This window comes from Cellvibrio fibrivorans (assembly GCF_031457055.1).
Lineage (GTDB): Bacteria > Pseudomonadota > Gammaproteobacteria > Pseudomonadales > Cellvibrionaceae > Cellvibrio > Cellvibrio fibrivorans.
This window is the reverse complement of sequence record NZ_JAVDVX010000006.1, coordinates 345,646-403,316: the sequence shown is the minus strand read 5'-3', so window position 1 is coordinate 403,316 and position 57,671 is coordinate 345,646. Positions and strand designations below refer to the sequence as shown.

The window sequence follows — 57,671 nt, the reverse complement described above, 5'->3', positions numbered from 1 at the left end:
CTCTCGGCCAAAATGCTCGCGGCAGCCAAATCCGCCTGGGCTTGGGCAAAAGCCAACCCGGCCGTTTACTACGCGCAGCCTGCGGATATCCAAACCGGCGGCTATGGCGACAATAATGTCAGCGATGAATTCTTCTGGGCGGCAGCGGAGCTTTATATCGTCACCAAAGACGATAACTACTACAGCGTAATGAATGCGGCCGAGACCAGCGCTGATGTACCCGGCTGGGGCGGTGTAAAAAGCCTGGGTTGGATGTCACTCGCTCAGCATCTGGATTCGCTCACTGCCGCGGCCGATAAAACGCTGATCAAGGACCGCTTAACCCAATTAGCGGCCGGCATTAGCACCAAGAAAAGCCAGTCCGCTTACGGCGTATCAATGGAGACAGAGGATTTTTTCTGGGGTAGCAATTCCGGGGCGCTCAATCAGGCGATGATGGCGCTGGAAGCCTACCAGTTGGATACCAGTAAAACCGCCTATCGCCAGGCCGCCCAAGCCTTGTTCGACTACGTGATGGGGCGCAATGCGACTGACTATTCCTTCGTGACCGGTTTTGGCAACAAATCGCCCATGAATATCCACCATCGCCCCTCCGGCGCTGATGGGATAGCGGCACCGATTCCCGGATTTATCGCCGGTGGCCCGCACCCCGATCACTACAGCGATTGCGGCAGTTATCCATCGCCCTTGCCTGCCAAGTCATTTGTCGATCTGGAATGCAGCTACTCCACCAATGAAATAGCCATTAACTGGAACGCGCCTCTGGTGTATGTATCGGCGGCGCTGCAAGTGCTTAACCCCTAACCCTTCAATAAAAAGGCCGGTTGCCTGCGATAACAGCAACCGGCTACTTTTTTTCGCTGTAGATCGCTTATGATGCGGGTTCGCAATTTCCCAGACCCGTCACAGGAGCATCCGATGGCAAACGTTAAAACCCAACTGGTTGTACTCGGCAGCGGCCCCGGTGGCTACTCCGCCGCCTTCCGCGCCGCCGATCTAGGCTTGGACGTCACTTTGGTCGAGCGCTACTCAAGCCTCGGCGGTGTCTGCCTCAACGTGGGTTGCATTCCCTCCAAAGCCCTTTTGCACGTCGCCGAAGTCATCAATGAATCCCATCATGCCGGCAATCTCGGCCTCAGTTTCGGCCCCGTTCAGCACGACCTCGATAAAGTGCGCAGCTACAAAGATTCCGTCGTCAGCAAGCTGGTCTCCGGCGTTCACGCCATGGCGAAAGCACGCAAGGTACGAGTAGTTGAAGGCTATGGCAAATTTGTAAGCGATCACCAACTTGCTGTAGTGCAAGGCAGTGAAACCACTCTGATCGATTTCGACAACGCCATTATCGCCGCCGGTTCACGCAGTGTGAAACTGCCTTTTATCCCGGAAGACCCGCGTATTTTTGATTCAACCGGCGCGCTCGAATTGCGCTCGGTGCCACCGCGCCTGTTGGTGATTGGGGGAGGGATTATCGGCCTGGAAATGGCGACTGTGTACGAAGCGCTCGGCAGCAAAGTCACCGTGGTGGAATTCGCCGACCAACTGGTACCCGCAGCAGACAAAGACCTGGTCGCCATCTACAGCAAGTACAACAAAGACAAGTTTGACGTTCTGCTCTCCACCAAAGTGGAAGCGGTTACGGCCAAACCCGAGGCCATTGAAGTCGCCTTTAGCGGTGCAAATGCGCCCGCCGAACCACGCCAGTTCGACGCCGTTCTTGTCGCGGTTGGGCGCGTACCTAACGGCAAGCTGATCGATGCCGAAAAAGCCGGTGTGAATGTGGACGAGCGCGGCTTTATCGCCGTCAACCAATACCTGCAAACCAATGTGCCGCATATTTACGCGATTGGCGACATCATCGGCCAGCCCATGCTCGCCCACAAAGCCAGCCATGAAGGCCACGCTGCCGCCGAAGGTGTCGCAGGCCATCCACATGCATTTGACCCAATGGCGATTCCTTCCATCGCCTACACCAACCCGGAAATTGCCTGGGTCGGCCTGACCGAAAAAGAAGCCAAGCAGCAGGGCCTGGACTACAAAACTGCCGTCTTCCCCTGGGCCGCTAGCGGGCGCGCCATTGCTGCTGACCGCAGCGAAGGTAAAACCAAGCTCATTTACGATGCAAAAACCGATCGTTTATTGGGAGCGGGATTAGTCGGAGTGCACGCGGGCGAACTGCTCGGTGAACTGACCCTGGCGCTGGAGTTTGGCGCGAGCGTAGAAGATATCGCCCTCACTATTCACGCACACCCAACCCTTCATGAATCGGTTGGTCTGGCGGCGGAAGTGGGTGCGGGCACGATTACGGATTTGCCGAATCCCAAGGCGACACTGAAAAAGTAAATCGATTTTCAGAAAAACGAAAAGGCCGATCAGAGCAATCTGATCGGCCTTTTCTATTTTTGATCAATTCAGCATTAATTAACCGCTACAGGCTTATCTGTTTTAATCGGTAAACACTTATTCAAAAACGCATCCATCGCGCGGAAAGTATCGATGCGATTTTTTTCGTTTAATAAAAAGTGATCTTCGCTCGGCAGCTCTACAAAGGTCACATCTTTTTTGGCTTTTTGCAGGGCATCGCGCATTTGATAACTGTGTTTAATTTCCACTTGGCGGTCATCAGTACCGTGCACTAATAACACGGGCGCTTTGATTTTATCAGCGAAGTTGACGGGTGAAATAGCCTTAAGCGTTGCATTGTCATTGCCGATCTGCTCGTCAATCGCGTTGTAGCTCAACCAAAAAGCACGCCGATCTTTAACCAAGTCATATACATTACTCACACCATTTACGCTAATCGCACAACGGTAAAAATCCGGCGTTTTCACCACACCCATCAAGGCAGCATAACCGCCATAACTTCCACCCACTATTCCAATCGCATTAGGATCGGCAATGCCATCGGCAATTAATTTACGTGCGCCATCTTCAACATCATCCTGCATTTCCTTACCCCAGTTTTTCATCCCGGCATTTCTATGATCTATGCCTTGGCCATCAGAACCGCGGAAATTCATTTGCAACACAGCGTAACCCTTGTTAGCGAAAAATTGCGCCCAATAGTCGAAAACGCCACTATCCCGAGCATGGGGGCCGCCGTGTGGGAACATCAACGTTGGGAGATTTTTTGCTGGCTTACCCTTGGGAATTGTCAGGTAGGCCTCTATTTTTAAGCCGTCCCGAGCGGTGTATTCAATTCGCTGGGTGTTACTCATGAACTCAGGCAAAAGTTTTTTATAACTATACGCCACCGCATCCAGCCTCAACGGGTTCATGGTGCCGAGATAAAAAGTGCCAGAGTTTGTGGCATTGGAAGAAAAAACCAAAAACATGTTCAAGTCGTTGGTAATGGAATAAATATAATTGCGATGCTCAGGAATAGCCTTGTCTATTTTTGCCTGCAGGCTCTGCATGCCCTTGTCAAAAAAATGTGTACCCCCTTCTGCTGATGCGCTCACACCAATGACTTCCCCAGTCACTGGCGAATACACCAAACTTCCTTGCACATCGTAGTTAGCATCAGCAACCATAAGCTCACGTTTCAAGGTTGGATCTTTCAGATTCACTTTGAAAATGGCCTGGCGAGATTGATGGTAGGCACGGATATAAAATTCATTAGGGTCTTTACCAAAACCCAAGGGATCTACTTGATCCTCAGAAAATATTTTATACGTCCATAGAGATTGCCATTTTTTCGAATCCAGATCGTATACCAAGATAGAAACTTGATCATCTTCGATCTGAGTGCCCACTCGGACACGATGCTGCTGATCAGTCATCCAATTACCAGCATTCGTTTTACTGGAGTGATAGGTAGTTGCTCGCTGTGTTTTGATATTGATTTTGTAAACCATCAAGCCACTCATAAAGCCAGCATCCGCACCGGGAAATGCCATCAAAATATGCTCGGGGTCATCGTACAAACTATCAACAACCCAGTCGCGTACCGATGGAGTAATTTTGTAACGCTTTAAAAATTTACTCGTGATTGGCTGAGTAATTTTTTCTGACTCAGTATCGATTAACATCAAATCATGATCGCGGGTTTTAAAACGTACCGACCCCATACCAACCCAGGTATCACGCTCGGCAGGAGTAAAAGTGGAGACCATTAATGTCGTATCATCTTTCCAACCAATCCATTTAAAAAAGAATTTGGAATTATCGGTAAAAAGCACCATTTTATTTTTCTTCGTTGCCAAATCCATCACTTGCACTGCAACGCCTTGGGTGTCGCCAACGCTCACACGTACAGTGGATGCTAACTTTTTTCCTGAGGGTGATAACACCAGATTGCTCACATCCGGCAGTTGGGAAAAGCTTTCAGTGCTAAGATCGGATGCTGCAAAAGTTCCAGCAGAGAAGAAAATAGAAAAATAGATTACAAGTAGTAGTTTTGAAAAAAATGTCATAGCCAATCCTTTTTACCCTGGCGATTATTATGGTGATTTTCCATCAGTAAAAATCACATCAATGCGCAATAACATATCTAGCGTTATGCATTACAAAAATAATACAGAGAGGATATTTCAACAAGAGCAGAAGACTAATTCGTAAAGTTAAATTAAAAAAGCCCGGAAAATCCGGGCTTTTTTACATGTAAAAACTATAGCGCTATTTTTACAACACCATCACTCCATCGGCCTCAATCAGCGATGCGCGTGGCAACTGGTTGATACCCACCGCAGCACGCGCTGGGTAAGGTTGCTGGAAATACTGCCCCATCACTTCATTCACAATCGGAAAATTCGCCAGGTCGGTCAGGTAGATATTAAGCTTGACGATATCTTTCAAACCACCGCCTGCGGCTTCGCACACAGCTGCAAGATTTTTGAATACTTGATGTGCTTGCGCAGCAAAATCGCCATCTACCAATTGCATAGTTTTAGGGTCGAGCGGAATTTGGCCAGAGAGATAAACCGTATGGTTAACCTTAACCGCTTGGGAATAGGTACCTATGGCGGCGGGGGCGTTGTCACTGTGGATAATAGCTTTATTGGTCATGGCGAAACCTTTATCGGATTTTTTTAAAAAAGAAGGAAGAAACGAAGTATAGAGGATTGTGGCTAGTTTTTACTGCGATTTACCCGAATCACAAAACTCAGGTTGCGGATGCGGCGCATGATATTGGCGAGATGGATGCGGTTGTGCACGCCGATACACAGATGGATCACGCTGTTATGCGCATCGCGTTCGTGGACGTTGATGTGCTCGATACTCGCACCCTGTTCAGTAATGCGCGTGGCAAGTGTCGCGATAATCCCACGGTCACTTTCCACTTCAACGCGCACATCCACCAGAAATTCGCCGCTCACTGTGGCAGCCCAATTCACCTGGCTGATTTTATCGGGATAGTTGCGGATCTCGGCGATGTTGCGGCAGGTATCCTGGTGGATTACCAAGCCTTTTCCGGAGCTGACATGGCCGATAATCGGGTCACCCGGAATCGGGCGGCAGCAGCGCGCGAAGCTGATCATCATGCCTTCTGCGGAATCGATGGTAATCGCTGAATTGAGCGAACCCGAGCGACCTTTCATTTCGGCATCGGGCTGCAATAACTTCACCAGTGAGTAAACCACCTTGTTGCCCAAGCCAATCTCTTCGTAGAGTTTGTCCATGGAATCTACCTGCGCACTCATCAGCAGCTTGTGCTGTTGCTCCTCACCCAGATGCTCAAGATCGATATGGTTTTCTGCCAACGCGCGGCTGAGCATGCGTTTACCGAGTGTAACGGACTGGTGATGACGTTGGTGCTTGAGGTAGTGGCGGATCGCCGAACGCGCCTTGGCCGATACCGCAAAATTGAGCCAGTTGGGATTGGGCTGGGCGCCCTGCGCGGTGATGATCGCCACTTTTTGGCCACTCAGCAGCGGCTGCGATAAGGGTGCCATCCGCTCGTTGATGCGGCAGGCGACGCAGGTATTACCCACATCGGTGTGCACAGCATAGGCAAAATCGACCGGCGTCGCACCGGTGGGCAGCTCGACAATCTTGCCCTTGGGGGTAAATACATAGACCTCATCGGGGAAGAGGTCGATTTTGACGTTTTCGATAAATTCGAGCGAGTTTCCAGCATTCTTCTGCATTTCCAGCAGCCCTTGTACCCATTGGCGCGCGCGGCTGTGGCTGGCGTTGATGGGCTCACCGCTGTTGGATTTATAAAGGAAGTGGGCAGCAATTCCGCTGTTGGCCATTTCATCCATTTCTTTGGTGCGAATCTGCACCTCAATCGGTACCCCGTGCATGCCCACCAATACGGTATGCAGTGACTGGTAGCCGTTAGTTTTGGGAATGGCGATGTAATCTTTAAACTCGCTGGTCACTGGCTTGTAGAGGTTATGCACTACACCGAGTACGCGGTAACAGGTGTCCACCGAATCCACTATGATGCGGAACGCGTAGACATCCATAATTTCTTTAAAGAACTTTTTCTTCTGACGCATCTTTTCGTAGATGCTGAACAAATGCTTTTCTCTGCCAATCACAATCGAGTTGATATTTTCTTTTGAGAGACGCTTTTCGAAGGAGGTTTGAATCTGCTCGACCAGTTCTTTGCGATTGCCGCGCGCGGTTTTGAGCGCAGCTTGCAAGCGGGTCGCGCGCAGCGGATACATACAATAAAAGCTGCGGTCTTCCAATTCCAAACGTACTTCATTCATACCAAGGCGATGGGCAATGGGGGCGTAGATTTCCAGGGTCTCTTTGGCGATACGGCGCTTTTTCTCCGGCGGCATGGCGCCGAGGGTTCGCATGTTGTGCAAGCGGTCAGCCAGTTTGACCAGGATTACACGCAGGTCATTGGCCATAGCCAAGGCCATCTTCTGGAAGTTTTCCGCCTGCTTTTCGGCGTGTGATTCAAACTCAATCTGGGTGAGTTTACTCACGCCATCAACGAGGTCGGCGACCGAATCGCCAAACTGACCGGCGATGGCTTTTTTGCTGATGCCGGTATCTTCAATCACATCGTGCAACATGGCCGCCATCAAACTTTGATGGTCCATGTGCATACCAGCGAGGATATCTGCAACGGCGAGGGGATGAGTGATATAAGCTTCGCCGCTGCGACGTTTTTGGCCGTCGTGGGCTTGTTCCGCGTAGAAGTAGGCGCGCTTCACCAAATTGATTTGGGAAGGTTCCAGATAAGACGATAGCCGGTGGCTCAAAGCCTCTATGGTTTGCACGCCCCTCTCCAAACATCATGTCAAACAACACGCCAGACAACACACCCGCCTTGGAGCATAGCGGGTACTGGCATCTTAAAAATCGATTTAGATATCGTTTTCGTACACGCGCTCGGGTTTTGGTTGCGGCAATGTATCCTTTTCCAACAGGATGCTCGCATCGATAAAACCTTCTTCGATCTCGCGCAGGGCGATAACGGTAGGTTTGTCATTTTCTGGCGCAACGTGTGGTTCTTTACCACCAATTGCCAATTGACGCGCGCGTTTGCTGCCAACCATCACCAATTCGAAACGGTTATCAACGTGATCCAAACAATCTTCAACGGTAATACGTGCCATAACTTTTGCTCTACTTTCTATAAGTGATTTACGGACGCTGGGGGAAATGCGGTCGGGCTGCGTTCAGCCGGGCTGCGGTCCGGTCGGCTATTATGCGTCAGCAGCAGCAACTATGCCAACCGCGCATGACTAAATTTAAGCCAATAAGTCTTTTAGTAACTGACTGTGGCGCTCGGCCTGGCGTGCAAGGCGGATGTGCTGACTTGTAATTAGCGCCTGGAATTGCGCGAGGGCCACAGTGAAATCGTCGTTGATAATCAAATAATCCGCCTCGACATAGTGTGACATCTCGCTAATTGCCTCACTCATCCGCGCTTCAATCACAGCGACATCATCTTGCCCACGCCCGGTTAACCGCTGGCGCAAACACGCGAGTGAAGGCGGAAGGATAAACAGGCTCACCGTATCTGGCATTAATTTGCGCACTTGCTCGGCGCCCTGCCAATCAATCTCCAAAATCACATCGATACCCTGTTTTAAGGTATCAACCACCCATTGCTGGGAGGTGCCATACAGATTGCTAAACACTCGTGCATGTTCGAGGAATGCACCCTGCTCCAGCATGGATTCAAAGGTCGCATGATCGACAAAATGATAATTCACCCCATCAATTTCACCGGGGCGCATAGGGCGGGTGGTGTGGGAGATAGAAACACAAACTTCCGGGTTGGATTTCACCAGTGCGCTGACCAGACTGGTTTTGCCTGCACCTGAAGGCGCAGAAACGGTATAGAGGGTGCCAAGATTAGCCATGGAAGAACCTTATCAGCAGAAAAATTGGGGTCAGCAGAAATGTTATGAGGGAAATTATGGCACAGCTTGCCGCAACGCACAGCCAAAGCTGCCAGGTTGCACGAATAAGTAGGGGCGCCGCTTGCTGCGCCCAGCCCAGTACTAACCTGCGCCCTGTCCGTGATTAAAATGATGGGCGCAGAAAGCAGTGCCCCTAAGGGTGCCCCAAACGGCGTCTAAATATGTCATAGTAAGCCACTTAATCGATCAGTTCGTGAGCACTCCATGTTGCGTCAACTCCTTTCAATCACTCAAACCGCCGAACGTCTGCGTGTGCGCCCTGAATATGTGCGCGAGCTAGTAGCAAAGAAACGTTTGAGCTTCACCCACGGCGAACAATTGGATGCAGCGCAAGTAGAACAGCTGGCGCGCTTAATGGAAAAACTGCGTAAGAATGGGATTGCAACACTGGTGGAAATTACTGCACAGGGCGATGACACTATCGGAAATTGATCCCGCGCCCGGTGTTGCTGGGCGCGATACTGTGGATTGATTGCAGCGCTATTTGCTTTGCTGCTCGCGCACTTCGTAATAGGTCTGCTCGGAAATTTTTTGATAGGCGGCCGAGTCTTTCATAAACGCAGAATATGAATCGTAAACCTTTTTAAATTGCGGATCTTTCGCAGCTTGCTCCGCATATACCTGCTGCGAAATTTCGTAGAAATGCTTCAGCACTTCATCCGGCAATCTGCGAATTTGCACACCTTGATTGTCAACCAATTCTTTTAACGCGCGGCTGTTGTGCGCGGTGTAACTGTCAAACATATCCTGGCTCATCGCGCGCGCAGCGTAGGTCACAATCGCCTGCAAATCCTTGGGCAAATTTTCAAACGCGGTTTTGTTGATGATCAATTCCATCGACGGACCCGGCTCATGCCAACCGGGATAGTAATAATACTTTGCGATCTGCTGGAAACCAAACGCCAGATCATTTTCCGGCCCGACCCATTCCGCCGCATCGATAACACCGGTTTGCAACGCGGTATAGAGTTCGCCACCGGGAATATTTACCGATGTCCCACCGGCCAGGTTAAATACTTCGCCCGCCAAACCGGGAATACGCATTTTTAACCCGCGTAAATCTTCCACCGAATTAATTTCGCGATTAAACCAGCCCGCCATTTGCACACCGGTATTACCCGCAGGAAACGGAATTAAATTAAATGGGGCGTAAAGTTCGCGCCACAATTCCAAACCGCCGCCGTGGTTGATCCAGCCATACAATTCCTGCGCATTCATCCCAAAGGGTACTGAGGTAAAAAATTGCGCAGCGGGTACCTTGCCGCGCCAGAAATAACTGCCGGAATGTCCCATTTCCACACTGCCCGATGACACCGCATCAAACACACCCATGGCAGGCACTAATTCATTTGCACCATACACATGAATTTGCAAGCGCCCACCGGACATTTCGTTAATCACACGTGCCAAATTCTCTGCACCTACGCCTAATCCGGGTGTGTTTTTTGGCCAGGAAGTTACCATTTTCCAATGGTATTGCTGGGAAGAAACTGCCGAAGAATTTTGCGCGCTTACAGATGTATTTTGCACTGCATCTGCAGGTTTGGATTTCTCCAACACTAAAGCCGCGAATACCGCGGCCAAGGTGGCGATCAGGATGACAATAACAAGCGGGTACCAGTTAGTGGATTTATTATTCATAGTTCCTTCGCTTCAGGATCTGAAAAAATATTTGTGTTTTATCGTCGTAGCAAATTTTGCTACAGCTGTAGTTTTTTTGGCTACACTTTTTACAGAGGCTTTACAGCGCCTGCAACTTTGCATATTGCATCACCAAGCGTTTGATACCGATAGCTTCAAATTTAACTTGAATCACCGCGTTCGGACCCGAGCCTTCGAACTGCAAAATCACACCTTCACCAAACATGGCGTGGGTGACGCGCTGGCCAAGGCGGAAGCCAGTGTCTTCGCCGGTATCGTACATGGGCTGGCGGGTTGAGGGTTTGGTGAGCGGACGATTAAAACTGACCGGACGGGTGACCGCGGTTTTTAAACGCACTTCTTCGATACAATCTTCAGGAATTTCTTTCACAAAACGGGACACCGCATTAAAGGTTTCATTGCCGTACAAGCGACGGGTTTCGGCATAACTGATAAATAACTTTTCCATAGCGCGAGTGATGCCCACGTAACACAGGCGCCGCTCTTCTTCCAAACGATCCGGGTCGTCCGCCGACATTTTATGCGGGAACAAACCCTCTTCCACACCGGCCAAAAACACCAGCGGAAATTCCAACCCTTTGGCCGAGTGCAGCGTCATTAATTGCACTGCATCTTCAAATTCATCGGCCTGGGTTTCACCGGCATCGAGTGCCGCTGTATCTAAAAATTGTTGTAGCGGCGAGAGTTCTTCATTCTCTTCTTCAGCATCAAATGCGCGGCAGGCAGTAATTAATTCCTGCAAGTTTTCGCCGCGCGCCTGGCCTTTTTCACCTTTTTCATTTTGATGAAATTCCAGCAGGCCGGTGTCTTCGATGACTTGTTTTGCAACCATATCGAGCGATGGCGTATCGCCGTGGATATCAATTGCGTTTGCATCCTGCGCGAGCTTTTCAACCAAATTTAAAAATGATTGCACCGCATTACCGGCGCGTGCAGCGAGTACGCGCTTGGCAACCATTTGTTCGGCTGCTGCCCAGAGCGAGCAGCCCTGTTCGCGTGCAAACAAGCGAATATCGTCAACGGTTTTGCCACCGATACCGCGCGTCGGAGTATTAATCACGCGTTCAAAACCGGCATCGTCGTGGCGGTTGCTAATCAAGCGCATGTAGGCGATGGCATTTTTAATTTCGAGGCGATCATAAAAGCGCTGACCGCCGTAAATGCGATAGGGAATCGCCTCGCGCAACAAGGCTTCTTCCAATACGCGCGACTGGGCGTTGGAGCGATACAAAATTGCGATGGTTTTTTTCTCGCAGCCTTTGCGCGCCCAATCCTGAATGCGCTCGACAATAAAGCGCGCTTCATCCTGTTCGTTGTAGGCGGCGTAAAGTGAAATCGGATCGCCTTTTTCACCCTCAGTCCACAACTCTTTGCCGAGTCGGCCGTAGTTGTGTTTGATCACCGCGTTGGCGGCCTTGAGAATATTGCCGGTGGAGCGATAGTTTTGTTCGAGGCGATACACCTGCGTGTTGGCAAAATCCTGCGAGAAGCGCTGAATGTTTTCAATTTTTGCACCGCGCCAACCGTAAATAGATTGGTCGTCGTCGCCCACTGCGCTCACGCAGGCGCTTTTTCCCGCGAGCACACGCAGCCATGCGTATTGCACGCTGTTGGTATCCTGAAACTCATCGACCAATACAAACGGGAAACGCTGCTGATAGTGTTCGAGGATGTGCGGTTTATGCAGCCAGAGTTCGTGGGCGCGCAATAAAATCTCGGCGAAATCCACCATGCCACCGCGCTGACAGTCTTCTTCATAAGCGCGATAAATTTGCAGCATGGTGCGCACAAAGGGATCGCCAGTATCCTGGATATGCTGCGGGCGCAGGCCTTCATCTTTTTGGCCGTTGATGTACCACTGCGCCTGTTTATGCGGCCATTTGTTTTCGTCGATATTGAGCGTTTGGTAGACGCGTTTGATCAGACGCAACTGATCATCGCTATCCAAAATCTGGAAATTCTGCGGCAGTTTTGCATCCTGCCAATGCGCCTTTAACAGTCGATGTGCGAGGCCGTGGAAAGTGCCGACCCACATAGCGCGGCTGTTGATGGGCTGTCCGTTCTGTTGGAAGAGCTCGTCGAGGCGCGCGCGCATTTCACGTGCGGCTTTGTTGGTAAAAGTCACCGCCATTATCGAATAGGGCGATACTTTTTCCACCTGGATCAGCCAAGCGATACGATGCACCAACACACGCGTTTTACCACTGCCCGCTCCAGCGAGGATCAATTGGTTGCACGCTGGCGCCGCAACCGCGTCGCGCTGGGCAGTATTGAGCGAATCTAATAGGAGGGAAACATCCATAACCAGAGCCAGTAAAAAAGAATGCGGCGATTTTACTGGCTAGATATACATATAGCCATCTTTGTTTTTGCAGGTTCGCGGGTTTTGCGCAGCTGTTACTGGATATTATAAAAACAACTATTTGGTATTACAGCTTTTGGCGCGAACCAATAGCACCGCAAGCAAGGCACCAATCAACACGACTAGTGGAGCTGATTCAGGTAGGGCACTGGCGGCACGCGTCTGGTTAACCTGAAAACCCGCCAGTACAGCTTTGATGGGTTGCGCGGGAATAGCCTCTTCCAATATGTAGGTTTTGCTTTCATCCACCAGGGGTTCGATGGGGGTGCATGGTGCATCGGCGACCACATCTACATAAGGGGATGTGGTGCAGTCGAGTAGCGATGCATGGGTTGCCGCTGTGGCCATCAGAGCGATCAGGAAGAGCGCTGATTTGACGCTTGCCGTGCTGTAGATGTGAATCATATCCTTTCCTCACAGAAGTTTTTTGCCGGGTAACAGTGACTTTAGCAGCAAAAATTCGTGATTCAAGTCGCACTATTTTGATGCCTTAGGTGCCAATTTTCGGGCAATTTGAATATTTAAGCGACAAGCCGTTGATTTGCAAGGGCTGGAGAGATACCCGAAAAAAAGCTAACAGCGGGGAGTTATAAGAGCACAATCAGAAAGGAAAAAATGATCCAGGAATATCCTGTTTACGCAACAATGCGGCTAGATCCATACTCAGCGCCACACCGGCGTGCACCAAAACGCCACCCCAAATCGAGCGCGATTGCAGTGCAAGAATGCCGAGAAACAGGCCAAATAAAATCGCGCCGGTCGCTTCAAGAGCAAGCTTGGGTAAATGGATCATCATATAGGGTACACACATTACCCAGATCGCATTGGCGCCCATGGCCGGACGCAGGGCATTGAGCATAAAACCGCGGAAAAAGAATTCGAGGAACACAAACTGGCTTATGTAGAGCAGTTCCCACAAGAGAAAGTCGAGCCAGCTGCGCCCGGCCTGACGATAAAAGGGGTAGTGGTTGACGAAATCATCGCCGAAACTCACCAGCACAACGAATACCAGGATCGGGCTGAGCAGCAGCAGATAGCCGCGCCAGTGCTCGCTCACCTGGTTCCAGCGCCAGCCGAAATCCAGCATGGACTGCTTGAAGCCGAAGCGGATCACCAGCCAGGGCAGCACAATAAATGTGAGCAGATGGCACAGCGTCCACCAAATATAACCGCACAAGTCCAACCAACCCTGCGCTTGCAAGGCTTGCACATAATGCTGCCCGCTCATTCCATTCCATTCCCCCAACCAACCCAGCAGGGCAAGCAGATTGTTGGAAAACTTGGCGTAATGGAGCACCAGCAAACTCACAGACACACAGGCCAGAACCAGCATGACGCGACGCAGGGCGGCAGGGCGATCAAGGGTGTATGAGGGTGATGCCCGGTCGATCTCATCGAGTGCACGTAAAATCTGGCGCGGATGCAGTGCGTTGAGATTCACGATTATTTTTTCTTCTTGGCAGCGCCGCGCGCCGCGGTCTGGGCGCGCTCGTAGCTATCGAGGAATTTAAAAATCACATCGCGCGCAAGGCGGGTTTCGGAATTGGACAGGAATACCATGCCGATCTGTAAATCGCGGTTGAATACCATCTCGGTGCGGAAACCTTTTACGTGGCCGCCGTGGTGGATAAAGTTTTTGTTGCGGCCGTAATCAAATACCCGCCAGCCCATGCCATAGGCGGTATTACCCACCGCTTTGCGCACACCGTAATAGTTTTGCGCCGGGGTATTTTTGGTCACCCGTGACTGGATGGGATTGAGTACGGAGAGTGGCAGTACATCCTGCCGCTTGCCCATCTGCGCGAGCAAAAAGCGCGACATATCGACAATGCTGGCGTTCACACCCGCCGCCGGTGCTACGCGATACCAATTACCCGTGACGGCGGTTGGAATCCAGCGCTTGCCATTATTGACATGCGGTGCGGCCCGATTGGGGGATGCGTTGTAGCTGGCCAGACCATAGGACGCGCTGCGCATGCCGAGCGGATCAAAAATTTTCTCTTCCGTGTACTGCTCGAAACTCATGCCCGCTTTGTTCTTGATCATATCGCCCGACAGGCTGTACATCACATTCTGGTAGGCAAAACATTTGCCCGGTGGGCAGACGAAATTCACATAGCGCAGGCGCGCCACTGAATCGGCGTAGCTCTTATTGGCATCAATAAAGTGACTGTAGGTGTGGCGCGGTAAACCCGAGGATTGCGAGAGCGCATGGCGCAGGGTGAGTTGCTTGCCGTAACGTGCATTGCTAAAGGTGATATTGGGTAGAACTGAAGTTACGGTGGTATCCCAACTGATTTTGCCCTCATTGACCAATACACTGGCGGAGGTTGCGGCAACCGCTTTGGACAGGGACGCAAGGCGGAACACGGTATCGGGAGTGATAGTTTCGCGCGTGCCGGCGCGGCGCACGCCATAACCGTTGAGTGATTTAATCTGCCCTCCCGAGACAATCACCACCGCCACTCCCGGCACAAAGGGCGCAACTTTTTTGGCGATGTAATCTTCAAACTCGGGCACAAATGCCTCTGGGTGGCCAACCGGATAACGTGGCGCCTTGATCGGTGCTGTGGTTACAACGGGAATGTTGACTGCTGCCGGCCTTGCCTCCTTGGCGACCGCCGCTTTTACCGCGGGCGCCGCTGAACTAGTGGCCACCGAACTGACATTCGCGACCTGAACTGCCGATGAAAGCGCCTCTGCAGAAGAATACGCTGCTGACGAATAGAGCGCCACCACCGCAGGGGCGGGCGCCTGGGTATAGGGCATGGGCTGGATCGCATTGGGGTTCGGCAATGCCGCAGCAGTAGTGGCTGCTACACTGCTCGACGACAAGGATGTCGCTTGCTGAAATGGCAGGGCAATAGGCACAGTGACCCGTTTTTCACCTGATGCCTGCACTAGCGGTGCCATTATCAAGAGGCTCAGGGCGGCAGCTGCCGCAAGACGCCCCCATGTATGTAGATTGCTACTTATTGTTGATCGCATAAACAAACAGCTAACTCGTTAAAGGCCATTTTGTGGATGACCGAGGGAATAGGGTAATAAAAAAATGCGATCATTCCTTCCTGCCATCGATATTTTTATCATCGACCTTTTTCCCTATCGATAGTTTCTGATGCCGATGGTTTCACCATCCACAGATGCAAGAACGCCACCTTTGCCATATTACCCGTGTGGACAATACAGCAAAAAGTGGCGCTATCGTTCCTTTGATTACACCCTGTGTTCAGGTTTCAGACCTACAGGGTTTTAATATATTCAACCAAATCCCACCGCTCCTCATCGGTCAACGGCTCTGGTTTTTCGCCATTAACTGCAGGCGCATGGATCGTGCCGTATTCGTGGCCGATGTTAAAGTCGCCACGCTTATCCGCCTTGAAGGTAAATCCATCATAGCCTTCAGTGCGCAGGCCGACTTTGCGCGGATCAAATTCGCGGCTGCCCACTTCAAATTCGGTCGGGCGATAGAGCCCATCAGCAGGATCGCCATCGCGCTTCACCGGCAAGAGCAGATCATAAATGCTCGGCACTGAGCCGTTATGCAAGTAGGGCGCGGTCGCCCAGATGCCATTTAATGAGCGCGCTTTGTAGGATAGCAGCGATTGGTAGGGCGATGCGGTGGTATCCGGTTGATAGTTGCCGGATTTTACACTGGCTTTGATTTCATTATCAAAGAAGGAATGCGCCAGCATATACAGCCAGTCGAGCGCGCGACGCGGCCACCATTTATCCGGATCCGGCGCGGTGGTGACTTCGCCCATAGTAGCCGCCGTGAGGATTTGCACTACCGGCGCGCGATCCTTGATTACCAGTCCACCTACGCTTTCGGTTTGATAGGTATTTTTAAAATTGCCGGAGAAACCAGTGTAGTTGACGCTATTTTCAGCCATGGCGCGGTCGGTGCCCGCCACATCAATATTCAACATACTGGCAACGACAATACGATCATGGTCAGTGCGATCAATCACCTCATGGCAGGACTCGCAATACTCGGCGTAGAGCGCACGGCCACGGCGCACTTTTGTACCGTCTATTTGCCACTCAGGTAACTTGTCAAAAATCGCTTTGGCTATCTCTTGCTGCGGACTATCTGCCTTTTGAGTGGGCCATACGGGCGAGGTCAAACTGGCCAGATGCGATTCCAGCCGCGACAGGTTCACCAGATCAATTGAGGAAGTGAAATCGATTTGGTAGCTCTTGCTCTTTTGGCCAGTCACCAGCGCTGGCAGACTCCAGCCGCGTTTGTGCGCGGTCCAATCGAGAATGCCAAACACGCCGATTACCTCACCCGTATTGCGCCCGAGCGGCCCCACGCCCGCATTGGATGCCAGGCCGTTCCACTGCACATAGTCGGATTGCACTATGTCCCACAGGAAGGGGTAGCTGACCGGCGCATTAGGTTCGTTGAACAGCAGTGGTTTGATGCGCTCGTTCATCACCGCCAAACTGAGTGCTGGATATCCTTCTTTGGTGGACATCAAACGGTCGATAATTTTGGCAAACTGCAAGTCGCCGATAATAGTTTCACTGATGTCTTCCAACACTTTATCTACCTGCACCGGTGTAAGCAGATTGGTATCGTCGTCTTCGGATTTGGTCGCCCCCAGCAGTACATCGCGCACCTGATTGCGGTTGATTACATGTTCCAGCACACGGTTGTAGATACGCCCAAAGGCATCGAGGCGGGCATAGCCATACTCGACTTTTGATGCGTTGATATTGTTGTACAAGCGGATTTTGCGCGCCCAACGCTGGAGGTCAGTCTGTACTTCATCGGCGTTGGAATAAGTGTTATTAAGCTCCAGTACCTTGGCGACAAAACGCTGGTTTTTCTCGCTGTTAGCCAGGGCGATATCCAGACTTTTTTGCAGATCGGTGAGGAAGCCCACCATATCGGCCATCGCCGGGCCACCGTCGATACGGATAGCGGTGCCTTTGTAATTCACCTGCCCGGTGTGGCAAGCGGCGCAGGTAAAGCCGATGTAATCATTGCCTTGGTAGGACTCTTTAACAAATCCGACCGGCAGGCCGTCAGGGTTAAAAAAGGTCGGCTTTTGCGGCAGGTAGCGGTATTTATCGATCAGGCTGTTGGCGCGGAACGGCTCGGTCGAATCGCTTTGCTCCAGCGCGATAAAAAAGTCGTAGGGCATTAACGCCGAGCCCTGGGTGGTGTTGTAGTACCAGAGGCTATCGTTGGCGCTCCAGCCCTGATCCAGATAAATGGGAGTGGAATAGTTTTCACCAAAGGCGCCGTTCTCGATGGCAATCGCGCCGCGTTCCGGATCATCGTCCCAGTTTTGGTAGATCTTGCCGATCAGGAGGCTTATCCCCATGGGGATGGCGAAAATGATCAGCAGCTTGGTCAGCCGCCATAAACTGCGTCGGGAAAATAAATTACTCAGGCCGGTTTTTAATGCGCCCATAGGGTTAACTCCTCTTTAGCGATTTTCCTATCGGTAAATTTCTTATGTTGGTCGTGCGACTAGCAGGGTTGCAGCAAAATCAACTTACACGGGGTAAGCAGATGCTCGCCAAAGATACTACTCATGGGCGCGATTACCAAAAATAATTATTACCGCACATTACACCGGCGGCACGCCGATCGCCGCGGCTTGCAACTCGACCGCTATGGGATTAGTGTAGCCGCGAGTTTTTTGTCCCCTGATTATTGATTAATCATTTCTGAGGAAAATTATCCATGAAAAAAACCACTCTCCTGTTAGCCGCCATCGTCAGCCTGACCAGCGCCTGTAGCTGGGTAAAAGTGAGCGAGCAAGGTGCCAGCGTAGCTGTTGCCAATGCTGCCAATGTGCGCAACTGCGAAAAAGTGCGCACCGTGAACGTCAAAGTGAAAGATAACTTTGTCGGCTCAATGAAACGCTCACCTGAAAAAGTGGCGACTGAACTGACTAACCTTGCGCGCAATGAGGCCACCCAATTTGGCGGCGACACCATAGTGCCCGTCAGCCTGGTACAAGATGGCCGCCAGAGTTTTGATGTGTATAAGTGCAACTAAGTTTTTCAGACCTTGGGTGCTTGCCCAAGGTCTTCCCTTGATCCCCAGACTTCATATTCCCGCTTTTTGCACTAAGCCCACTCTTGCATCCAAAACTTTGCTAGTGTTAGCACCAAGCAACTGCTGTCTTATTTCTGTCACATGATTGACATAATCTGGCGCGAATTATTGGCTTAACACAAATCGGGTAACGAGGTACAAGGTGTCTAACGCCTATTTCAACCGCGAGCTGAGTCTGCTCGAATTTAACAAACGCGTCCTTCATCAAGCCTACAACCGCAGTTTACCGCTGCTGGAACGGCTGCGTTTTCTGTGCATTTTTTCCACCAACCTCGATGAGTTTTTTGAGGTGCGTGTAGGCGGGTTGGTAGAAATACTTGAGCGCAATGCGCCGCCCACACAGGGGCCGGACGGTTTGACCCAGACCCAGACCCTGAATGAAATTTCCCTGCGCGCCCATGAATTGGTGGCCGAGCAATACCGCATACTCAACAGCGAATTGCTGCCGTCCATGCGTGAACAGGGCATTCAGGTATTGCGCCGCGAAGATTGGAACCAGGAACAAATCCAATACCTCAAACATATCTTTTTATCCGATGTACTGCCGGTGCTCAGCCCGATCGGGCTCGACCCTGCGCATCCATTTCCGCGCATCCTCAACAAAAGCTTGAATTTTATTGTCCGCCTCGATGGCAAAGACGCCTTCGGCCGCAATTCCGGCCGCGCGATCGTGCAGGTGCCGCGCTCGCTACCGCACATTATTGAATTGCCCGAAGCGCTGAGTATTAACGGGCGCAACTTTGTATTTATCTCCTCCATCATCCATTTTTTTATGGCCGAAATATTTGTCGGCATGACGGTGATGGAAAGCTATCAATTCCGCCTCACGCGCAACTCTGACATTTTCCTCGACGAAGAAGAGACCGACGATTTGTTGCGCGCCGTACAAGGTGAGTTGGCGTATCGCCAATACGGCGATGAAGTGCGTTTGGAAATTACCGATACCTGCCCCTCGGAGTTGGAGCAATTTTTATTGCAGCGCTGCGAAATTAAAGAGCGCGATTTGTACCGCATTAATGGGCCGGTGAATTTAAATCGCTACGGCGATTTGTTTGATTTGGTCAAAGACGCTGCGCATTATTTCAAACCCTTTGTGCAAGCCATGCCCAAATTGCCCAAGCGCACCAACTCCTATTTTGAAGTGTTGCAGAAGCAGGATATTTTGCTCCATCACCCGTTCGATTCATTTCAGGGCGTGGTAGATTTTTTGCGCGAAGCCGCCGCCGACCCGAGCGTATTAGCGATTAAACAAACCTTGTATCGCACCGGCTCCAATTCGCCGATTGTGGATGCTCTGGTCGCCGCCGCCAAAGCCGGTAAAGAAGTGACTGCAATTGTAGAATTGCGCGCGCGTTTTGATGAAGAGCAAAACGTGGCACTGGCCGAGCGCTTGCAGCGGTTTGGTATCCATGTGATTTACGGTGTGGTGGGTTTTAAAACCCACGCCAAGATGATTTTGGTCGCGCGTCGTGAAACCGGCAAGCTGCGCTATTACGTGCATTTGGGCACCGGCAACTATCACCCGCGCACCAGTAAAATTTATACCGACTACGGATTGCTCACCTCCGACAAAGATATTGGCGAAGATGTGTACCGCATCTTTTTGCAATTATCGAGCATGGGCAAAGCATCCAAAATGGAAGCGCTTTTATACGCGCCTTTCACCTTGCACAAGGGCATGGTGAAGCGCATCCGCACAGAAAGAGAACACGCTGAGCAGGGCAAGCCCGCGCGCATCATCGCCAAAATGAATGCGCTTTACGATGAAGAGTTGGTGAACGAACTCTACGCCGCATCGCAAGCCGGTGTGCAGATCGATTTGATCGTGCGCGGCGTCTGCCAATTGCGCCCCGGTGTTGCGGGCTTGTCAGAAAATATCCGCGTGCGCTCGATTATCGGCCGCTTCCTCGAACACCATCGCGTGTTTTATTTTGAAAATAATGGCAACCCGGAATTATTTTGTTCGAGTGCCGACTGGATGCTGCGCAATATGTTCCACAGGGTGGAAACCTGCTTTCCGATCAAACACAAAAAAATCCGCGACCGCATTCTGGAGGATATGCAGCTCTACCTCGCTGACAATACCCACGCCTGGTTATTGCAAGAAGATGGCAGCTACGTGCCCTGCCAAGTCCAGGAAGGTGCGGAGCTGGTCGATGCCCAGGCGATTTTGCTGGAGCGCTGGTCGGCGCACGCCGTCGTTTAAACGCGCATCAACCTATCATCTGCGCGTTCCAACATGCAGGCCTCCTACTGAGGAAGCCTGCAATAATTCCGCAGCATTTTATTCATTGATGAAATCTTTACTTTGTATGAGAAAAAACCTTGTAACCGGTTTCTCATTTTGTGCAACCAAGCACCACCCAAGTCGCATTTGTCGCTAATTAAGCCTTCCATATAAATCCGATTTATATACTCTAGCCAAACCCGCTTCCGGCGCCCAAACCGGATCTCTCCAGCGGAGCCCGATCCCATAATTTTAATAAAACATGCTGTACCTGATGCTCGGCAAAGCGTCGCAATACCCGAAAACCTGACGCAGGGACTTACTACCGCAGCACCATAGCTACACGCCTTGGCGCCGTAGGTGCAAGCCTCATGTTTATCACTACGAATAACAAGCGAGAACCATCATGATCAAACGTCATCCGCAGCCTTGGCTGCGCAAAACCTTATTGGCATGTTTGTGCGCCGGGCTGTCCGGCATTCTAGCTGCCCCCAGCTTTGCCGCCCGGCAAGCGGAATATCTGGACCGCGGGGTAGTCGCACTCCCCTCCGGCAGTGGCGTGTTAATCAGTTGGCGGATGCTGGGTAATGACCCGGTCAACATCAGTTTTAACGTCTATCGCAATGGCAGCAAGATCACCGCAGCGCCTATTACCAATAGCACTAACTATTTGGATACCAGCGGCACTACCAGCGCGGCTTACACCGTACGCGCGGTCATCAATGGTACCGAACTGGCGGCCAATCCGGCTAAAGCCACATGGGCAAACCCCTATTTGGCAGTCAACCTCAACCGTCCGAATGGCGGCACTACGCCGAGTGGCGAGGCCTATACCTACGCTCCCAATGACCTGAGTGTGGGCGATCTGGATGGCGACGGTGAATATGAAATCGTAGTGAAGTGGGATCCTTCCAATGCCAAGGACAATTCGCAAAGTGGCTATACCGGCAACGTCATTGTTGATGCCTATGAAATGAATGGCACGCGTTTGTGGCGCATCGATCTGGGCAAAAACATCCGCGCGGGCGCCCACTACACCCAGTTTATGGTTTACGACCTGGACGGTGACGGCAAAGCCGAAGTAGCGATGAAAACCGCACCGGGCACGCGCGATGCCGCAGGTACTGTGCAAGGCGGCAGCAACGCCAATACTGACTACCGCAATGCCAGCGGTTATATCCTCTCGGGCCCCGAATATCTGACCGTGTTTAACGGCCAGACTGGTGTAGCCATGGCATCAACCGACTACCTGCCCGCGCGCGGCACCGTCAGCAGTTGGGGCGATGGTTACGGCAACCGGGTTGACCGCTTCCTTGCGGGCATTGCCTACCTCGACGGCACTCGCCCTAGTCTGGTCTTCACACGCGGTTATTACACCCGCGCAGTGCTGGTCGCCTGGGACTGGCGCAATGGCCAGCTCACCCGTCGCTGGACCTTTGACAGCACTGCCAGCGGCAATGGTGCCGCCGCCGGTCAGGGCGCGCACAGTTTGACCGTGGGCGATGTGGACCAGGACGGCAAAGATGAAATCGTCTACGGTGCGGCTACCATCAACGACAACGGCACCCTCATGTACTCCACCGGCTTCGGTCACGGCGATGCGCTGCACCTCTCTGATTTCATCCCCAGCCGTCCGGGTTTGGAAGTGTTTATGGTGCATGAGTCCAACGCCACTGGCGTCGATATGCATGACGCCAAGACCGGCCAGGTTATCTGGAGCCTTCCCAGCGGCGGCGCAGATGTCGGCCGTGGAGTAATTATGGATATAGACCCGCGCACCGCGGGCGCCGAAAGCTGGGCGAGCGTGGGCGGGCTGAACAATCCCACCGGCGGTCAGATAGGCACTACCAAACCAGCATCAACCAACTTTGCGGCCTGGTGGGATGGCGATCTACTGCGCGAACAGCTCAACAACACCATGATCGACAAGTGGAACTACAGCAGTAATAACAGCAGCCGTTTGCTCACCGCCTACAACTACGGCGCCGCATCTAATAACGGCACCAAATCCACCCCCGGTTTGTCGGCAGACCTGCTGGGTGACTGGCGTGAAGAGGTGATCTGGCGCCATGAAAGCAACAGCCAATTGTTGATTTTCAGCACCCCGACCCCGACCACCCACAAGCTGCGCACGCTGATGCACGACACCCAGTACCGCACTGCCATCGCCTGGCAAAATGTGGGTTACAACCAACCGCCACACACCGGCTTTTTCCTCGGCGATGGCATGGCAACACCGGCGGCACCGGATCTTTACTTCGTTGGCACCAATCCCAATGCCACAACGCCAGTAAGCAGTTCCAGTATTGCTGCCTCCAGCCGACCAGCCTCATCGGTTCCGGTAGTTTCAAGTCGCTCCAGCAGTTCGGTGGCGCTGAGCAGTTCATCGCGCATCAGCACACCCGCGAGCTCTACTCCCGCGAGTAGCAAACCGGCATCGAGCGCGGCTAGCAGCATCGCCAGTAGCAGGGCGGGCACAGGTGGCAACTGCAGCTACATCGTGAGCAATAACTGGGGCGCCGGCTTTACCGGTGCAATCCGCATCACCAACAGAGGCACCAGCGCGATCAATGGCTGGAGTGTGAGTTGGACTTATGCGGGCAGCACTCGTTTAAGCGGGACCTGGAACGCCACTGTCACTGGCACCAATCCCTACTCAGCAACTAACCTGAGCTGGAACAGCACAATCCAACCGGGGCAGTCTGTTGAGTTCGGTTTCCAGGGTACTCACTCAGGCACGGCTGAAATTCCGGTGATCACGGGGTCTGCCTGCCAATAATCCACATGGGTTAGAAGGCGACAAACAAACAGGCCGATGGCAAATACCATCGGCCTGTTTGTTTTTGGTTTGCGCAGTCATCGTCTGGATTGATGAGGTTTTGTTTTATCTTCTCTTTACTTTGGATAAAACCAGTATTAAATTGATATCTAAATGATATCAATCATGCGATTCGAAAAACCCTAAAGGAGAAAGTCATGGTTCATGAAGTTGAAGCGCGCAGCGGGTCAGGTTATTTGCTGTTGGTCGTCTTGTTGGCATTGCAAATACTCAGTGTCGCCGGTGCTGTGTTTATGCCGGGCGCCATCAAGGCGATTGCGATACTGGCCGCCATTGTTATTTTTATCTGCTGGTTCGGTTTTTATATGGTGCAGCCCAATCAGGGCAAGGTGTTGCAATTGTTTGGGCAATACGCAGGCACCGATCGTAACAACGGTCTGCGCTGGGCCAACCCGCTTTACAGTAAGAAATCGGTCAGCTTGCGTGTGCGCAATTTTGAATCCGGGCGTTTGAAAGTGAACGATTCCAACGGCAATCCGATTGAAATTGCAGCGGTAATTGTGTGGCGTGTGGTCGATACCGCCGAAGCGGTATTTGAAGTAGATGACTACGAAAATTATGTCACCATCCAAAGCGAGGCAGCGCTGCGCAACCTGGCGACCAGCTACCCCTACGAGCACGACACTGACGATGAGCGACTATCCCTGCGCAGTGATTCCAATGCCATCGCCCTGAAACTAAAAAGTGAAGTGCAGGATCGCTTGCAAAAAGCGGGTGTGGATGTACTTGAAGCCCGTCTAAGCCACTTGGCCTACGCGCCGGAAATTGCACAAGCCATGTTGCAGCGGCAACAGGCGAGCGCGGTACTGGCGGCGCGCAAAATTATTGTGCAGGGCGCTGTGGGTATGGTGGCCGATGCGCTGGATCAATTAAAAGTGCAGGGTGTGGTGGAATTGGATGGCGAACGCAAAGCGGCGATGGTGAGTAATTTATTGATCGTACTCTGCGGTGATCAGCAAGCAAAACCGGTGATCAATACAGGCACACTTTACTCGTAATTAAAGGTGATAGCGCGTGACAAAAAAATCCTTTCCGCTGCGTATCAACGAACAAGTCATCGCCGCCATGCAGCGCTGGGCTGACGATGACTTGCGCAGCCTGAATGCGCAAATTGAATTTGTTTTGCGCGATGCACTGGTCAAAAGCGGGCGTGTGAAATTGATCCAAAAAGTCGTCACTGATATTGAGTCAATCGAGACTGAGCAACTTGATAGCGACAATCTTAATCAAGAAGGGGATAAATAATGCGTTGGGAATACAAAACACTTTCATATAAAAAGCGCAGCTTTTTTTCGGGCGCAATTGATGCCGAAGCACTCAATCAACAATTAGATGCACTGGGGCGTGAAGGTTGGGAATTAGTGAGTATTTCCCCAAATGGTTTGGGTACGGTCAGTGGAGTGATTGCGATATTTAAGCGGCAAAAATAATGGTCTGAATCGAGAGCAGGTTAATCAAGCCTGCTCTTCTCTTAACGCTAAGTATTTTAATTCTTCTCCCTCAAGAAAACCCACTCCTTCGGCGACGAACTGCGCTCGTCGTAGTAATAACCTGCGGTATCAAAGCCTTTAAGCTGTTCTACTTTTTTTATTTTATTTTTAATAATGTAAGCGCTCATCATGCCGCGCGCTTTTTTAGCGAAAAAGCTGATGATTTTGTACTGGCCGTTTTTGCAATCTTTAAACACGGGCGTAATTACTTCGGCGTGTAATTTTTTGGTATTCACCACACTCCAGTATTCGTTAGAGGCAAGGTTCACCAACACCCGCTCTTTCTGCGTATCCAATTCCTGATTGAGTTGGTGGGTGATGATATCGCCCCAGAAGTGATACAGGTTTTTGCCGCGCGCATTGGCGAAGCTGGTACCCATTTCCAGGCGATAGGGTTGGATCAAGTCAAGCGGGCGCAGCAATCCATATAAACCCGAAAGGATGCGTAAATGTTGTTGCGCAAACGTGAAATGGGTTTTGGAGAATTGCTCCGCCTCCATCCCGGTATACACATCGCCCTTAAACGCCAACACGGCCTGTTTGGCGTTAGTCGGTGTAAAGGGTAATTGCCATTCCAGGAAACGCTGCGCATTTAATTCGCCCAGCTTTTCGCTGACAGTCATCAGCTTTGAAACTTGCGGCGCGGTGAGCTGGCGCAACTCCGCAATCAACTCCTGCGAGTGCTCAAGGAATTGTGGCTGGGTGAATTCGGCAATCTTGGGTGGTGTTTCAAAATCCAGGGTTTTTGCGGGCGAAATAAGGTGCAGCATAAATTGGGTTCGATATCGACGAGTGAAGTAAAACGCTATTCAGGTTTGAGCAGATCCAGCCACCAATTGAGCGGTGTTTCGCCGTCGGCGGGATCGTAGACATTTCCGTACATCCAAGCGCTTTGGCCGTCGCGCCCGACATATTCGTTGAGGATGCTTTCAATCGCACTGAAGCCACAGCTCACATGGATGGAGTAGACCAACATACGCGGGGTTTCGCGGTCCAGTTCACCGCCCAGTTTTTCCAGCTCTGCTGTGAGCACATCGCCCAGCGCCTGGATATCGCTGCGGCTAAACACGCGCACACTCAGGTTGCCGCTGCGCTGCACCAAATCAAACTCGCGTGTGTCGGGGAGCATTTTGACTACATCGCCGCTGGCCAGACCCTTGGCAAACGCGGGCGATTGCACCAGTTGGAAATTGCCGTCCTCCAGTTCGCGCACATGGAGTTGCTCGACAATCGGTTTGCCGTCGGCGCCGATACCGGCAAAAAGCTCAATTACTTGCAGGGATTTCATCGAAAAACGTTCACCTTGTATTAAAAGTCGTGTGGTAAAAAAGATGTGGCATTATAGCCGCCTCTGTCTCAAGGAGTCCTGTTATGAAATTACTTTCCCCAATTCTCGCTATCAGTGCCCTCGCATGGTCTTTGACCGGCTGTGTGGTCAACCCGGTGACCGGTAAAAGTCAGGTCTCTCTGATGTCGCCCGAGCAGGAGATTGCATCCGGCGCCCAAAACTATGTGCCCGCGCAACAATCCCAGGGGGGCCAGTATGTGGTTGATCCCGGTTTGACAGCTTATGTGCAGCAAGTGGGTAAAAAACTCGCCGCGGTGAGCGACCGCCCCAACCTGCCCTACGAATTTGTCGTGCTCAATAACGATGTACCCAACGCCTGGGCGATGCCTGGCGGAAAGCTTGCGATCAACCGCGGCCTGTTGGTCTATCTGGAAGATGAAGCCCAACTTGCGGCCGTAATGGGCCATGAAATTGTGCACGCCGCTGCGCGCCACGGTGCCCAACAGCAAACCCAGAATGTATTGATGGGGGCGGGTGTGTTGATCGCCGGTGTCGCGATTGCGGAGAAAAAGTCCGAGTACGGTGCTCTGGGGGTGGGGGCATTGGCTGTTGGCTCACAGGCATGGAAAGCGAAATATGGTCGCTCCCATGAATTGGAGTCCGACGAAGTGGGCATGAAGTACATGGCCAAAGCGGGCTACGATGCGCAAGCGGCAGTCGAGCTGCAGGAAATTTTTGTGAAATTATCAGAAGGGAAAAACGCCGGATTTATCGAAGGCTTGTTTGCCAGCCATCCACCCTCACAAGAGCGTGTAAGCAAAAATCGCCAACATGCAGCTAAATACCCCGGTGGTGTGCGCAATAAAGAAGCCTTCCAACGTGCCATGGCGCAAGTGACCAAAGATAAAAAAGCCTACGCCAATTATCAAAAAGCGCAGAAACTGGCGGGCGAGAAAAAATATATCGATGCACTCGCCTACGTTGACCAATCCATCGCCCAGCAACCGAAAGAAAATTTATTCTGGGAGATGAAAGGCCAACTGCTGTTGCAGCAAGATAAAACCAGCGAAGCTGTTGCGGCGTTGGATCGTGCGGTGCAAGCCAATCCCAAATATTTCAAGCCCTATGTATTTCGCGGAATTGCCTATAGCCAATTGGGCAAAAACGATATGGCGGAGAAAGATTTGCTTACCGGTCAGCGCTATTTACCCACGCAGATTGCTGCCTACTATTTAGGTGAAGTCTCACTTGCTAAAGGCAATCGCGCGCAAGCGCAGCAATATTATCAACAGGCAGCGCAAGGTGGTGGTGAAATTGGCCAAGCTGCCAATGCCAAGCTAGGCAAATTGCAGTAATTAATTTTTCTGCGGCACAACCTGTATCACAACAATAAAAACACGGCGGCGATTAAGCCTTTGCGTATAATCGCCGCCACACCAATCCGATAAAATCCAATCCATGAATAATACGTCTATATCCTCATCGCCCAATCCCATTGTTCGCTGGCTCGATACCATCGCTGAGTTTACCGGCACCACCACGGCTTGGCTCACTGGCATTATGGTCATCATTGCCTGCATCGTCGTCGGCTTGCGCCATTTATTCGGTATAGGTTCAATCGCCCTGCAAGAATCGGTTACCTACATGCACGCCGCCGTATTTATGCTCGGCGCTGCCTACACATTAAAAAATGATGGCCATGTGCGCGTGGATATAGTGCATAAAAAAATGTCGCTACGGGCGCGTGCCTGGGTGGAGGTGTTGGGCAGTTTATTGTTCACGCTGCCGCTGATGATTTTTATCGGTTGGGGCAGTCTGGAGTTTGTGCAAGAGAGCTGGCGAGTTAACGAGGGTTCAACCGACTCGGGTGGTATTGGTGGAGTGTATCTATTAAAAACCCTGTTGCCGATTATGGCAGTTAGCGTCAGTTTGCAAGCCATCGCAGAACTGTTGCGCGGGTTACTGGTGTTAATGAACATTGCACCGGCAGCGGAGGGTGCATCATGCTAATTGAATTAATTCCGCTGTTTATGTTTGCCGCCATCTGCATTTTTTTAATGCTCGGCTACCCGGTTGCTTTTACGCTCGGCGGTGTTGCCTTGGCGTTTGCCGCCTTCGGTATTGTTGGCGGCATTTTTGATCCAAATTTATTAAAAAGTTTTCCATCGCGCCTCTACGGCATCATGAATAATTACACGCTTGTTGCAGTGCCGCTGTTTGTGTTTATGGGCGGCATTTTGGAAAAATCGCGGCTGGCAGAAGATTTGTTAGAGAATATGTCCAAAGCTTGCGGGCGCTTGCCTGGTGGATTGGGTATTTCGGTAGTTCTGGTGGGCGCCATGCTCGCCGCCAGCACCGGTATTGTTGGCGCAACTGTGGTCACTATGGGGTTAATGTCGTTGCCACTGATGTTAAAACGCGGTTACGCCCCAAGTTTTGCCTGCGGCACTATTTGCGCAACGGGCACGCTCGGGCAAATTATTCCACCGTCGATTGTACTGGTACTGCTTGGCGACGTACTCTCCAGCGCCTATCAACAAGCGCAATTAAAGCTCGGGGTTTTCAGCCCCAAAACCATTTCGGTAGGCGATTTATTTATTGCCGCCATAGTGCCCGGTTTGGCATTGGTTGCACTTTATATGCTCTACGTTTTCTTCACCGCTTGGTTGCGCCCTAATATTGTGCCGCGCATTCAAATCGATGAAGCAGAAGAGCAGGTTTCATTTATACGTGTGTTGCTGAGCTTGTTGCCAGTGATGCTGCTTATCGGTCTGGTGCTGGGCTCGATTTTAATTGGCGCCGCCACACCAACAGAAGCAGCTGGCGTTGGCGCATTGGGTGCCTGCTTGTTGGCGCTGTGGAAAAAACAATTCAATGTCGCGCGCCTGCGCGAAGTGAGCCGTTCTACCATTCAAATCAGCGCCATGATTTTTATGATTTTAATCGGCGCATCACTGTTCTCTTTGGTATTTCGCGGTTTTGGTGGCGAAGAGCTAGTGCATAGTTTTTTCAGTCAGCTACCCGGTGGTGTTTTCACGGCCGTCTTCCTGGTGATGTTGGTGATGTTCCTATTGGGTTTTATTCTCGACTTTATCGAAATTATTTTTGTCGTAGTACCGATCGTTGGCCCAGTATTGCTCGCCATGGGTGTAGACCCAATTTGGCTAGGTATTATGATTGCGGTGAATTTACAAACCTCATTCCTCACCCCACCCTTTGGTTTCGCCTTGTTTTACTTGCGCGGCGTTGCGCCGGCGAGCATCAAGACCAGCGAAATATATCGCGGCGTTATTCCGTTTATTATTTTGCAATTGCTCTTGCTGTGTGCAATGTCGGTCTGGCCAGGTTTGGTGACGTGGTTGCCGGAGCAGATGTAACACATTTTTTAACAACTTCGCGCAAACCAATATGCGACGATTTACGCCGTATATCGGTTAACCGCAATGCCGAATTTACTCTGTGTCGTTAATGTGATGTGAATCTCATTAACGTCATAGCTTGCCGTGTTTTCAGTTTCGATTCAGTTAATCCAACACAAACTTGCCGCTTTCTGGTTTAGTCGCAGTCATTGCGCTAAGCAGGGAATTTTTATTTATCACAGGGAGAATTTTATGTTACCTCTATTACGTTTCAGTGCAGTCATAACTGCACTCACCCTCGCTGCATGTGGTGGCGGTGGTGATGACAAACCCGCAAACCGTTCCAGCGCTGCATCTAGTAGTTCAATGACTGCCAGCTCAATCGCGATAAGCTCTGCAGTAACCAGTTCGTTGACGACTAGTGCTGTACCTTCTTCGATGGCGCCATCATCAACAGCACTTTCATCGATAGCACCATCGTCAACTGCAGTGTCATCGAGCTCAGCTTCCACCGCAACGGTGTTGGTAAAAATTAATGGCACTATTAATGGTTTCACCACCGATGGCGATGCCAGTACGCTGGATGAAAACCAGGTGCAAGTCACGGTGCATCTTCTGGATAAAAATGAGCAGGTGTTGGCAAGCACCACGCCTATCGCGAGTGACTACAGCAGCAGCGATGAGTTGCGCTTCAGTGCAGACCTGAGTGGTGCTGGCGCTACCAGCATTGCAGTGAATGTCAGCGCACCGGGCTACACCTCTTTTGCGCGTAAACTCGACGCAGAAAATCAAATTAATCTGGATGCAAAACTGCAAGCAATTCCAGTGCAAACCGTAGTGGCTGGCACCGCGACTACAGCATCCGGTCTGGAGTTATCCGGTTTTAATATTCAGGTCAGCGCTGATGACGATCAGCAGAGCAATAGCCTGCTGATTAACATCCCACAATCCCTATTACCCGACGACACCAGTTCACTGGATGTTGCGGTGCGCACGTTTGATCCCAATAGCCCGGAAGATGCTGAATTTTTCCCGGGTGCCTACGCGGACTCTGATGGCAATCAATTAGCCTCGGTTGGTTTTAATTTTGCCGAAATCAAAACCAATAACAATGAAACGCTGGTGACGGCGATGCGCAAAGCGCGCCAGCAAAAAATAGCTAAAGCCGGTGGCAACCAGAAAGCTATTGCGGAAGAACCCGTTCTGATTAATTATCAAATCCCGCCGCAAAGTTGTGCGCTCCTGGAAAGTTTGGGCGATAGCGCGCCTAACCAGTCTGGTTTTCAAATCCCGGTGTATACCTACAATCCTGCCAGTGGTCTGTGGGATTTGATTGGCCAAGGCACGCTGTATAATGAAGCAGCTCAGCAGGTTCCCGCAACGCAAACGGTATTTAATTGCGCCACTGAAATATTTACCTTGGAAATTTTAGTTACCAATGAAATTTTTCAACGCGAATGGTGGAACCTTGATTATCCGCTGGCGTTTAACCAACCTACGGATTATTGCGCAAACATCCAACTAAAAAATCCTGATGGCCAGGCACTCACCGGTATCAATGGTTTTGTGATGGATAACGATGACAATTTTAATTTTGCTTCAAGTTTTTTCACTACTGATAGCAACGGAAATGCCAGCATTCGTATCGCCCAATCCAACATGGCCCCTGATTTGGAAGCTGAGGTTATTTTCTTTGATGAAAGTGAATTTGGTTATGTGACCCACAAGGTCACACTCTCAACCAATTGTGTTAATAGCCCTGTGCAGCAATTAGTTCTAACACGTCCCCAGCTGTGTGAAGTGAGCGGCAACTTTATTTATGAAAGTGGTGCACCGGTCAATCGCAATTTTGTCTACGGATTTACTGGCCAAAATTCGTCGGTATTTGGTTTTGATTTTACTACCAGCAACACGCAAGGAAATTATCGCCTAAACCTGCCGTGCGGCGGCGAATACACTATTTTGAATTTTGCTGCATTGATCGCGCAGCCTGATGAAGAACCCATGCAGGTTACACGGATAGATGGCAATCTCGATTCTGATGAGTTGAGTGATAACGGCGCTCAGGTAGTGATGAAAACCGAAGTGATTAAACACAGCCAACCGGTAGTTACCGGTATGTATGATCCGGCAACTAAGGCTCTGACCCTGATGGCTTATAGCAACTTCGATACCTTCCCTATGAGTGCACAGATCAAAGTAAAAAGTCTGGACGGTACAACCACAATACAAAATTTTAGCGGCAACTTCACGGTAGATACCAGCGGTGATGACGAGGAAATGCCGTTTTATTTCATGGGCAATTTAATTCGCACTATCGACTTACCCGCGACCGATAGCGGTTATCTACTCGACATTACCTTTGTCGATGCACTGGGTAAAACCTGGACAGCGGTACCGGGTGTAGTGGGTATTCTGTAGTTTCAGTAATAGCGTCAATATAGTTAAGTAACACTAAAACGACTGTGCCGTTGGTGCAGTCGTTTTTTTTAAAACGTTCATCCCTCTCAAAAACTCTTCGCTCTCTTTGTTTATTTAGGTGCCAAAAAATATTATCGTGGGCATTTTTTTACCTATTCGGGTTGCCAAACATAAAGCAGAACTACAAAACATAATCTCGCAAAGATAATTTGCTAGCATAGGCTCTTTCAAAAAATGGAGAAGTTTATGAAGGCTATAAAAGTGTTTTCGAAATATTTAAGTACTGTGATGTTTTTAACAGCGTCCTTGGCTGCAATTGCAGATGAAGTAGTAACTAACCCTAGTGTGAGCTACTCATTGACGGGCGGAGATAGACAAAGATTTTCTTCTATTGATGAGTTGATTAGCAATATTAATAGCGCACATGCAGCGCAGTACGCTAAATGCAGAGCCTCTCCCAACGTGGTCACAGGCGGCTATAACTGCACAAATTATACTATTACGGCACCGATACCATCATCAGCGATTCCACAAACTCAAAATGGGTTACCTGTTTATTACAGTCTTCCACGAATATCCGAAACTGCGAGCAAGCCCTCTTCTTCCTCCCCTGAAACCATAGTCCAACGCAGTACTGGCGGTCTTGGTGCAAGCCTAACTTTGAGCTGTCCAGATACTTTTGGCAGCAGAGGTGGAGGACAAGCACCAAACTATACTACTGAGTGCGTAAAGATAGAACCAGAATCCTGCCCAGCAGATGGCAACCCTATCAACATAGGCACAGGTGATAAATTTGAAGAGGAAACGGACTTTTCGACACCTGATGGCCTTCTAAAAATTCAACGTTTTTATATGAGCCAACATAGAGGCTGGAACTTCCGCCCTCGGTATAAACTGACATTTAAAGATGATCCTTCTGATTATGTAGTCATTAGTTCGCGTAAGCGCTATAGCTTAGAACCCGAATCTCCTATGAGCCTAGTTGAGTACACCCACGTAGACCCAGTTTCTATTACTTCTTCTTTGCCAGAAACTATGTATCTCTCCGATGGCCGCCATCGCTATCGTATAACTCCTACAAATGGAGTTTTAAAAGCTGATGGACTAATGGGCAAGAAAACAAGTATTGCGCTCGCTTCTGGTACTGCTCCTAACACTGAGGGCTGGATTTTCTCGGATGCGTCCGGCAACAAATCCTATTTCTCTTCGTCTGGAAACCTATTGCGTACCGAATTTACTGATGGCCGCTGGCTATCTTATTCTTATTCTGGTCAACAACTATTATCGCAAACAGATTCTTTTGGCAGAAGCTTACACTATCACTATGATGAAGAATTTCGGCTAGCATCGGTGACATTGCCCGATGGCCAGCAGATCACTTACGAATACGAGACACTGTCCTTTATCGCAAATGGCCAGCACTCCTTTTTTCAGCTTCTTAGTAAAATTACCTGGCCTAATGGGGAGAGCATTAGCTACAGCTACAACACCACTCAGAATATTACGGGCAACAATAGCTATAGAATGCTCACCGGAAAATCAGATTCTTATGGAAACAACATAGGGATTTACAAATATATGAATGGGAAGGCTGTCTCTACCGAAGGTGCACTGGGTTCCTTCAAACGCACCATGACACACAATTCAAATTACACCCAAGTCACCGACGGATTGAACTCAACGCGTACTTACTATTTCAATACAGTATTGAGCAACGGTACAAAGCTGGTTACCAGCACTAATCAACCAGCCGGTAGCGGTTGTGCCGCTGCAACACAATCAGCAACCTATTACACCGATGGTTTGAAAAAAACAGAAACCAATTTCAACGGCCACATGATGCAATTCGCCTACGACTCTGCGCGCGCATTGGAAACCGTGCGTGTTGAGGGCATCCCAAGTGGAAACTACACGAATTATCTTCCCGTTAATACTGCGTTAGCAGCTGGTATTCGCAAAATTACTACCCAGTGGCATAGCCAACATCGTAAACCGATAAAAAAATCCGAGCCTAAATTAATTACTACCTTCATTTACAATGGTGATGTAGACCCCTTTAATAATAATGCTATAGCTAACTGCACTCCTTTAGCCTTGCCATTGCTTTGTCACAAAATACAGCAAGCAACAACGGACGCTAATGGTGCTGCAGGCGACAATGCAACGCTGGACAACACACTGGCCTCACGTCACGAATTTTATACTTACAACAACAAAGGCCAACAACTCACCTTCTCGCGCACCGCAGCAGATTCACCCGAAGAAACGCGTGAATATTATGAGGCCACCGGAACAGATTGGACGCTGGGCGATTTAAAGAAAATCACCAACGCATTGGGTCATGTAACTGAATTTACTCGCTATGACCGCAATGGGCGACTCTTGGAAATGACCGATGCAAACGGTATAAAAACCGAATTCACCTACGACGCGCGTGGCCGCATCCTCACCCAGTCGATTGATAACAAAGTAACAACCTATAGCTATGATTTGAATGGAAATCGAACGGGCAGCGTCTTACCCAATGGCGTAGCGATTACCTATCACTACGATTTAGCTAAACGCCTGACTGAAATTGAAAGTTCACTCGGCGATAAAATGACGTATGAGTATGATGTAGAAAGCAATGTGCGGTTCGAACGCATAAAAAACGCTACTGGCGATATAACCTACGTAAAAGAAAATGTGTATGACGCATTATCGCGCCTGAAAAATACCTTGAACACCAGCAACCAGGGAAGCACGTATTTATATGATGCGCGTGGCAATCTTACTGGCGAGGTAGATGCTAACACCTACTCAACTGCGTTTAGTTTTGATGCATTAAATCGCCTTAAAATTATTACCAATCCGCTCAATGGAAAAACCGAACACGGTTACGATGCGCAAGGGAATTTAACCAGCGTTAAAGATCCAAAAGGCAATTCGACCATCTATAGCTACAACGCTTTCGGTGATCTCATCGGGCAAATCAGCCCTGACACAGGCACAACCACACACAGTTATGACGCTCTTGGTAATCGCACACAAAGTATCGATGCTCGCGGTATAACGGTTGATTACGGATACGATGATCTAAACCGTCTGACCTCTGTCGAATATGCTGCAATGCCAAGCGAAAATATCACTTATGTCTATGACAATACGGCGAATGACAATTACGGCATTGGAAGGCTCACTGGCATTGTTAGAGACGATATCCATCTTGATTATGTTTATAACGCCCAAGGGTTAATCTTTAAAAAATATACCCAAGTCAGCAATACTTTCTCATCAACGGAATATCATTATGATGATGCAGGCAACCTGACCAGCGTTATTTATCCCTCAGGCAGGGTAATCAATTACCATCTGGATGATTTGGCGCGCATCACCAGCATTACTACACAAGTCAATGCAACCGCTAATGAACAAATTATTATAGAGAATGCCAATTATCTGCCCTTTGGTCCGGCCAATACCTATACCTATGGCAACGGTTTAAATCACAGTCAGCTCTACGATCAAAATTATCGCCTCACAGATATACAGGTAGGCGGTTTGTTGAATCGCACTTATGGATATGATCCAGTCAATAACATCACCAGCGTTAATGATGGATTAAATAGCGCAAAGAATCAGACGATTGGTTACGACCAACTTAATCGGCTAATTAGCTCCTCAGGTGGTTATGGCAACCTTGGTTATACTTACGATTCGGTTGGCAATCGCTTAACCGAAACCCGCAATGGTGTGACTGATACCTATATCTACCCCACCAACAGCAACCGTCTGAACAAGATTGAACGCTCCAGCGGCAACCGTGACTTTACTTATGATTCCGCTGGAAATCCAATCAACCGGACAGCGGCTGATAACACTACACAAACATTTAATTTCAATAATGCCAATCGCCTTGCCGATGTGAGTGTGAACAATGCTTTAGCTGCAAGTTACAGCTACAACCCTTTGGGTCAACGCACGGTAAAAACACTGGCAAATGGCACAAAAGAAATCTATCACTACGACGAAGCGGGTCATTTAATTTCCGTGACTGATGGCACAGGCGCAACGCTGCGTGAATATATCTACTGGGGCGATCAACAAATTGCATTGGTCAATAATGGCGTTGTGTATTACATCCACAGCGATCATTTAAATACTCCACAAGTAGTAACTGATGCAAACCAGCAAGTTGTATGGATGGGTGACTACGAACCCTTCGGCAAACTCGCCGCAAATCAAACCAACTCCATCGAATTATTCAGCCGCTTTCCAGGCCAATATCTGGATACCGAGACAGGGCTGTATTACAACTACTTTCGGGATTATGATCCATCCATCGGTAGATATATTGAGAGTGATCCGATTGGGTTAGGTGGTGGGATTAATACTTATGCGTATGTCGGGGGGAATCCCTTGAGTTTCTCTGATCCTCTTGGTTTGAAATGTAAGCCACTTTTTGATAACAGTGGAAATCCGATTGGACAACAATGTGATGGCGTAAGTCCAGGTAATCCATACCCGTCTACTTATTCACCTACTGGTGATAACTCTGCATTTCCTGCAGCTAATAATGATGCATCCTTACTGCCGTGCATAAGAGCTTGCTTGCCTACTGAAGAAATAGATGTTCCCAGCTATATTGGCTACACCTGTATAGGATTTGGTGGTGCTGCAATTGCATTAACCAAGTTTGATAGATTTGGTCCAGTTGTAGAGAGATCATGCAATATTTTGGCTCCATATATTCATTGCAAAAAGAAATGCGAGGAAGAAAAAAAGTGTCTATCAAATTAAATTACCAAAGAAATTGTCCGGTCTGCGGTAGTCACTTAGATTCAAAATCCGGATGGTTTATTTTCTCCTCTCGTAATTATAAATGTGAGAAATGCGAAATTCTGTTAGAGCCTACAACCACAAGTTTATGGATTGGATATGTGGTTTCATTATTCTTTTGTTTTTTAATTGATAAGGTATTAGTGTTTTTTGATGTAAAGTATCATGTGTTTATTTCTTTAATTCTCGTCTTGCTAATGATGCCATTATGGTCGAATAGATTGGAGCGACTTAAAGTTAAGGCAATTAGCCCATAAATTTGATTCCCTTATCTAACAGAATCCGGGTTTTAGACCGCGGATTCTGTTAGTTCTGCGCTTCCAGTTGTCAATTCCGCCAGCAGTTTAACCACACCTTTCAGGTTTCACTGGCCAGTTATGAGCAGCACGCCGGTCAATTAAGTCCAGCCCACGCACAGATATAAATCCCGCGCGAATCAGGGCTATACTCTCGTTCTGCCACTCCGAGATCAATCCATTATGCAAACATTTAATGTGACACCCACTGGCACTATCGCCTTGCAAACCATCACTATGCCCGCCGATACCAATCCCTTCGGCGATATTTTTGGTGGTTGGGTGATGGCGCAGATGGATATCGCGGGGGCGATTCATGCCAATGAAGTCTCGCAAGGCAGAGTGACTACAGTGGCGGTCAGCAGTATGGTGTTTATGCGGCCGGTGCCGGTAGGTGCCATTATCAGTTGCTACACCAGCACCCTGCGTATTGGCAACACGTCAATCCGTGTGAAAGTGGAAGTCTGGATTAAAGATTTTCTCACCCATCAAATCAGCCAGGTCACCCAGGGTGAATATGTCTATGTCGCTATCGATGAGCAGGGGCGCAAGCGGCCAGTGTTGAAAAATGCACCAAACCCTGCGTAAAAAGCGGGCGTGAAATGACTGAAATACTGATCATAAGCAACGAAAAATTCGATTGGTTTTCTGTCCCTCCTTGCGCACCAGCGCAAAATGATTTTATAAGCTACTGAAAAACAATAACTTATCCAGTTAAACCTTTCTTTACTTGAACGCATCTATAATTTCGTCAGCAGCGCGCTAGACTCTAGCGGTACTGTAATTTATACGCATTACTGTTATCTTCTGTTCACATTATTTTCGCTACATTGTTTGATGCATTTCGATCAATAAGAACCAGAGGCAAGGCATGTTAAAGGATTCCCGCAACGGTTACGGTTTGCTTTCTATTGCGATCCATTGGGTCAGCGCTGTGTTGATACTTTTTTTATTCGGCCTCGGTATCTACATGGTGGATTTAAGCTATTACGATGACTGGTATCACAAAGGCCCGGAATTACATATCAGTTTGGGCTTGGTAGTGTTGCTGTTGATGTTGGTGCGCGTTGTCTGGCGCATTATTAATCCAACACCGGAAGAGCTTTCTGCCAAGCGCGCGCAAAATCTCGCCGCAAAACTCGTCAAGCTCGGCCTCTACGCATTTGTATTTATTGTGTTAGTCAGCGGTTATTTAATTACCACCGCTGAGGGCCAGCCCGCGAGTATGTTTAATCTCATTAAATTTCCTGTATTCACTGAATTAAGTTCACAAAACGTCGATCTTGCTGGTGCGATACACGAATATTTGGCGTGGGGTATTGTCCTATTGGTTGCGCTTCATGTTGCCGGTGCATTGTTGCATCACTTTGTTATTCGCGACCGCACTTTAGTGCGCATGCTGAAACCGGTAAAAAAATCTGATTTACAGTAATAAATGTTTCAACAACGGTTTTAATTTTTAGTCACACTGATTATTCCCAAAGGAGTTTATTTATGTTTAAACAAACCGCTTTAAAAAAATCGTTTCTGGCGTTAGCTGTGAGTAGTATTGGTGTAATGAGTTTGCCAGCGCTGGCTGATACCTATGTGATCGATACCAAAGGCGCACATGCCTCGATCAATTTTGCAATCAAACACTTGGGCTACAGCGTACTGACCGGCCGTTTTGATACATTCTCGGGCGAATTCACTTACGACCCTGCGAAACCCGAAGCGAGCACCGTGAATGTCTCTATCGATACTGGCAGCGTTAACTCCAATCACGCTGAACGCGACAAGCATTTGCGCAGCGCGGATTTTTTGAACGTAGAAAAATTCCCGAAAGCCACTTTCGTCAGCAAAAAAATTGTGTTGGATGATAAAGATGAATTTGACATCGTTGGTGATCTGACTCTCAACGGCGTGACCAAAAGTATCACCATCGAAGTAGAAAAAGTCGGCGAAGGTAAAGACCCATGGGGCGGCTACCGTGCTGGCTTCTCGGGTGAAACCACTATCACCCTGAAAGATTTCAACGTGAAAATGGATTTGGGCCCAGCATCGCAAACCGTACAATTGGAATTGGAAGTAGAAGGTATCAAGAAGTAATACTCCTTAGTTGCAAAAAAAGCCCGGCACTTTCGCCGGGCTTTTTCGTTTTAGAGCGTAACCGCAATTTCCTACCTCGTCCTCTCTTGAATCCTGCAGAGTTTTAAGCTGGCAACACAAAAATAAAGTGCATAACCGCATCATCTGTAAATTCCAATTAGGTATGTGCGCTATGCAGCCAAGAATGACATTTTTTCTGTACCAACAAAAATTCCCCACATACAGGTGAATATTTCCTTTAAATTTGTTGTTCAACGCGACAGAGTGTTTGCGACCTACTAAGCTATTGGATTATCTACTTGTTCACAAAATTGCCCAGTTAAAAAATAATTTACAGTTTTTAAATAGAGACGAAATTTAATTTTTTCTGCTTAGTTCATTTAGTTACAAGACAACAAAAGCCAGAAAAACTTCAAAAAGACAGTAAACATTTAAGTAAAAAGGAATTGTCATGAGCATGCCTCTGGCTATTGTGTTTAACCACATAGGTGATTCACAGGGTGGAGGGTTGCAGATAAATCTCTCAACCCTAGCAGTAGTTCGCTCACTAGGACGAAGAGGCATAAAAATAATTCTTGTTACAACTAATAAGCGCGATGGCATTATCGGCTCGCGCTATGTTGCGGGTGTGGAGTTTTGCCCTTACATCCATGAACCTGTGGAGCTTATGCATGGGTTTTTTAATGCTCTGGCGGAGCGTTATCCAGGCAATAATGTATTAATTCCCTGTGTTGATGAGTGCGCTTGGTATGTAGGTAAGTATTATCGCCAATTAGCAAAATATTTTCTGATTCCCGCACCAGATACTTATGCTATCGGCAAAATTAATAACAAACGTTTTCAGTATGAAACCGCACAGTCACTGGGAATTCCCATTCCAGAAACCTATTTCCCTCAGGATTTAACCGAAGTAGAAACCTTGGCGCACTCCATTGGCAATTATCCCTACGTGATAAAACCCAATGTGTCCTTTGAATGGAAATTACAGTCGGCAAAATCGGGCGCGCGTGGAAAAAAAGGTATCAGGGTGGATTCCGCACAGGAATTATTAAACGTTGCGCGCGCTATATTTTTACCGGGCACCGAATTTATGATTCAGGAAATTATTGGTGGGCGCGATCATAGGCTGGTGACTTTTTTAGGATTTTTTTCTGCCGACCATCAACTTGTTTCCTGGTTTATCCGCAAAAAAATTCGCCAGTGTCCGATCGATTTTGGCTACTGCACAATGACCGAATCCTGTCACAACCCCATCGTATTGGATCAATCCAGGCGCCTGTTGTCGGCGATTAACTATTACGGCGTTGCCGGCGTTGAATGGAAACTTGATCCTGCTACTGAAACTTATAAGTTAATTGAAATTAATGGCCGGCCGGTCAACACCACGGGCTGCGCCATAGCCGCCGGAGTCGATTTACCAGCGATGGCGTATTTTTACGCGATTGGGCAACCGCTACCCCCAGTGACCGATTGGCAAGATGGCGAGCGCTGGGCATGGTTGTCTATGGATTTTTGGGCCGCGCGCGAACTGGCCGGTATCGGTCAAAGCTCGCTGCTAACCTGGCTTAAAGAGGCGCTATCCATTAAGGCCGATGCGGTTTTTGCGCGCGATGATTTTTTATTGTCGCTGCGTTATTACGCTCACTTTATCGCCACGCTCATTACAGCGAAATTTAAAAAACTGATGAAATAAAAAATTACACAATTGCGGAGTAGCAATGGCTAACGGGTGGTTATATGCAATGGAAAGAGCAGGCACAAAACCGTTTTTCAGATAGCAAAGATGCGCATAAATGGTCGGCAATTTATACCGGCACACAACCTGATGTGGAAGCGCTCAGCTTTCGTGCGCGCCGCGATTTTTCAGTGGGTTATATTCAGGCGCAAACGCCAGCGGGTGCCTGTGTGCTTGATCTCGGCTGCGGCGCAGGACCTGTATTGGTTAAGTTGGATGCACAACAATATCGCCTGATTGGGATGGATTATTCCACCGATATGTTACAGCTGGCGCGCGCTAACCTCGGTGCCCGGGCGCAGCAAGTGTCATTGATTCAGGGCGAGTGCGAGCAAATTCCACTACCGAATGAATCAGTTGATATGGTGGTTTGTTTGGGTGTTATCAGTTATGCCGAGTCGATTGAAAAAGCATTGCACGAAATCAATCGCATTTTAAAACCCAATGGTAAAGCCATAGTTACCTATCGCAATTTTTACAACGATGTGTTCATGGATCCGGTAATGCTGGCAAAAACCCTTGCCGGTTCCATGTTCGGCAGCCGCCCCGCATCGCCCAAGACCATTGGCCGCTCCATTCCGCGTGCGGAAGTTATCGCCCAGATTGCCAAGACCCCCTTGCACATTATTGATGAAACCCAAATTGGATTTGGTACTTTGCGGTTCAATAAAAAAATCATTTCCGATGGAAAATTGGCCGCGCGCTGCAATCGATTAATTCACTGGTTCTTAAGTACATTGAAGTTAAAAAAACTTTATAGAGCCATGGCGGATATTCACATCATCGTACTCAAGAAAACGCCACAAGGAGAATTGGTATGACTTACTATCATCCTGTTTCATGTGCAGTTGTCCGCGGCGGAACAACGAAAGGTTTATTCATCAACACTCAGGAATTGCCCAGTGATAAAACACAGCGCGACGCTATTATCCTCACGTTGATGGGCAGCCCCGATCTGCGCCAGATTAATGGATTGGGGGGCGGCGATCCACTCACCAGTAAAGTAGCGCTGATAAAACAGAGTGATAATCCCGATGTGGACGTTGAATATTTATCGGGCGAAGTAGGTATCGATGAAGGTGTAATTAATTACTCGACCATGTGCGGTAATCTCGCTTCAGGTGTAGGTATATTTGCATTGGCTACCGGTTTGATAGCCGCCCAATACCCGCACACAAAAATTCGTATTCGCAATATGAATACGGGAAAAAAATTGGAGGCGCTGATTCCAATGTGCCCCGATTTGACGCCATTGATAAAAGATTGCAGGGAAATTGATGGCGTCCAGGGCGCGGGCAGTGAAATACAATTAACCTTTATCGAACCCGGCGGTTCAATTACTGGAGAAATTCTGCCGAGCGGTAAAACGGTGGATACACTCACGATCAACAATAAAGATTATCGCTGCTCTATTGTAGATTGCGGTACGCTCTATGCTTTTTTCCCCGCCGATCAATTTAATTTAACGGGTGACGAGCAACCGGAACTGTTGGATTTAAATGAACCCTTTAAAGATCTTATTGAGCAATTGCGCGAATCAGTAGCTGGATTAATATCGCAACATTTGGATCGCCCTATTCTCGCCAAGCAAATCAAGATAGCTATTTACGCCGACTTTACTCGCATGGTGGATGACCACAAAGAACTGACCGCGCGGGTGATCAATCGCTATAAAACCCACAAAGCTTTTCCAGTGACCGGTGCTATATGTATCAGTACCGCTTGCGTTATTCCGGGCACGCTGCTGAATACTTGCAATATCAGTAAAGGAGTTGAATATAACGTATTAATCAAACATTCCGAGGGTGTTATTTCTACTAACAGTTTAAGTGAAATTATTGATGGCAAGGTCAATATTAAATACACATCGGTAAATCGCTCCGCGCGAATCATTATGGCCGGAGTTGCTTATGCGTAGCATTGAATTTTATTTTACAAATAAGAACATTGTAGGCATCAGAAAATGAACGATTATTTCCCACAACATCACCGCCCTGGATTATTCCGCACCTCCGCTTGGTTGAGTGCCTGGCTCACGGCTTGGGGAACTCACCCGCGTCTGAAATGTCTGGGTGATATTAATACCCAGACATTGGTGTCAGGCCTATGCAGTTTCACCGATTATAAATTCCGCTTCCTGCCGTTGAGGACTCTCATTCCCGTCGGGGTTGCAACGGGGGTTGTCCCCAGCATTCGCGGAGAATATTTTTGTTTTGAAGATCCGCAACAATTAAAATCGTTGTTGGCGGAGTCACTGAGCCATTATTGGCATCAATTTTATATTCCCGATTTAATGTTTGATTCAGCCGAGTTTGAAATCATTAAGGATTTTTGTTCACAGCAACATTTTGCGCTGCTGATTAGGGATAAAACCACTTCGTATGGGGTGGATGTGCGTAATGATACTTTTACAAATTATTTGAAAAGCCTTGGCCGCAGTACTCGGCTTAAGTTATTCAACCGACGCACCAAACTAATGGAGTTGGGTGATCTGCACATTACCAATATTTGGCCCGATACCGAAAAATTTATTGGTTTAATAAATCAGTTTCACTGGGAGCGATGGAATGAGCCCTGTTTTCTTCCGCGAAATACCACATTGATTATCAATGCTTTAAACAATCTTGCGGCAGCAGGGCATGGCGTGGATTTGTCGGTGCTGTGGCTCGATGACAAACCACTGTCGGTGATGCTCGATATCAATGTGAATGGCAGGGTTTATAATTTGCAATCTGGTTATATTGAAAATTTTATGCACGGAGTTTCGCTCGGCACCTTGCATTTTGGGTTTCAAATCGAGGCTGCCTTTAATTCCCCTGCGGTAGACTATTACGATTTTATGGCGGGTAAAGGCAAACACTGTAATTACAAAGAGGCCATCGCTAATGCGCAATTGGATTTTGTCAGTGTATATATCGTAAAACCGGCACTGCTTCAATTTGCCTATCACGTCAATGATTATTTGAAGGGTTACCGACAACCCAATTAATAACCTGGGCTTTTCTTTTTTTTCGCGAGTAAGCAGCGCAGCTATTTAGCTGCGCTGCTCTATAGTTCATGCGCTCGCAGGCATGATGAATAAATTAGCGCTTGTAAGAGCACTTGTTAGGCGCTCCGCCTGGATCAGAACCGAAAGCAGCAACGGTACAGGCAATCGAGCCTGGTACAGATACGCGTTTGGTTACCCACTTACCTTTGCGACCAAAGGCAACCCAGCCATCACCTGATGACACTGTGCAAGTCTCACCCGAATCAGCGCACTTGGAGAAGCCACTTGGATAGTCGCCGGTGCCGCCCAGAACTGGCGCGCCAGTGGATGAGCTGGAACGGCTGGACGCCACTGAGCTGGATGCAGCGCTGCTGGTACCGCCAATTTTTGCAGAGGCGGCATTGGAGTTGGTGACAACACCGGAAGTGGTGTTTTTGATCCAGTAGTAATACTGCTGGCCAGATGCAGCGGTTGCATCTGTGTACATGCGCGCAGAGGATGACAATGACGCAATGCGCACACGGCCAGCCGGCTCTGCATCGATATCGCGATAAACTTCTTGTGTGCCCAGGGTCAGGTTATTTGAAGTCCAGCTCAGCACAATGCTGTTGCCAGTTGCGGTCGCGCCTAATGAAATTGAACCGGTAGCGGCAACCGAACTTGACGATCTGCTGGACGACACCACGGCAACTGAGCTTGAGGATCTGCTCGATGAGGCCACTGACGGTGCTGAACTCGATTTGGGAACCGATGAACGCGCTGAACTTGCGGCTGGAACGGACGAAGGTGCTACCGATGAGCTGGTATTGCCGCAGGCCGATGCAGTCAATTGCGCATTGTTTTTACCGACGCCCGCATAGTTAGCAAGTTTGTCTTTCACACACTGGGGTGTAACGGGCGAGTAGCTGTAGGGAATGCTAATCGGGAAAGGTGCGGTGGTAGTCCAGTTGGTCGCGTCGATGGTGCCGCCGCTGCTCCAGGTGATGTTGTAAGTCGCAAAATCGGCTGGTGATTTAACGTTGTTATTGCGCAAATCCCAGAAACCGCAGTTGCTGCTGTCGTAGCGGCAAGTCACCGGGTTTTTCGCATTTTGGAACCAGTTGCTTTCAATCAACGCATAGCCTGCCTGACGCACGTTGATACCGGAATCAGTAATGCCGTCATACAAGTTGTTGTACATGTGCGTCCAACCACCGCGTTGCAATGGCAAACGCGCGCTGACGTTGCGATAGATATTGTGGTGGAAGGTAATCTCGCGACCACCGGCGATATCGCTGCTGCTGGAACCATCCAAGCCGACTTTTTTGCTGTCGCGAATCACGTTGTAAGACACGGTTACGTTGTGCGAATCCTTCTTGATGTCGATCGCACTTTCAAACGTCAGGTCACCGTCGGGTGAGCCTTTACATTCATTGTTCACGGCAAACAGTTCGTTGTGGTCAACCCAGACGTTACTGCCGCTGTCGATGCGGATCATATCGGCATCGTTGCTGGCACCGGCGAGCGCGCCGATTTTCATATTACGCACAATCACGTTGCTGGATTTGTTCACCACAATGCCGAAATTCGCGGAGGAACCATTGGCACCGATGATGGTGACACCTTTGGTCATTTCCTTGATTTCCACATAGCGGTAAGCCTCACTCCAGCGCGGGTTAGGGCAGTTGCCTGAGGAATCGACGGTGTGGTCTTTGATCATTTGGTTGATCAGTGAATCTTCGTTGCCGGTGTAAGTGATGACCACCGGGTAACCGCCACTTTTTGCATTGGCGACAATAGTTTTGAGCTGGTCAAGGCTGGTCGCGGTGAATGCTTGCGAACCGCTGGCGCTGCCGCCGTCGGTGGTAGAAAAACCGCCAGTAGCTGCGGCAAACGCGGCGCTGCCCGTCAGCAGGGCAATCGCTGCCGTCATGCATTTAATGCTGAACCCCGCGCGCGTAGGCGACAGGCGTGTTTTAGTAGTGGTGTTCATAATGACACTTCTCGTCTTGTGAATTCGAATAGGAGGGGTTGCGGTACCGCGAGACCAAGCCGAAAAAGTTCTAATGACGCTCTTATTATTAATCCTTAAAAACCTTCACCAACAGCCCACCAAAGGGGTAGAAAAACCCGGCGAAGAACTGTTTGAGGGAGGTCAATACAACTGAGGAAATTGGCATATTTATCTGATCATGCCTATAAAAAGGATATATGTGCAAAAGTCTCACTTCTGCCAATGAACACAGCAGAGAATGTCAGGAGTGTGATTTTTTCGACACTTTTAGCGCCATGCGCTTAGCGGGAATTACGATATTGCTCGGCCATCAACTCCACCACCCGCTGTGCGCCCAATCCCAGTGGCCGCTCGCGCGACCAGACCAGATCAATCCACAATTCTTCGCCGTTAGTGAAGTTTTCAATCGGCAATTCCACCAGCATCCGGCCGTTGATATAAGGCTGGACGCAGGCGCGCGGCAACCAGGCCCAACCCAGTTCGGCGAGCACCAACTGCAGGGCAACCTCGGGCTGATCCACTCGCCAGTAATGTTCCGAGGCGATACAAAAGTTGTCGGTAGTAGATGTGCGGTCGGCCGGGCTGCGGCTGCCCACCATCACCTGCCGCACAGGGCGCAATTGGCTGTCGTTGATAGTGCCAGTGGACGGGATTTCTGCCAGTAGCGGATGCGTGCGGGCGATAACGGCGACCAGCGCCTCGCGCCCTACTTCCTGAAAATTCTCGCGGCCATCGGCGGCGGGGCGCTCGAACACCAGCGCGAGCTGCGCGTTGCCGGTGTGGAGCAGTTGCAAGGCGTCGGTTTGCGGGGCGGTGATAATCTGGATCTCCAGCAGCGGATACTCCTGCGCCAGAATCCGCAGGGGTTCCACCCAGGGCGCGGTTTGCAGTTCAGGCGCAATCACCAGCGTCAGCCGGGTTTCCAACCCCTGGCTCAACTCCAGCGCCTGGGTATTTAGCTGCTGCAACTGCCCAAGCAACAGCCGCGCTTGCGGTTCCAACGCCCGCGCATGGGCAGTCGGTTTGGGTTCACGGCCGCTGCGATCAAACAATTCCAGCGCCAGCTCCGCCTCCAAATTCGCTATCGCCATACTCACCGCCGAAGGCACACGCCCCAGTTGGCGTGCCGCAGCCGAGAAAGAGCCGCTATCCAATACCGCCAAAAACACACCGATCGTCTCGGAATTAAATGCCCCATTCATCGCGATTTCCACTCTCATCTATCAGTTGATCTGATACTAGCTAACTTTTTCTATCATCACAAAGCATAGAAACTGCTGATATCAGATTTAGCAGAGGTGGATATGCAAGGGGTAAAACGTCGTGTCGTCTATGTCGGTTTGTACGAACTGGTTGCGATTGTGTTGTCGGCGATCTTATTAAAACTGATCAGTAACGCCGACGCCGTCAACTCATTTGGTATTGCTGTCGTCGCCTCCGCAATTGCCATATTGTGGAATTTGGCCTTTAACTATGGCTTTGAACTCTGGGAAAAACACCGCAAATATCAGGGTCGCAGCTTGGGTATCCGCGTATTACACGCGGTGGGTTTTGAAGGTGGACTGCTGATCTTTCTGGTGCCAATAATCGCCTGGTGGCTGGAGGTCGGTCTGTTTCAGGCACTCCTGATGGACCTTGGCTTGCTGGTGTTTTTCCTGTTTTACACGTTTACCTTCAACTGGGTGTTTGACGCGGTGTTTGGGTTGCCGGCGGGGGTGGCAGCCAACCCTGTGACCTGTAGCTAACTCATCTGCACCGGTTTTTTATCGATTATCTGAATCTGTTTTTAGTACAGATCAGCATCCATAGTGGGCAGCATCACTGCGGATGAGACATCACCATGAGCAACACCAACAACCCCCTGTTAATTCCCCTTAAAAACTTGCCCACCCCCAAGGCAACCGCGATCGACGGCCAGATTGTTACACGCAGTTTCAGTGGCCGCTTTCGCAACTTGCGAATCCTTGGCGCTGGCGTGCTGGCGGTGTTATTTTTTGGGACTTCATGGATCAATTGGAACGGTCACCAGGCGATCCTATGGGATTTGGATACGCGTCAGTTTCACGTATTTGGCCCCACGTTTTGGCCGCAAGATTTTATGTTGCTCTCGCTGGTGATGATTATCGGCGCATTTCTGTTATTTGCGGTGACAATGATTGCGGGGCGCGTCTGGTGTGGTTACACCTGCCCGCAAAGTGTGTGGACCTGGGCGTTTATGTGGGTCGAAAATATCACCGAGGGTGATCGCAACCAGCGCATAAAACTCAATAGTGCGCCCGCGTCATTTTCCAAAATCGCCAAGCGCGGTGCCAAACACAGTGTGTGGTTGGCGATGAGTATTGCTACCGGTATCGCATTTGTCGGCTACTTTATTCCGGTGCGCGAGTTGACCGTGAATTTGCTGCAATTTGAATGGTTTTCTACCAGCGCGATTTGGGTGTTTATCGTGGCCGCGCTCACCTACCTCAACGCGGGTTGGGTGCGTGAAAAAGTTTGCCTGCATATGTGCCCCTACGCGCGCTTTCAGAGTGTGATGTTTGATCGCGATACATTAGTGATTTCTTACGATGCCGCACGTGGCGACACACGCGGGTCGCGCAAAAAAGATGAAGATCCCGCTGAACTCGGTTTGGGCGATTGCATCGATTGCTATATGTGCGTGCAAGTTTGCCCGACCGGAATTGATATTCGCGATGGTTTACAAATGGATTGTATCGGCTGCGCTGCCTGCATCGACGCCTGCGATGAGGTGATGGATAAAATGGGCTACGCGCGCGGCTTGGTCAGTTATACTTCAGCGGCCGCACTGGCTGATGAACCCACGCGAATTTTGCGTCCGCGCTTGGTGGCTTATGCAACAGCGATCATCATTATGCTGGGTGCGTTATGGTTTGCATTGGATGCGCGCGAACTGGTGGATATGAGTGTGGTAAAAGATCGCACGGTGCTGTATCGCAAAAATAGTGATGGCGATATCGTCAATGTATATCGGTTAAAAATTACCAACAAAACCCAAATGCCTGCGCATTATGAGTTGCACATTGCCAATGATGCGCGCTTATCACTTACACGTACTTTTACACTCGATTTAAAACCCGGCGAAATTGTGGATATGCCGATGAGTGTTGTCATGAAAGGTGCCAGCGCAGAATCCGGTATGACCCACTTTGATTTTGTGTTGGTAGATAGCAACCGCATAACCACACGCGAAGCAGCGAATTTTATTTATCCGGCATTTTAATTATTTCGGATGAGACGAAAATAAATCGATTAATCAGCAATGAAACTCTATGCCACCCTATGAAACTTTACGAAAGCCTAGCTGATGAAATTGCGCAATTAATTCGCACCGGTGTGCTCGCCGAAAATGAGAAAGTGCCTTCCGTGCGTACCGCCAGCCGCACGCACGGCGTGAGTCAGGCCACGGTTTTTCAAGCCTATTATTTATTGGAAAGCCGCGGCTTGATTCAAGCGCGGGCACGCTCTGGTTATTTTGTGCGTGCGCAAGCCAAACGTGCTTTAACCGAACCGGAAATGAGTGTAGCCAATGCCGATAGCACCGACGTTGACGTGAGTGAATTGGTGTTTTCCATTTTGGGATCGATTAAAGACCCGGACACTATTCCCTTCGGCTCTGCATTTCCCAGCCCGGATTTATTTCCCCTTGCGCGTTTGGCGCGCTCCATGAGCAAAAGCATCCAGCAATTACCAGCGCGCGCCATTCTCGCTGATATGACATCGGGCAACCCCAACCTGCGCCGCCAAATTGCATTGCGCTATATGATGAATGGCATGATGAACGGTGAAATAAATTCACCCGATGAATTGGTGATCACCAACGGCGCATTGGAAGCATTGAATTTATGTTTGCAGGTCGTCACTCAACCCGGTGATCTGGTCGCGATTGAATCGCCCACGTTTTATGCCGCGCTGCAAATTCTCGAACGTTTGCAATTGAAAGCGGTTGAAATTCCGGTGCACCCGCGCGATGGAATTCACCTGCCGACATTAACTGACAGCTTGCAGCGGCTACCGATTAAAGCATGCTGGTTTATGAGCAGTTTTCACAATCCACTCGGCGCTTCTATGAGCGATGAAAAAAAACAATCGCTGTATGATTTGCTGCACCAATATCAAGTACCGCTGATAGAGGACGATGTTTATGCCGAATTATATTTCGGCAACGCACCACCTAAACCTATCAAATTTTTTGATCGCGCTGGATTAGTTATGCACTGCGGTTCTTTTTCCAAAAATCTGGCACCGGGTTATCGTGTCGGTTGGGTTTCAGCAGGACGTTACACCGAACAGATTCATCGCTTGAAATTGATGACCACACTATCGCCGTCTGTTCCAGCGCAAGTTGCCATCGCCGATTATTTACAACATGGCGGTTATGATCGTCATTTACGAAAATTGCGTGAGACTTTGGAAACACAACAGCAGTTGATGCTCGCCGCTATCGCCCGTTATTTTCCTGCACAGACCAAAGTGACCCAGCCGGGCGGCGGTTATTTTTTGTGGGTGGAATTTCCGGAACATATAGACACGCTAAAATTATTTTCGCTCGCGTTGGCACAGGGAATTAGCATTGCTCCCGGCCCAATATTTTCTGCCACGCAACGCTTTCGCAACTGTGCGCGCATCAATTACGGCCAACCGTGGAATAAAGAAACGGAGGCGGCTATTGCGGTGCTAGGGAAGTTAATTGCGTCGCAATAAAATGTGATTGCAACGCATCAGACTACCGCTGAAATCCAGCGACGTAAACGGCTGCGGACATATTGATGTAATGGTTTGCCGCGCCATGATCCCCAACACAAGTGAGCACCAATAGTCTGTGCGGTTTTTTTCGCAGTGAGCTTGGCCATCGCAAATTCAGGATAAATTACGTGCCCGGGCATGATGGTAATATCGTCGTTATATTGTGGATTGTCTTGTAAAAATAAGGTGAGGGCATGGGGTCCACTGAGAAAAACAATATTGGTTTCACCGGCGTGATGTTTGGCAAAAATGCGCTCGATAAATTTTAACCACATATCAAACCCCGGCGCAGATGCCATAAAGGCATTACCCAGCTTATAACTGCCGCCAATACTTTTGCACTCCTTCTCCTCAATCGCCAATACACACTTGTTCGCTAAAAACTTCTCATCCAGAGGTTTGTAAAAAACATAGTCGGTATCAAAATAAATCCCGCCGTACACATACAGGTACAAACAGCGCGCAATGTCCACGCGAATCACCCCTGCCGGAATACTTAAATAATCATCGAGAAATTGCGGTGCCTTGTCTTTTACAAGCTGCAGATTGGACTCATCGGTCCAGGCGTGATATTCAAAATCAGGCATTAACTCACGCGCGCGTTTGGTCAGTTGGCGCTCTTCCCAGACGTAAGATTTGGAGCATTGATGGAGGATTTTGGGAATCATAGGTTTTTCCTTTTTCCAGCGGGCGGTTAAATCAACAGATGGATTACCCGGGAATCCACGCAATTGCTATGCCATCCAGCAAAACAACTCTTTTTTGTCGATAGGGGTGCCAAGAAAGCAATAGTTGCGGGCATTTATGCGCGTAATGCACCAGATTCATCCATGTTTTGCGTTAACCAAATATATCCAACTGTCCATCGGTTTTTTTCGGCGCCGGAATACTCAGCGGTTTGCGGAATAAACTGCAATCCAATTGTACAAAACGCCCACTTTTCCCAGGCCATAGCGCTTAAGGCCTGTGCCGGACGTGTCGTGCATACGACTCGTTCACTCCAGTAATTAAGGAGTCAATCTCTTTTAAGGAATCCGTTTAATGAGGCAGAGACTCTTTGATCACAGCTCTATGGCAGCCTGGCTCACACATTCTTAAAGTAACTATATTCAGCATTTATTTACTGATAAACAATAATTATTTATTGAAATATAATATTTTTGCGGTATTATTCAAGCTCTAACCTTAACTTTCCAAGCGACTTGATATGAATATTCAGCAACATGAGCGCATAGCGCGCATTAAACAAATCAGCGGCTATTTGTATGTCTGCCTGACCTGGGCACGCTATGCACTCTGGTTGATGTGGCCGTTGCTTGCGGTGATTTTTTTTATAGGTGACAAGGTGAACTTTACTATTGGCTCTGTACAAATAGATGATGTTGAGCTGACGCTGTTTATGCGGCTATTGATCGTAACTATTACCTCTCTATTTTGGTTTCTGATACTGAAGCTAATCCATCACTTTCGTGCGCTAATCAAACATTTTGCTGAGGGCGACATTTTTAATAAAACCGCTATAGATCATGCACGCAAGGCGTTGCTAAATGGGCTGGTAATCTACGGACTATATGTGGGCAGCGCGCTTGCTAGCTGGTTTTATAGTGCCACCCAAATCGCGCCGGTATCGGTGGTGGTGAATGCGGATTTTATTTTGGCACTGATGTTTTTTGGCTTGATGTATGTATTGCTCTGGGCGCTTGAAATTGGTTGCGACCTTAACGAAGAATCCGAGTTAACCATTTAGGCATCTCTATCCAATAAAAAGTAAGGAATGGTTATGCCCATTATTGTGAATTTGGATGTGGTACTGGCGCAACGCAAAATGCGCCTCAATACTCTGGCGGAGTTGGTGGATATCACTCCACAAAATTTATCGGTGTTAAAAACCGGAAAAGCCAAAGCAATACGTTTTGATACCTTGGAAAAAATCTGCGCGGTGCTGGAGTGTCAGCCGGGCGATATTTTGGCTTTTACTAGCGATGATAAATCCGTATCAAACACTGAAACGCTTGCGTAAAAAACTTTGCATGAAGCATGCAATTGATAACAAGGAATTTTAAATGTATTTACCACTTACCATTCGTTGTTTAGCAATTATCTTTACCGGATTAATTCCAATTTTCAGCGTCGTGGCAAGCGAGCTGCAATCACCTATGGAGGCTTGGAGCAAAGCAAGGGCAGCGTCCGATTTTTCCGGTTCGATCTTGATTGCCAAAGGTGACGACATTGTCTTTGAACAAGGTTTTGGTCTAGCGGATATTGAACAAAACCAATCGTTCACTGCTGACACTGTGGTGGATGTGCTTTCGCTAACCAAACAATTTACTGCAGCGGCAATTCTCAAATTAGAAGAACAAGGTGCGTTATCCGTAAACGATACTCTGGATCAATTTTTCGATCATGTACCAAAAGATAAAAAGCAAATCACACTGCACCAACTACTAAACCATACGTCAGGCCTGAAAGGAAACTATAAGTGGGATTATCGTAAAGTTACACGCGCTGAGTTAGAAACTAATATTTTAACCTCGAGGCTTCACTCTAGCCCGGGAGAAGAATATCGGTATTCCAATATCGGTTATAGCTTGTTGGGTATCGTTATTGAGAAAGTGTCAGGTAAAGCTTACGAAGAATTTTTGCATGAGCAAATTTTCAAACCGGCAGGCATGACCCAAACGGGTTATCGCATACCGCAATGGGAGTCTAATAAATTTGCTGTCGGTTATCGAAGCCGTGCGATCACTTTCGGTGGCTGGTTGGCGCGCGCAGCCAATTGGCTAGGTGCTGATGATCGTTGGGGAACGCCCCTGGATCAGTATTGGGCGGAAGATGGCCCTTGGTGGAATTTGAGAGCGAACGGCGGCTTGCTCTCCACGCTGAATGATCTTTATCGCTGGCATCTGGCATTAAAAAATAATCTTGTTTTATCGGAGGAAGCGAAAAGCAAACTTCACACTCCACCTCATATCAATAGCGGAGATAACTACTATGGTTATGGATGGCGTATTGAGAAGACTGATGCTGCTGTTAGCGCTATGTATCACAACGGTGGCAATCCATATTTCTTTTCGTTGTTCTATCACGATATCAAAAATGACCTTGTACTGTTATTTGCGACCAATGATTGGAACTCAGTGGATGACGGACAGTTTTACGGATTACATGAGGCGATGATGGCTGAATATGTTGAGACTAAACAGGTTCAGCCCTAAGGCACTGCTCAACCAAAAATATCCAACTGCCCATCGGTTTTTTTCGGCGCCGGAATACTCAGCGGTTTGCGGAATAAACTGCAATCCAATTGTACAAAACGCCCACTTTTTCCCAAACCATAGCGTTTTAATCCTTTGGCAAAACGCTGGCGGATCATATCGGCCCAGAGGCCTTCACCGCGCATACGCGTGGCAAAATTTGCATCGTAATCCTTGCCGCCGCGCATATCGCGGATGCGGTTCATCACTCGCTCGGCGCGTTCGGGGAAGTGGGTTTGCAGCCACTGCTGAAAGAGCGGATTTACTTCCCAGGGCAAACGCAACACGGTGTAACCCGCGGCAGTGGCGCCGGCATCGGCAGCAGCGCGCATCACATTTTCCAATTCCTGCTCAGTCACAAAGGGAATCACCGGCGCCACACTCACCAACACCGGTATGCCCGCTTGCGCGAGTTTTTCAATTGTCTGCAAACGGCGCGTGGGTGATGCAGCGCGCGGTTCTAATGTTCGTGCGATTGAATGGTCGAGCGTGGTAATGGTGATGGCGACAGTGACCAGATTTTTTGCGGTCATGTCCTGCAGTAAATCGATATCCCGTTCGATCAGCGCCGATTTGGTAATCATGCCGAGCGGGTGATCGCACTCATGCAGCACCTCCAAACAGCGGCGGGTGATTTTTAATTCGCGCTCGCACGGCTGGTAAGCATCGGTGTTCATCCCAAAGGCGATTGGGCTGGGCTCGTAATTTTTATGCGCAAGCTCGCGCCGCAACAATTCCGGCGCATTGGTTTTGGCGTAGAGCCGGGTTTCAAAATCCAGCCCCGGCGATAAGCCGAGATAGGCGTGGGTGGGGCGCGCAAAACAGTAGATGCAACCGTGCTCGCAACCGCGATAGGGGTTGAGCGTCACGCTGAAGGGTAAATCCGGCGACTGGTTGCGGCTGAGAATGGTCTTGGCCAGTTCGGGGGTGATGTGGGTTTTTAGTGCGGGGTTGATGTCGGTATCGGCGGCATAGGGGCGCCAGCCATCATCGACTGTTTCAATTAATTGCGTCTCATAGCGACCGGCGATATTGCTGATGGCACCGCGCCCTTTGTGGGCTTGGGGGATTGCATTGATCCAGGGGGCGGGATCAATAAAATCCTCGTCATTTGTACTCATAACATCGCCACCTTCACAAAATGATACTGTATGTACAGACAGTTATTTTGTGCCTAAATCTTTCCCTGTGCAAGACGGGTTTTATTTTATCTCGCATGGCTCCTGCAACCTTTTTGCAGGTCGCCCGTAAGTTCCTCCGACAAATCAATCTAAGGAGGAACCACCATGAACCCGTTTATTAACAAATCCTGTCGTACTTTAATCTTCACCTTTGCCTGTGCCGGCCTGCTCACTGCTTGCGGTGGCGGAGGGGGTGGCGGCAAAGGCTACTCACCTACTCCGAGCAGCACCGGCTATTCCAGCGTGGCGCCCAGCTCCATGGCTGCCAGCTCTATAGCACCGAGCAGTACATCCGCCAGTTCAGTTGCGCCGAGTAGCACACCTGCATCCAGTACGCCCGCGTCCAGTTCATTGGCGTCCAGCTCGGTAGCACCGGCTCTGGTTCCGCCCGTTGTCTTGGTCGATAGCCAAATCAATGCCGCTGACGGCGATTATTTTGTCGCGAGTGGCGACGTATTAGTCGGCATGCCGGAAGGTGGCGGCAACACCAGCTTTACCGGCCAGTTGCTCAATCGCACCGGATTCGCCCTCTACACCTTTGCCAATGACACCGCCGGTGTATCCAACTGCAGCGGCAACTGCCTGGTGAACTGGCCACCGCTGTTGGCCAACCCGGGTGATCAAGCAAGCGCACCCTATTCGATAATCACGCGCAGCATGGGCACTGCCGGTACTGCATTGCAGTGGGCCTATCACGGCAAGCCACTCTACTTTTTCAAAAATGACACAGTTGCTGGCCAAACTGCCGGTAAAGCCATAGCCAACTGGTTACTCGCACGGCCGATGCCCACACAAATAGTGGCCAACGCCACCCTCGGTAGTCATCTCGCGGCTGCAGGCAGTGTGAAACTGGCGATGCCGGTTAACGGCGCCGAGCAGACCAGTACCGCCGAACGCAATGGTTTTACCCTCTACACATTTGATAATGACACCGCCGGCGTCAGCAATTGTTCCGGTACCTGCCTTACCAACTGGCCAGCCTTGATTGCCCATGCCGGTGCTGTTGCGACTGCTCCTTACAGCCTGGTGCAACGCGCCAGCGGTGAAATGCAGTGGGCGCTGAATGGTATGCCGCTCTACTTTTTTGCGGGCGATACCCAAGCTGGCCAAACCAACGGCGAAGCGATTGGCAATAACTGGTTTGTCGCGCGCACGCCAGCGGTTGCGGTAAACAACCATCCCACCAAAAACCGTCTGTTAGTTGCGCACGGCAATATCCTCAATGCGGCCGGTACTGCCGATAATTCACGCCTCGATTTCACTCTCTACACCTTTGATGACGATACGCCCGGCGTCACTACCTGCTTCGGCGGTTGCCTGGCTGCCTGGCCCGCACTTTATGCGCCCGCAGATGCACAAGCCTTTGGTGATTTCAGCGTAATTACCCGCGACGCCACGACCAAACAATGGGCCTACAAAGGTTTGCCACTCTATTTCTATGTTGGCGATTCAAAGCCTGGTGATGTTGCCGGTGAATACACCGACTGGACCATCGCGCGGCCATAAAAAATCCGGGCGCTGCAGATAGTTTGCAGTGCCCGCTTTTTATTTCCGTTTTTATTTACGACGCAGATCAACAAAAAAGATGAGAGGACTGCATCATGAAAAGTTTTTTTTTATTACTGGCAATCACCGGCTTAACCGCCTGTGGTGCCGGTTCCGGTAAAGGATTAAATGATCAGGGTTTGCCCACTTCCAGCAGCAAGGGAAACGGCAGCGCAAGCAGCAGTAGCGCGTCAGAAAATGCGGTAACACTCGCACAATTACAGCAGAATATTTTTGGGGCCATTTGCACCAACTGCCACACAGGTGCAAATGCACCGCGCGGTTTGCGGTTGGATTCCGAAGAAAATTCCTATGCATTTTTAGTCAATCGCACAGCCGATGAAATTCCCACGCTTATGCGCGTCAACCCCGGCAAACCGGATGACAGTTATTTGATAAAAAAATTAGAGGGCTCTGCAGATATTGTCGGCGCCCGCATGCCACTCGGTGGCCCCTACTTATCGCAAGAACAAATTGATCAGGTACGCAGTTGGATTGCCAATGGTGCACCGCGCAATGGCACAGGCTCAGCGACGACTAAAGTGGCACGCGCAAGTGCGCAAAAAAGTGATTCACAAGTAACGGTGGATTTGCATTTCAGTCGCCCATTGCAATTTGAAACACTTTCACCAGAAAGTATCAGCGTGTTTTATAACAACCTCGATGGACAAAAAACGGCAGCGGATTTTTCACTCTTGCTGATCGACCAGATTCTCTACATCACCGTCAGTGATATTCCCCCACAGGCGATACAACTGGAAGTGCTGATCAACAACAGTGCCTTATATCCACTGCTCGATCAGGAGCAGCGTGGGTTTGATGGCGACGGCGATGAAAATCAGGGCGGAGGCTACAGCTATGTTTATTCACTGTAAAAATTATTTTACATTTTTAATTTGTGTGATGGGCCTGTTGTTAATAAACACCAGCCATGCAGAACCCTATCTC

Annotated in this window: 46 protein-coding genes and 1 pseudogene (2 of these 47 only partly in view); 30 read left to right on the top strand and 17 right to left on the bottom strand. The window is 49.4% G+C overall.

Features of this window, described 5'->3' with window-relative positions:
- Both J2X05_RS17110 and lpdA read left to right on the top strand, forming a co-directional pair.
- On the top strand, positions 1 to 804 hold the 3' end of the coding sequence (locus J2X05_RS17110; RefSeq protein ID WP_310074756.1) for a glycoside hydrolase family 9 protein. The gene continues 1,554 nt to the left of window position 1, outside the view; 804 of the gene's 2,358 nt are visible here — the last part of the coding sequence; its start codon lies off the left edge, out of view; its stop codon occupies positions 802 to 804.
- Between the two features lie 114 nt (positions 805 to 918).
- Positions 919 to 2,340 carry a dihydrolipoyl dehydrogenase gene (gene lpdA / locus J2X05_RS17105; RefSeq protein ID WP_310074754.1) on the top strand — a complete coding sequence of 474 codons (1,422 nt, stop codon included), beginning with the start codon at positions 919 to 921 and terminating at the stop codon, positions 2,338 to 2,340.
- 74 nt (positions 2,341 to 2,414) lie between these two features.
- Here lpdA and J2X05_RS17100 read toward each other — a convergent pair whose 3' ends face one another.
- From J2X05_RS17100 to gmk, 5 genes are all read right to left on the bottom strand, one after another.
- Complete coding sequence (locus J2X05_RS17100) at positions 2,415 to 4,412, bottom strand: alpha/beta hydrolase family protein (RefSeq protein WP_310074752.1); 1,998 nt, start codon at positions 4,410 to 4,412, stop codon at positions 2,415 to 2,417.
- A gap of 208 nt (positions 4,413 to 4,620) precedes the next feature.
- Positions 4,621 to 5,004 carry a deaminase RidA gene (gene ridA / locus J2X05_RS17095; protein ID WP_310074749.1) on the bottom strand — a complete coding sequence of 128 codons (384 nt, stop codon included), beginning with the start codon at positions 5,002 to 5,004 and terminating at the stop codon, positions 4,621 to 4,623.
- A 62-nt stretch (positions 5,005 to 5,066) separates the two neighbouring features.
- The gene (locus J2X05_RS17090) at positions 5,067 to 7,181 is read right to left on the bottom strand and encodes a RelA/SpoT family protein (RefSeq protein ID WP_310074747.1); all 2,115 of its coding nucleotides are present in this window, start codon (positions 7,179 to 7,181) and stop codon (positions 5,067 to 5,069) included.
- 87 nt (positions 7,182 to 7,268) lie between these two features.
- Positions 7,269 to 7,520 (bottom strand): DNA-directed RNA polymerase subunit omega, encoded by a 252-nt coding sequence (gene rpoZ, locus J2X05_RS17085; RefSeq protein WP_007638626.1) that lies wholly within the window; start codon positions 7,518 to 7,520, stop codon positions 7,269 to 7,271.
- A gap of 135 nt (positions 7,521 to 7,655) precedes the next feature.
- On the bottom strand, positions 7,656 to 8,273 hold the full coding sequence (gmk, locus tag J2X05_RS17080; protein WP_310074743.1) for a guanylate kinase: 618 nt from the start codon (positions 8,271 to 8,273) through the stop codon (positions 7,656 to 7,658).
- Positions 8,274 to 8,537: 264 nt separating this feature from the next.
- On the opposite strand from gmk, the gene J2X05_RS17075 reads away from it, so the two are divergent.
- A complete protein-coding gene (locus J2X05_RS17075; protein ID WP_310074741.1) occupies positions 8,538 to 8,765 on the top strand; it encodes a hypothetical protein in 228 nt (75 codons plus the stop codon).
- A gap of 48 nt (positions 8,766 to 8,813) precedes the next feature.
- Here J2X05_RS17075 and J2X05_RS17070 read toward each other — a convergent pair whose 3' ends face one another.
- The 6 genes from J2X05_RS17070 to J2X05_RS17045 form a co-directional block, all read right to left on the bottom strand.
- Positions 8,814 to 9,974: a TRAP transporter substrate-binding protein gene (locus J2X05_RS17070; RefSeq protein WP_310074740.1), complete on the bottom strand. Its 1,161-nt coding sequence runs from the start codon at positions 9,972 to 9,974 to the stop codon at positions 8,814 to 8,816.
- A gap of 100 nt (positions 9,975 to 10,074) precedes the next feature.
- Positions 10,075 to 12,297, bottom strand: a complete 2,223-nt coding sequence (uvrD, locus tag J2X05_RS17065) for a DNA helicase II (RefSeq protein ID WP_310074739.1) — start codon at positions 12,295 to 12,297, stop codon at positions 10,075 to 10,077.
- A gap of 117 nt (positions 12,298 to 12,414) precedes the next feature.
- On the bottom strand, positions 12,415 to 12,762 hold the full coding sequence (locus tag J2X05_RS17060; RefSeq protein ID WP_310074738.1) for a hypothetical protein: 348 nt from the start codon (positions 12,760 to 12,762) through the stop codon (positions 12,415 to 12,417).
- A gap of 196 nt (positions 12,763 to 12,958) precedes the next feature.
- Positions 12,959 to 13,798: a CPBP family intramembrane glutamic endopeptidase gene (locus J2X05_RS17055; protein ID WP_310074737.1), complete on the bottom strand. Its 840-nt coding sequence runs from the start codon at positions 13,796 to 13,798 to the stop codon at positions 12,959 to 12,961.
- 2 nt (positions 13,799 to 13,800) lie between these two features.
- Complete coding sequence (locus J2X05_RS17050) at positions 13,801 to 15,345, bottom strand: serine hydrolase domain-containing protein (RefSeq protein WP_310074736.1); 1,545 nt, start codon at positions 15,343 to 15,345, stop codon at positions 13,801 to 13,803.
- A 254-nt stretch (positions 15,346 to 15,599) separates the two neighbouring features.
- Positions 15,600 to 17,783: a di-heme-cytochrome C peroxidase gene (locus J2X05_RS17045; protein WP_310074734.1), complete on the bottom strand. Its 2,184-nt coding sequence runs from the start codon at positions 17,781 to 17,783 to the stop codon at positions 15,600 to 15,602.
- A 275-nt stretch (positions 17,784 to 18,058) separates the two neighbouring features.
- Between J2X05_RS17045 and J2X05_RS17040 the strand changes: the two genes are divergently transcribed.
- From J2X05_RS17040 to J2X05_RS17015, 6 genes and pseudogenes are all read left to right on the top strand, one after another.
- On the top strand, positions 18,059 to 18,376 hold the full coding sequence (locus J2X05_RS17040) for a DUF4156 domain-containing protein (protein ID WP_310074731.1): 318 nt from the start codon (positions 18,059 to 18,061) through the stop codon (positions 18,374 to 18,376).
- A gap of 199 nt (positions 18,377 to 18,575) precedes the next feature.
- Positions 18,576 to 20,642 (top strand): annotated as a pseudogene (gene ppk1 / locus J2X05_RS17035) (polyphosphate kinase 1); the annotation flags it as partial.
- Between the two features lie 427 nt (positions 20,643 to 21,069).
- On the top strand, positions 21,070 to 23,442 hold the full coding sequence (locus tag J2X05_RS17030) for a rhamnogalacturonan lyase family protein (RefSeq protein ID WP_310074730.1): 2,373 nt from the start codon (positions 21,070 to 21,072) through the stop codon (positions 23,440 to 23,442).
- A 197-nt stretch (positions 23,443 to 23,639) separates the two neighbouring features.
- Positions 23,640 to 24,500, top strand: a complete 861-nt coding sequence (locus tag J2X05_RS17025) for an SPFH domain-containing protein (RefSeq protein WP_310074728.1) — start codon at positions 23,640 to 23,642, stop codon at positions 24,498 to 24,500.
- A gap of 16 nt (positions 24,501 to 24,516) precedes the next feature.
- A complete protein-coding gene (locus tag J2X05_RS17020; protein WP_310074726.1) occupies positions 24,517 to 24,747 on the top strand; it encodes a type II toxin-antitoxin system antitoxin in 231 nt (76 codons plus the stop codon).
- Positions 24,747 to 24,932: a DUF4177 domain-containing protein gene (locus tag J2X05_RS17015; RefSeq protein WP_310074725.1), complete on the top strand. Its 186-nt coding sequence runs from the start codon at positions 24,747 to 24,749 to the stop codon at positions 24,930 to 24,932. Before J2X05_RS17020 ends, J2X05_RS17015 begins: the two co-directional genes overlap by 1 nt.
- Before the next feature lie 56 nt (positions 24,933 to 24,988).
- On the opposite strand, the gene yaaA is transcribed toward J2X05_RS17015, so the two are convergent.
- Together yaaA and J2X05_RS17005 are read right to left on the bottom strand one after the other, a co-directional pair.
- Positions 24,989 to 25,762 carry a peroxide stress protein YaaA gene (yaaA, locus tag J2X05_RS17010; RefSeq protein ID WP_310074723.1) on the bottom strand — a complete coding sequence of 258 codons (774 nt, stop codon included), beginning with the start codon at positions 25,760 to 25,762 and terminating at the stop codon, positions 24,989 to 24,991.
- Between the two features lie 35 nt (positions 25,763 to 25,797).
- Positions 25,798 to 26,280, bottom strand: coding sequence for a DUF4265 domain-containing protein (locus J2X05_RS17005; RefSeq protein ID WP_310074721.1), 483 nt, complete (start codon positions 26,278 to 26,280; stop codon positions 25,798 to 25,800).
- A gap of 83 nt (positions 26,281 to 26,363) precedes the next feature.
- Here J2X05_RS17005 and J2X05_RS17000 point away from each other — a divergent pair, with 83 nt between their 5' ends.
- From J2X05_RS17000 to J2X05_RS16945, 12 genes are all read left to right on the top strand, one after another.
- A complete protein-coding gene (locus tag J2X05_RS17000) occupies positions 26,364 to 27,635 on the top strand; it encodes a M48 family metalloprotease (RefSeq protein WP_310074719.1) in 1,272 nt (423 codons plus the stop codon).
- A gap of 103 nt (positions 27,636 to 27,738) precedes the next feature.
- The gene (locus J2X05_RS16995; RefSeq protein ID WP_310074717.1) at positions 27,739 to 28,290 is read left to right on the top strand and encodes a TRAP transporter small permease subunit; all 552 of its coding nucleotides are present in this window, start codon (positions 27,739 to 27,741) and stop codon (positions 28,288 to 28,290) included.
- Entirely contained in the window at positions 28,284 to 29,657 is a 1,374-nt protein-coding gene (locus J2X05_RS16990) for a TRAP transporter large permease (protein ID WP_310074715.1), read from the top strand. Before J2X05_RS16995 ends, J2X05_RS16990 begins: the two co-directional genes overlap by 7 nt.
- A 234-nt stretch (positions 29,658 to 29,891) precedes the next feature.
- Complete coding sequence (locus J2X05_RS16985; protein WP_310074713.1) at positions 29,892 to 32,060, top strand: hypothetical protein; 2,169 nt, start codon at positions 29,892 to 29,894, stop codon at positions 32,058 to 32,060.
- 246 nt (positions 32,061 to 32,306) lie between these two features.
- Positions 32,307 to 36,839, top strand: a complete 4,533-nt coding sequence (locus J2X05_RS16980; protein WP_310074712.1) for an RHS repeat-associated core domain-containing protein — start codon at positions 32,307 to 32,309, stop codon at positions 36,837 to 36,839.
- A 518-nt stretch (positions 36,840 to 37,357) separates the two neighbouring features.
- On the top strand, positions 37,358 to 37,762 hold the full coding sequence (locus J2X05_RS16975) for an acyl-CoA thioesterase (protein ID WP_310074710.1): 405 nt from the start codon (positions 37,358 to 37,360) through the stop codon (positions 37,760 to 37,762).
- Between the two features lie 283 nt (positions 37,763 to 38,045).
- Positions 38,046 to 38,606, top strand: a complete 561-nt coding sequence (locus tag J2X05_RS16970) for a cytochrome b (RefSeq protein WP_310074708.1) — start codon at positions 38,046 to 38,048, stop codon at positions 38,604 to 38,606.
- A 62-nt stretch (positions 38,607 to 38,668) separates the two neighbouring features.
- Positions 38,669 to 39,262, top strand: coding sequence for a YceI family protein (locus J2X05_RS16965; protein ID WP_310074706.1), 594 nt, complete (start codon positions 38,669 to 38,671; stop codon positions 39,260 to 39,262).
- 451 nt (positions 39,263 to 39,713) lie between these two features.
- On the top strand, positions 39,714 to 40,955 hold the full coding sequence (locus J2X05_RS16960; protein WP_310074705.1) for a carboxylate--amine ligase: 1,242 nt from the start codon (positions 39,714 to 39,716) through the stop codon (positions 40,953 to 40,955).
- Positions 40,956 to 40,999: 44 nt separating this feature from the next.
- Positions 41,000 to 41,818 (top strand): class I SAM-dependent methyltransferase, encoded by an 819-nt coding sequence (locus J2X05_RS16955; RefSeq protein ID WP_310074703.1) that lies wholly within the window; start codon positions 41,000 to 41,002, stop codon positions 41,816 to 41,818.
- Positions 41,815 to 42,915, top strand: coding sequence for a PrpF domain-containing protein (locus J2X05_RS16950; RefSeq protein ID WP_310074702.1), 1,101 nt, complete (start codon positions 41,815 to 41,817; stop codon positions 42,913 to 42,915). Before J2X05_RS16955 ends, J2X05_RS16950 begins: the two co-directional genes overlap by 4 nt.
- Positions 42,916 to 42,960: 45 nt before the next feature.
- Positions 42,961 to 43,986, top strand: a complete 1,026-nt coding sequence (locus tag J2X05_RS16945; protein ID WP_310074701.1) for a GNAT family N-acetyltransferase — start codon at positions 42,961 to 42,963, stop codon at positions 43,984 to 43,986.
- A gap of 94 nt (positions 43,987 to 44,080) precedes the next feature.
- Here the strand turns inward: J2X05_RS16945 and J2X05_RS16940 are convergent, their stop codons facing one another.
- Together J2X05_RS16940 and J2X05_RS16935 are read right to left on the bottom strand one after the other, a co-directional pair.
- On the bottom strand, positions 44,081 to 45,958 hold the full coding sequence (locus tag J2X05_RS16940) for a pectate lyase family protein (protein WP_310074699.1): 1,878 nt from the start codon (positions 45,956 to 45,958) through the stop codon (positions 44,081 to 44,083).
- 302 nt (positions 45,959 to 46,260) lie between these two features.
- Positions 46,261 to 47,199 carry a LysR family transcriptional regulator gene (locus J2X05_RS16935; RefSeq protein ID WP_310074697.1) on the bottom strand — a complete coding sequence of 313 codons (939 nt, stop codon included), beginning with the start codon at positions 47,197 to 47,199 and terminating at the stop codon, positions 46,261 to 46,263.
- Positions 47,200 to 47,283: 84 nt separating this feature from the next.
- Here J2X05_RS16935 and J2X05_RS16930 point away from each other — a divergent pair, with 84 nt between their 5' ends.
- The 3 genes from J2X05_RS16930 to mapR all read left to right on the top strand — a co-directional run bounded on the left by J2X05_RS16930 (position 47,284) and on the right by mapR (position 50,701).
- The gene (locus J2X05_RS16930) at positions 47,284 to 47,724 is read left to right on the top strand and encodes a PACE efflux transporter (protein ID WP_310074695.1); all 441 of its coding nucleotides are present in this window, start codon (positions 47,284 to 47,286) and stop codon (positions 47,722 to 47,724) included.
- A 95-nt stretch (positions 47,725 to 47,819) separates the two neighbouring features.
- Positions 47,820 to 49,220 carry a cytochrome c oxidase accessory protein CcoG gene (ccoG, locus tag J2X05_RS16925; RefSeq protein ID WP_310074694.1) on the top strand — a complete coding sequence of 467 codons (1,401 nt, stop codon included), beginning with the start codon at positions 47,820 to 47,822 and terminating at the stop codon, positions 49,218 to 49,220.
- A gap of 59 nt (positions 49,221 to 49,279) precedes the next feature.
- The gene (mapR, locus tag J2X05_RS16920) at positions 49,280 to 50,701 is read left to right on the top strand and encodes a GntR family transcriptional regulator MpaR (RefSeq protein WP_310074693.1); all 1,422 of its coding nucleotides are present in this window, start codon (positions 49,280 to 49,282) and stop codon (positions 50,699 to 50,701) included.
- Positions 50,702 to 50,718: 17 nt separating this feature from the next.
- Here the strand turns inward: mapR and J2X05_RS16915 are convergent, their stop codons facing one another.
- Complete coding sequence (locus J2X05_RS16915; RefSeq protein ID WP_310074692.1) at positions 50,719 to 51,411, bottom strand: glycosyltransferase family 32 protein; 693 nt, start codon at positions 51,409 to 51,411, stop codon at positions 50,719 to 50,721.
- A 539-nt stretch (positions 51,412 to 51,950) separates the two neighbouring features.
- On the opposite strand from J2X05_RS16915, the gene J2X05_RS16910 reads away from it, so the two are divergent.
- From J2X05_RS16910 to J2X05_RS16900, 3 genes are read left to right on the top strand one after another with little or no spacing between them, the layout of a single operon-like run.
- Positions 51,951 to 52,490 (top strand): DUF2975 domain-containing protein, encoded by a 540-nt coding sequence (locus J2X05_RS16910; protein ID WP_310074690.1) that lies wholly within the window; start codon positions 51,951 to 51,953, stop codon positions 52,488 to 52,490.
- 33 nt (positions 52,491 to 52,523) lie between these two features.
- Positions 52,524 to 52,763 carry a helix-turn-helix domain-containing protein gene (locus tag J2X05_RS16905; protein WP_310074687.1) on the top strand — a complete coding sequence of 80 codons (240 nt, stop codon included), beginning with the start codon at positions 52,524 to 52,526 and terminating at the stop codon, positions 52,761 to 52,763.
- A gap of 43 nt (positions 52,764 to 52,806) precedes the next feature.
- Positions 52,807 to 53,958, top strand: a complete 1,152-nt coding sequence (locus J2X05_RS16900) for a serine hydrolase domain-containing protein (protein ID WP_310074684.1) — start codon at positions 52,807 to 52,809, stop codon at positions 53,956 to 53,958.
- Positions 53,959 to 53,966: 8 nt separating this feature from the next.
- Here J2X05_RS16900 and J2X05_RS16895 read toward each other — a convergent pair whose 3' ends face one another.
- Positions 53,967 to 55,118: a PA0069 family radical SAM protein gene (locus J2X05_RS16895; protein WP_310074682.1), complete on the bottom strand. Its 1,152-nt coding sequence runs from the start codon at positions 55,116 to 55,118 to the stop codon at positions 53,967 to 53,969.
- A 165-nt stretch (positions 55,119 to 55,283) separates the two neighbouring features.
- Here J2X05_RS16895 and J2X05_RS16890 point away from each other — a divergent pair, with 165 nt between their 5' ends.
- The 3 genes from J2X05_RS16890 to J2X05_RS16880 all read left to right on the top strand — a co-directional run.
- Positions 55,284 to 56,684, top strand: coding sequence for a hypothetical protein (locus J2X05_RS16890; protein ID WP_310074680.1), 1,401 nt, complete (start codon positions 55,284 to 55,286; stop codon positions 56,682 to 56,684).
- A 95-nt stretch (positions 56,685 to 56,779) separates the two neighbouring features.
- Positions 56,780 to 57,598, top strand: coding sequence for a hypothetical protein (locus J2X05_RS16885; protein WP_310074677.1), 819 nt, complete (start codon positions 56,780 to 56,782; stop codon positions 57,596 to 57,598).
- Positions 57,582 to 57,671: the beginning of a hypothetical protein gene (locus tag J2X05_RS16880; RefSeq protein WP_310074674.1), read on the top strand. 1,011 nt of this gene lie beyond the right edge of the window; 90 of the gene's 1,101 nt are visible here — the first part of the coding sequence; its start codon is at positions 57,582 to 57,584; the stop codon falls past the right edge of the window. Before J2X05_RS16885 ends, J2X05_RS16880 begins: the two co-directional genes overlap by 17 nt.

Coding starts and splice junctions, on each gene's coding strand:
- J2X05_RS16895 (WP_310074682.1), bottom strand. CDS start 55,118: ATGAGTACAAATGACGAGGATTTTATTGATCCCGCCCCCTGGATCAAT.
- J2X05_RS16930 (WP_310074695.1), top strand. CDS start 47,284: ATGCAAGGGGTAAAACGTCGTGTCGTCTATGTCGGTTTGTACGAACTG.
- J2X05_RS17015 (WP_310074725.1), top strand. CDS start 24,747: ATGCGTTGGGAATACAAAACACTTTCATATAAAAAGCGCAGCTTTTTT.
- gmk (WP_310074743.1), bottom strand. CDS start 8,273: ATGGCTAATCTTGGCACCCTCTATACCGTTTCTGCGCCTTCAGGTGCA.
- J2X05_RS16885 (WP_310074677.1), top strand. CDS start 56,780: ATGAAAAGTTTTTTTTTATTACTGGCAATCACCGGCTTAACCGCCTGT.
- J2X05_RS17040 (WP_310074731.1), top strand. CDS start 18,059: ATGAAAAAAACCACTCTCCTGTTAGCCGCCATCGTCAGCCTGACCAGC.
- ccoG (WP_310074694.1), top strand. CDS start 47,820: ATGAGCAACACCAACAACCCCCTGTTAATTCCCCTTAAAAACTTGCCC.
- rpoZ (WP_007638626.1), bottom strand. CDS start 7,520: ATGGCACGTATTACCGTTGAAGATTGTTTGGATCACGTTGATAACCGT.
- J2X05_RS17050 (WP_310074736.1), bottom strand. CDS start 15,345: ATGCGATCAACAATAAGTAGCAATCTACATACATGGGGGCGTCTTGCG.
- J2X05_RS16960 (WP_310074705.1), top strand. CDS start 39,714: ATGAGCATGCCTCTGGCTATTGTGTTTAACCACATAGGTGATTCACAG.
- J2X05_RS17025 (WP_310074728.1), top strand. CDS start 23,640: ATGGTTCATGAAGTTGAAGCGCGCAGCGGGTCAGGTTATTTGCTGTTG.
- J2X05_RS17030 (WP_310074730.1), top strand. CDS start 21,070: ATGATCAAACGTCATCCGCAGCCTTGGCTGCGCAAAACCTTATTGGCA.
- J2X05_RS16890 (WP_310074680.1), top strand. CDS start 55,284: ATGAACCCGTTTATTAACAAATCCTGTCGTACTTTAATCTTCACCTTT.
- J2X05_RS17045 (WP_310074734.1), bottom strand. CDS start 17,783: ATGGGCGCATTAAAAACCGGCCTGAGTAATTTATTTTCCCGACGCAGT.
- J2X05_RS16915 (WP_310074692.1), bottom strand. CDS start 51,411: ATGATTCCCAAAATCCTCCATCAATGCTCCAAATCTTACGTCTGGGAA.
- lpdA (WP_310074754.1), top strand. CDS start 919: ATGGCAAACGTTAAAACCCAACTGGTTGTACTCGGCAGCGGCCCCGGT.
- J2X05_RS17075 (WP_310074741.1), top strand. CDS start 8,538: ATGTTGCGTCAACTCCTTTCAATCACTCAAACCGCCGAACGTCTGCGT.
- yaaA (WP_310074723.1), bottom strand. CDS start 25,762: ATGCTGCACCTTATTTCGCCCGCAAAAACCCTGGATTTTGAAACACCA.
- uvrD (WP_310074739.1), bottom strand. CDS start 12,297: ATGGATGTTTCCCTCCTATTAGATTCGCTCAATACTGCCCAGCGCGAC.
- J2X05_RS16995 (WP_310074717.1), top strand. CDS start 27,739: ATGAATAATACGTCTATATCCTCATCGCCCAATCCCATTGTTCGCTGG.
- ridA (WP_310074749.1), bottom strand. CDS start 5,004: ATGACCAATAAAGCTATTATCCACAGTGACAACGCCCCCGCCGCCATA.
- J2X05_RS17005 (WP_310074721.1), bottom strand. CDS start 26,280: ATGAAATCCCTGCAAGTAATTGAGCTTTTTGCCGGTATCGGCGCCGAC.
- J2X05_RS17100 (WP_310074752.1), bottom strand. CDS start 4,412: ATGACATTTTTTTCAAAACTACTACTTGTAATCTATTTTTCTATTTTC.
- J2X05_RS17060 (WP_310074738.1), bottom strand. CDS start 12,762: ATGATTCACATCTACAGCACGGCAAGCGTCAAATCAGCGCTCTTCCTG.
- J2X05_RS17070 (WP_310074740.1), bottom strand. CDS start 9,974: ATGAATAATAAATCCACTAACTGGTACCCGCTTGTTATTGTCATCCTG.
- J2X05_RS16980 (WP_310074712.1), top strand. CDS start 32,307: ATGAAGGCTATAAAAGTGTTTTCGAAATATTTAAGTACTGTGATGTTT.
- J2X05_RS16975 (WP_310074710.1), top strand. CDS start 37,358: ATGCAAACATTTAATGTGACACCCACTGGCACTATCGCCTTGCAAACC.
- J2X05_RS16970 (WP_310074708.1), top strand. CDS start 38,046: ATGTTAAAGGATTCCCGCAACGGTTACGGTTTGCTTTCTATTGCGATC.
- J2X05_RS16910 (WP_310074690.1), top strand. CDS start 51,951: ATGAATATTCAGCAACATGAGCGCATAGCGCGCATTAAACAAATCAGC.
- J2X05_RS16900 (WP_310074684.1), top strand. CDS start 52,807: ATGTATTTACCACTTACCATTCGTTGTTTAGCAATTATCTTTACCGGA.
- J2X05_RS16940 (WP_310074699.1), bottom strand. CDS start 45,958: ATGAACACCACTACTAAAACACGCCTGTCGCCTACGCGCGCGGGGTTC.
- mapR (WP_310074693.1), top strand. CDS start 49,280: ATGAAACTTTACGAAAGCCTAGCTGATGAAATTGCGCAATTAATTCGC.
- J2X05_RS16990 (WP_310074715.1), top strand. CDS start 28,284: ATGCTAATTGAATTAATTCCGCTGTTTATGTTTGCCGCCATCTGCATT.
- J2X05_RS16985 (WP_310074713.1), top strand. CDS start 29,892: ATGTTACCTCTATTACGTTTCAGTGCAGTCATAACTGCACTCACCCTC.
- J2X05_RS16955 (WP_310074703.1), top strand. CDS start 41,000: ATGCAATGGAAAGAGCAGGCACAAAACCGTTTTTCAGATAGCAAAGAT.
- J2X05_RS16935 (WP_310074697.1), bottom strand. CDS start 47,199: ATGAGAGTGGAAATCGCGATGAATGGGGCATTTAATTCCGAGACGATC.
- J2X05_RS16945 (WP_310074701.1), top strand. CDS start 42,961: ATGAACGATTATTTCCCACAACATCACCGCCCTGGATTATTCCGCACC.
- J2X05_RS16950 (WP_310074702.1), top strand. CDS start 41,815: ATGACTTACTATCATCCTGTTTCATGTGCAGTTGTCCGCGGCGGAACA.
- J2X05_RS16965 (WP_310074706.1), top strand. CDS start 38,669: ATGTTTAAACAAACCGCTTTAAAAAAATCGTTTCTGGCGTTAGCTGTG.
- J2X05_RS17000 (WP_310074719.1), top strand. CDS start 26,364: ATGAAATTACTTTCCCCAATTCTCGCTATCAGTGCCCTCGCATGGTCT.
- J2X05_RS16905 (WP_310074687.1), top strand. CDS start 52,524: ATGCCCATTATTGTGAATTTGGATGTGGTACTGGCGCAACGCAAAATG.